Annotated in this window: 47 protein-coding genes, 4 tRNA genes and 1 pseudogene (1 of these 52 running past the window's edge); 9 read left to right on the plus strand and 43 right to left on the minus strand. The window is 46.4% G+C overall.

Annotated elements, in window-relative coordinates; genetic code table 11:
• The 4 genes from AC3WRW_RS13975 to AC3WRW_RS13990 all read right to left on the minus strand — a co-directional run.
• A protein-coding gene (locus AC3WRW_RS13975; RefSeq protein ID WP_492546917.1) for a sugar phosphate isomerase/epimerase family protein crosses the window boundary here: on the minus strand, positions 1-884 show its 5' portion. 64 nt of this gene lie to the left of the window's left edge; 884 of the gene's 948 nt are visible here — the first part of the coding sequence; its start codon is at positions 882-884; its stop codon lies beyond the left edge, outside the window.
• Positions 885-975: 91 nt separating this feature from the next.
• The gene (locus tag AC3WRW_RS13980) at positions 976-2,655 is read right to left on the minus strand and encodes a type 2 periplasmic-binding domain-containing protein (RefSeq protein WP_492546918.1); all 1,680 of its coding nucleotides are present in this window, start codon (positions 2,653-2,655) and stop codon (positions 976-978) included.
• A gap of 61 nt (positions 2,656-2,716) precedes the next feature.
• Positions 2,717-3,589, minus strand: coding sequence for a carbohydrate ABC transporter permease (locus AC3WRW_RS13985; RefSeq protein WP_492546919.1), 873 nt, complete (start codon positions 3,587-3,589; stop codon positions 2,717-2,719).
• A gap of 18 nt (positions 3,590-3,607) precedes the next feature.
• Positions 3,608-4,462 carry an ABC transporter permease gene (locus AC3WRW_RS13990; protein ID WP_492546920.1) on the minus strand — a complete coding sequence of 285 codons (855 nt, stop codon included), beginning with the start codon at positions 4,460-4,462 and terminating at the stop codon, positions 3,608-3,610.
• Positions 4,463-4,800: 338 nt separating this feature from the next.
• Here AC3WRW_RS13990 and AC3WRW_RS13995 point away from each other — a divergent pair, with 338 nt between their 5' ends.
• The 3 genes from AC3WRW_RS13995 (at position 4,801) to AC3WRW_RS14005 (ending at position 9,837) form a co-directional block, all read left to right on the plus strand.
• On the plus strand, positions 4,801-6,579 hold the full coding sequence (locus AC3WRW_RS13995) for a sensor histidine kinase (protein WP_492546921.1): 1,779 nt from the start codon (positions 4,801-4,803) through the stop codon (positions 6,577-6,579).
• Complete coding sequence (locus tag AC3WRW_RS14000) at positions 6,566-8,116, plus strand: response regulator transcription factor (RefSeq protein ID WP_492546922.1); 1,551 nt, start codon at positions 6,566-6,568, stop codon at positions 8,114-8,116. The genes AC3WRW_RS13995 and AC3WRW_RS14000 overlap by 14 nt, the downstream gene beginning before the upstream one ends.
• Positions 8,117-8,316: 200 nt before the next feature.
• Positions 8,317-9,837, plus strand: coding sequence for a sensor histidine kinase (locus AC3WRW_RS14005; protein WP_492546923.1), 1,521 nt, complete (start codon positions 8,317-8,319; stop codon positions 9,835-9,837).
• Between the two features lie 60 nt (positions 9,838-9,897).
• Here AC3WRW_RS14005 and AC3WRW_RS14010 read toward each other — a convergent pair whose 3' ends face one another.
• Positions 9,898-10,431 (minus strand): YceI family protein, encoded by a 534-nt coding sequence (locus tag AC3WRW_RS14010; protein ID WP_492546924.1) that lies wholly within the window; start codon positions 10,429-10,431, stop codon positions 9,898-9,900.
• 241 nt (positions 10,432-10,672) lie between these two features.
• On the opposite strand from AC3WRW_RS14010, the gene AC3WRW_RS14015 reads away from it, so the two are divergent.
• Positions 10,673-10,834 carry a hypothetical protein gene (locus tag AC3WRW_RS14015; protein ID WP_492546925.1) on the plus strand — a complete coding sequence of 54 codons (162 nt, stop codon included), beginning with the start codon at positions 10,673-10,675 and terminating at the stop codon, positions 10,832-10,834.
• A 42-nt stretch (positions 10,835-10,876) separates the two neighbouring features.
• On the opposite strand, the gene AC3WRW_RS14020 is transcribed toward AC3WRW_RS14015, so the two are convergent.
• From AC3WRW_RS14020 to AC3WRW_RS14090, 15 genes are all read right to left on the minus strand, one after another.
• Positions 10,877-11,302: a MerR family transcriptional regulator gene (locus AC3WRW_RS14020; RefSeq protein WP_492546926.1), complete on the minus strand. Its 426-nt coding sequence runs from the start codon at positions 11,300-11,302 to the stop codon at positions 10,877-10,879.
• 630 nt (positions 11,303-11,932) lie between these two features.
• Positions 11,933-13,369, minus strand: a complete 1,437-nt coding sequence (locus AC3WRW_RS14025; protein ID WP_492546927.1) for a four-carbon acid sugar kinase family protein — start codon at positions 13,367-13,369, stop codon at positions 11,933-11,935.
• A 6-nt stretch (positions 13,370-13,375) separates the two neighbouring features.
• Positions 13,376-14,635, minus strand: coding sequence for a ribulose-bisphosphate carboxylase large subunit family protein (locus tag AC3WRW_RS14030; protein WP_492546928.1), 1,260 nt, complete (start codon positions 14,633-14,635; stop codon positions 13,376-13,378).
• A 34-nt stretch (positions 14,636-14,669) separates the two neighbouring features.
• Positions 14,670-15,356 carry an aspartate/glutamate racemase family protein gene (locus AC3WRW_RS14035; protein WP_492546929.1) on the minus strand — a complete coding sequence of 229 codons (687 nt, stop codon included), beginning with the start codon at positions 15,354-15,356 and terminating at the stop codon, positions 14,670-14,672.
• Between the two features lie 55 nt (positions 15,357-15,411).
• Positions 15,412-17,136, minus strand: a complete 1,725-nt coding sequence (locus AC3WRW_RS14040) for a glycoside hydrolase family protein (protein ID WP_492546930.1) — start codon at positions 17,134-17,136, stop codon at positions 15,412-15,414.
• Positions 17,137-17,150: 14 nt separating this feature from the next.
• Positions 17,151-18,716, minus strand: a complete 1,566-nt coding sequence (locus tag AC3WRW_RS14045; RefSeq protein ID WP_492546931.1) for a response regulator transcription factor — start codon at positions 18,714-18,716, stop codon at positions 17,151-17,153.
• Between the two features lie 38 nt (positions 18,717-18,754).
• Positions 18,755-19,573 (minus strand): carbohydrate ABC transporter permease, encoded by an 819-nt coding sequence (locus tag AC3WRW_RS14050; RefSeq protein ID WP_492546932.1) that lies wholly within the window; start codon positions 19,571-19,573, stop codon positions 18,755-18,757.
• Positions 19,573-20,442 carry a carbohydrate ABC transporter permease gene (locus AC3WRW_RS14055; protein WP_492546933.1) on the minus strand — a complete coding sequence of 290 codons (870 nt, stop codon included), beginning with the start codon at positions 20,440-20,442 and terminating at the stop codon, positions 19,573-19,575. Before AC3WRW_RS14055 ends, AC3WRW_RS14050 begins: the two co-directional genes overlap by 1 nt.
• 79 nt (positions 20,443-20,521) lie before the next feature.
• On the minus strand, positions 20,522-21,883 hold the full coding sequence (locus tag AC3WRW_RS14060) for an ABC transporter substrate-binding protein (protein ID WP_492546934.1): 1,362 nt from the start codon (positions 21,881-21,883) through the stop codon (positions 20,522-20,524).
• Positions 21,884-21,995: 112 nt separating this feature from the next.
• Positions 21,996-23,810 (minus strand): sensor histidine kinase, encoded by a 1,815-nt coding sequence (locus tag AC3WRW_RS14065; RefSeq protein ID WP_492546935.1) that lies wholly within the window; start codon positions 23,808-23,810, stop codon positions 21,996-21,998.
• A gap of 102 nt (positions 23,811-23,912) precedes the next feature.
• On the minus strand, positions 23,913-26,519 hold the full coding sequence (locus AC3WRW_RS14070) for a family 78 glycoside hydrolase catalytic domain (protein ID WP_492546936.1): 2,607 nt from the start codon (positions 26,517-26,519) through the stop codon (positions 23,913-23,915).
• A gap of 15 nt (positions 26,520-26,534) precedes the next feature.
• Positions 26,535-29,594, minus strand: a complete 3,060-nt coding sequence (gene lacZ, locus AC3WRW_RS14075) for a beta-galactosidase, LacZ type (RefSeq protein ID WP_492546937.1) — start codon at positions 29,592-29,594, stop codon at positions 26,535-26,537.
• Between the two features lie 179 nt (positions 29,595-29,773).
• Complete coding sequence (locus tag AC3WRW_RS14080; RefSeq protein WP_492546938.1) at positions 29,774-30,835, minus strand: LLM class flavin-dependent oxidoreductase; 1,062 nt, start codon at positions 30,833-30,835, stop codon at positions 29,774-29,776.
• A gap of 178 nt (positions 30,836-31,013) precedes the next feature.
• A tRNA-Leu gene (locus tag AC3WRW_RS14085) sits at positions 31,014-31,095 on the minus strand.
• A gap of 17 nt (positions 31,096-31,112) precedes the next feature.
• Positions 31,113-31,184 (minus strand) — tRNA-Glu (locus tag AC3WRW_RS14090).
• Positions 31,185-31,339: 155 nt separating this feature from the next.
• Here AC3WRW_RS14090 and corA point away from each other — a divergent pair.
• The gene (gene corA / locus AC3WRW_RS14095) at positions 31,340-32,269 is read left to right on the plus strand and encodes a magnesium/cobalt transporter CorA (protein ID WP_492546939.1); all 930 of its coding nucleotides are present in this window, start codon (positions 31,340-31,342) and stop codon (positions 32,267-32,269) included.
• Positions 32,270-32,369: 100 nt separating this feature from the next.
• On the opposite strand, the gene AC3WRW_RS14100 is transcribed toward corA, so the two are convergent.
• The 3 genes from AC3WRW_RS14100 to AC3WRW_RS14110 all read right to left on the minus strand — a co-directional run bounded on the left by AC3WRW_RS14100 (position 32,370) and on the right by AC3WRW_RS14110 (position 33,034).
• A tRNA-Ser gene (locus tag AC3WRW_RS14100) sits at positions 32,370-32,458 on the minus strand.
• 7 nt (positions 32,459-32,465) lie between these two features.
• Positions 32,466-32,541, minus strand: a tRNA-Asn gene (locus tag AC3WRW_RS14105).
• 19 nt (positions 32,542-32,560) lie between these two features.
• Positions 32,561-33,034, minus strand: a complete 474-nt coding sequence (locus AC3WRW_RS14110) for a SprT family protein (protein WP_492546940.1) — start codon at positions 33,032-33,034, stop codon at positions 32,561-32,563.
• 157 nt (positions 33,035-33,191) lie between these two features.
• On the opposite strand from AC3WRW_RS14110, the gene AC3WRW_RS14115 reads away from it, so the two are divergent.
• The 3 genes from AC3WRW_RS14115 (at position 33,192) to AC3WRW_RS14125 (ending at position 34,257) form a co-directional block, all read left to right on the plus strand.
• Complete coding sequence (locus tag AC3WRW_RS14115; RefSeq protein WP_492546941.1) at positions 33,192-33,545, plus strand: hydrolase/acyltransferase; 354 nt, start codon at positions 33,192-33,194, stop codon at positions 33,543-33,545.
• A 74-nt stretch (positions 33,546-33,619) separates the two neighbouring features.
• Entirely contained in the window at positions 33,620-33,784 is a 165-nt protein-coding gene (gene cmpA, locus AC3WRW_RS14120) for a cortex morphogenetic protein CmpA (protein ID WP_171683113.1), read from the plus strand.
• A gap of 149 nt (positions 33,785-33,933) precedes the next feature.
• Positions 33,934-34,257 carry a hypothetical protein gene (locus AC3WRW_RS14125; RefSeq protein WP_492546942.1) on the plus strand — a complete coding sequence of 108 codons (324 nt, stop codon included), beginning with the start codon at positions 33,934-33,936 and terminating at the stop codon, positions 34,255-34,257.
• Between the two features lie 123 nt (positions 34,258-34,380).
• On the opposite strand, the gene AC3WRW_RS14130 is transcribed toward AC3WRW_RS14125, so the two are convergent.
• The 9 genes from AC3WRW_RS14130 to AC3WRW_RS14170 form a co-directional block, all read right to left on the minus strand.
• Entirely contained in the window at positions 34,381-36,711 is a 2,331-nt protein-coding gene (locus AC3WRW_RS14130; RefSeq protein ID WP_492546943.1) for a Tex family protein, read from the minus strand.
• A 78-nt stretch (positions 36,712-36,789) separates the two neighbouring features.
• Positions 36,790-37,140 (minus strand): type II toxin-antitoxin system PemK/MazF family toxin, encoded by a 351-nt coding sequence (locus AC3WRW_RS14135; protein WP_028553893.1) that lies wholly within the window; start codon positions 37,138-37,140, stop codon positions 36,790-36,792.
• A 3-nt stretch (positions 37,141-37,143) separates the two neighbouring features.
• Positions 37,144-37,425: a CopG family ribbon-helix-helix protein gene (locus AC3WRW_RS14140; protein WP_028553892.1), complete on the minus strand. Its 282-nt coding sequence runs from the start codon at positions 37,423-37,425 to the stop codon at positions 37,144-37,146.
• Between the two features lie 218 nt (positions 37,426-37,643).
• Positions 37,644-38,816, minus strand: coding sequence for an alanine racemase (gene alr / locus AC3WRW_RS14145; RefSeq protein WP_492546965.1), 1,173 nt, complete (start codon positions 38,814-38,816; stop codon positions 37,644-37,646).
• A gap of 402 nt (positions 38,817-39,218) precedes the next feature.
• Positions 39,219-40,397: an outer membrane lipoprotein-sorting protein gene (locus tag AC3WRW_RS14150; protein WP_492546944.1), complete on the minus strand. Its 1,179-nt coding sequence runs from the start codon at positions 40,395-40,397 to the stop codon at positions 39,219-39,221.
• Between the two features lie 144 nt (positions 40,398-40,541).
• On the minus strand, positions 40,542-40,805 hold the full coding sequence (locus AC3WRW_RS14155) for a hypothetical protein (RefSeq protein ID WP_492546945.1): 264 nt from the start codon (positions 40,803-40,805) through the stop codon (positions 40,542-40,544).
• 158 nt (positions 40,806-40,963) lie between these two features.
• Positions 40,964-41,089, minus strand: a complete 126-nt coding sequence (locus AC3WRW_RS14160; protein WP_492546946.1) for a hypothetical protein — start codon at positions 41,087-41,089, stop codon at positions 40,964-40,966.
• An 85-nt stretch (positions 41,090-41,174) separates the two neighbouring features.
• Positions 41,175-42,581 (minus strand): undecaprenyl-phosphate glucose phosphotransferase, encoded by a 1,407-nt coding sequence (locus AC3WRW_RS14165; RefSeq protein ID WP_492546947.1) that lies wholly within the window; start codon positions 42,579-42,581, stop codon positions 41,175-41,177.
• Positions 42,582-42,587: 6 nt separating this feature from the next.
• Positions 42,588-43,454 (minus strand): glycosyltransferase family 2 protein, encoded by an 867-nt coding sequence (locus AC3WRW_RS14170; RefSeq protein ID WP_492546948.1) that lies wholly within the window; start codon positions 43,452-43,454, stop codon positions 42,588-42,590.
• A gap of 141 nt (positions 43,455-43,595) precedes the next feature.
• Here AC3WRW_RS14170 and AC3WRW_RS14175 point away from each other — a divergent pair, with 141 nt between their 5' ends.
• On the plus strand, positions 43,596-45,512 hold the full coding sequence (locus AC3WRW_RS14175; protein ID WP_492546949.1) for a methyltransferase domain-containing protein: 1,917 nt from the start codon (positions 43,596-43,598) through the stop codon (positions 45,510-45,512).
• Positions 45,513-45,661: 149 nt separating this feature from the next.
• Here the strand turns inward: AC3WRW_RS14175 and rfbD are convergent, their stop codons facing one another.
• The 11 genes and pseudogenes from rfbD to AC3WRW_RS14230 form a co-directional block, all read right to left on the minus strand.
• Positions 45,662-46,516, minus strand: a complete 855-nt coding sequence (gene rfbD / locus AC3WRW_RS14180; protein ID WP_492546950.1) for a dTDP-4-dehydrorhamnose reductase — start codon at positions 46,514-46,516, stop codon at positions 45,662-45,664.
• Between the two features lie 2 nt (positions 46,517-46,518).
• Positions 46,519-47,535, minus strand: a complete 1,017-nt coding sequence (rfbB, locus tag AC3WRW_RS14185) for a dTDP-glucose 4,6-dehydratase (protein ID WP_492546951.1) — start codon at positions 47,533-47,535, stop codon at positions 46,519-46,521.
• Positions 47,536-47,555: 20 nt separating this feature from the next.
• On the minus strand, positions 47,556-48,101 hold the full coding sequence (rfbC, locus tag AC3WRW_RS14190; protein ID WP_492546952.1) for a dTDP-4-dehydrorhamnose 3,5-epimerase: 546 nt from the start codon (positions 48,099-48,101) through the stop codon (positions 47,556-47,558).
• 15 nt (positions 48,102-48,116) lie between these two features.
• Positions 48,117-48,860 carry a sugar phosphate nucleotidyltransferase gene (locus AC3WRW_RS14195; RefSeq protein WP_492546953.1) on the minus strand — a complete coding sequence of 248 codons (744 nt, stop codon included), beginning with the start codon at positions 48,858-48,860 and terminating at the stop codon, positions 48,117-48,119.
• Positions 48,861-48,885: 25 nt separating this feature from the next.
• Entirely contained in the window at positions 48,886-49,476 is a 591-nt protein-coding gene (locus AC3WRW_RS14200; RefSeq protein WP_492546954.1) for a PI-PLC domain-containing protein, read from the minus strand.
• Positions 49,457-50,182, minus strand: coding sequence for a glycosyltransferase family 2 protein (locus AC3WRW_RS14205; RefSeq protein WP_492546955.1), 726 nt, complete (start codon positions 50,180-50,182; stop codon positions 49,457-49,459). The genes AC3WRW_RS14200 and AC3WRW_RS14205 overlap by 20 nt, the downstream gene beginning before the upstream one ends.
• Positions 50,142-50,552, minus strand: a complete 411-nt coding sequence (locus tag AC3WRW_RS14210) for a GtrA family protein (protein WP_492522510.1) — start codon at positions 50,550-50,552, stop codon at positions 50,142-50,144. The genes AC3WRW_RS14205 and AC3WRW_RS14210 overlap by 41 nt, the downstream gene beginning before the upstream one ends.
• Positions 50,549-52,177, minus strand: coding sequence for a sugar phosphate nucleotidyltransferase (locus AC3WRW_RS14215; protein ID WP_492546956.1), 1,629 nt, complete (start codon positions 52,175-52,177; stop codon positions 50,549-50,551). Before AC3WRW_RS14215 ends, AC3WRW_RS14210 begins: the two co-directional genes overlap by 4 nt.
• Positions 52,178-52,210: 33 nt before the next feature.
• A complete protein-coding gene (locus tag AC3WRW_RS14220; protein ID WP_492546957.1) occupies positions 52,211-53,284 on the minus strand; it encodes a class II aldolase/adducin family protein in 1,074 nt (357 codons plus the stop codon).
• Positions 53,284-53,964 (minus strand): HAD family hydrolase, encoded by a 681-nt coding sequence (locus AC3WRW_RS14225; RefSeq protein ID WP_492546958.1) that lies wholly within the window; start codon positions 53,962-53,964, stop codon positions 53,284-53,286. Before AC3WRW_RS14225 ends, AC3WRW_RS14220 begins: the two co-directional genes overlap by 1 nt.
• Positions 53,954-55,930, minus strand: a pseudogene (locus AC3WRW_RS14230) (hypothetical protein); the annotation flags it as partial. The pseudogene AC3WRW_RS14230 and the gene AC3WRW_RS14225, both read right to left, overlap by 11 nt.

Here is a 55,930-nt window from a genome sequence, read left to right on the forward strand (position 1 = left end):
CGGCACACAGCCTTCAGCTCATATACCTTGACCTTGGCTATATCAATGGCTTCAAGGAAGTGGTCGAAGGTATGCAGATCCTGGCTGTGCACATAGGGGCACCAGTGGTCGGAAAGCTCCAACGTTTCATGAATATGAACGCCGTAAATATAGCGCTTAACTTCCTCCAGCTCCTTCAGATTGTCGTACAAGCCCATGCGGTCCATCATCATGGCATGACCGATATCGTACCAGAGTCGGACCGGACTGCCCTCCAAATTGCCGCAGATCGTTTTCGCCTCCATCAGCGTCGGCATCTGATACGATCTTGAGCGCGTTTCGATGCCGATGGCGATATCCCATCCTTTTTTCGCAGCGTAATCGCTCACTTCTTCCAAACTGTCCTGAATTCGTTTCGCATACCGTGGGCTTAATTGTTCGCGCCTCTCCATCATGATTTTCCACAGCCCTTGATACGGTTCCGACGTTCTCCCATGATCCCGGTAAAGCTTCTTCAAATGAAGGTCAACATTATAGTCGAATGGCACTTCACCCGGGTGTACGACGACAGCTTTGGCGCCATATCTGTCCGCATATTCCATCGATCGAATGAGCAGCTCCACGGAATGCTTGCGCTTTTCCTCATCGTCGAAGCCCAGCATGACCGAATCCGTATCATAATCCTTATCGTCAATGAACGGAAATACATTGTGTACACTCGAAACGCCGATTTCCCCTTTCTCGATCATCGGTTCAATGGTTCTCATCATCTCTTCGGTCACGTTGTAATTCAGCTCCACATAACGGAATCCTAAGGATTTGATCTCCTCGATCATTTCCCGGCCAATCGTATGCTTCTTAATATTCCAACAGGTGGAAAACGAATAATCCCCTTTGTCGATCATTTTCTTGCCTCCTCCTTATAAGTAAAAAGACCCGTTCACCCATCTACCTTACGCAGGGGATGAACTGGCCTTTGTGCGGATAGCACCGGTATTACTTGACGGATTCCATTTGTTGTTTCGCAATGGCCATAGCATCTTTAGCAAGGAACGCATTATCTTTATTCTCTTGATACCATTTGTTCATGAAATCCTCGAGCTGCTGTCCGCCTGCTTTCGTCCAAGCGGCTTGAGAGTCTTTAATGGCTTGTTCCGGCGTATATTTCGCACCGCTAAGGATTGCTTTAACGAACAGATCGCCTTTTTCCTTCAGAATCGTCGTGTTAATGACCTGAAGATCAGCCGGATACACAGGCATGTGATCGCCTAACGCAATTCCCGGATATTCTCTTGCCGGATCAAAATAAAGCTTCTGAATATCCTTGTACATATCCATTCCGGCTTTCTGCGCCGGCACCTCAGGGTTGAACCCGTTCAGGACATACGTACATTTATCTACTCCGGAGGAGAAGAACATCGTATAGTCATACGCATAGCCGACTTCATTCTTGGACTTGGCAGGGTCTATCGCCTGCGGACAACCATTCGGAGCTTTCTTCCAGTGCGTGCCCTCGTCTCCATTGACAATTTTAGAAGCAGTTTCGGGCTTCATAATAAAATCAATATAGCGCCCGACAGCTTCCGGGTCTTTCGCCTTGGCATTCACAACAGTTGTCATCTGAACCGGATTATCGATCGCGCCGGTAAATGTACCGAGCGGAGATTTAGGATATCCTAACGGTGCGACATCCGCCCCGGGCGCATTTTTCCTCAGCGTAGTAAGGTCGTTCATAACGAAGTCATACCAGCCCCCGGTGTACTTCACGTAAATGCCGATCTTGCCATTGAGAAAGTCCTGTTTAGCTTTTGCGCCGTCTTTATCGTTAATGTAGTCTTTATCAATAAGGCCCTCATCATAGAGACTTTTCTTGAACGTTAAGGAAGCAAGCTCTTTGTCCCATGCACGGACAACTTTGCCGTCCTTAAGATCCCAGGCGAGCAGCGAACTCGAAGAGCTTTCGCCGAACATCTCATTGATGGCTTGCTCCGAATAGGTGCTCATGTTAAGGCCGTACGTATCCTTTTTGCCGTTCCCGTCCGGATCTTGCTCAGCAAATGCCTTGGCCACCGCCAATATTTCATCCGTTGTTGTCGGCATCGCAAGATTCAACTTTTTCAACCAATCCGTACGAATTAATAAAATATGCGCAGGGACCGCTTCTTTGACCTTGCCGATCTCGTACAGCTTGCCATCCGGCTTCGTGCCCGCTTTTTTCAACTGCGGATACTGGCTCAGCAATTTCTGGTATTCAGGCATGAATTTCAAAATGTTGTCGATAGGAAGCAGCTGCTTCTGATCATACAAGCTGCCCCGAAACGGTGTATTGTACTCGTTGACGATATCCGGAGCGGAGCCCGATGCAAACAGCACGTTCAGCTTTTTCGTCGAATCGCTGCGGAGGATAGGCACGTACTTCACGTTCACCGGCCCGTTTTGGTTGATCCATTTGCTCCAACGATTTTCTTCATAGGAGCCTTCCGACGCTGGGACGGCACCGCGATCGTACATGGAAACCGTAACATCCCCGCGCTTTGCTGGCTTCTCCTCGGCCGGCTTGCTGCTGGCCGCCGGTGCGGCTGTTCCTTCTTTTTTGTCGCTGCTGCAGCCAACTAACGTTGTTCCAAGTGCGACAACCCCTACTGTCATGCCAAGCCACAGTTTCAAGTTTTTCATGTGCATCTTCCCCCTGCAAAATTTTATAGTGAAGTTTTGTTAAACGGGAACACCAACGCCATTAACCTTTAACAGATCCAAGCATAACGCCCTTGACAAAATATTTTTGCAAAAAAGGATAAATCGCCAACATCGGAACGACCATCACAACAACGCCGACGGCTTTCACCATCTCCGTAGCAACCGCTGCTTGCTCCTCATTATTGAGAGAAGGCGAGTTCAAAAGATCGTTCTTTTGCAGCATGGCTTGAACAACGACGGTTAAATTCATCATCTCGCTCTTATTGATATACATCAGCACACTCATGAACGCATTCCAAAAGCTAATGCCATAGAACAGCGCTAGAGTAGCTAACATCGGCATAGATAAAGGCAGTATAATGCGGATAAGCAGCGAGGTGTCACTGCATCCGTCGATTCGCGCAGCTTCCTGGACTTCATAAGGAATATTCTCAAAATAGCTTTTCATCAGGAGCATATTGTAGGTACTAATAAATCCTGTCAACCATAAGGACCAGTAGGAGTCAATGAGATGCAAGTTTTTGATAACCAGATAAGTGGGAATGAGTCCTCCCGAGAACAACATCGTAAACACCATGCCGAGAACCAGGTATCGCCGGCCGATCAAATAGGATCTGGACAACGGATATGCAGCTAAAATGGTGCCCAACAAACTTAATCCCACTCCAATCAGGGTAATGACAACGCTATTCTTAAAAGCATTAAACGCCGGGCTCGCAATGAAGAAAATCTTGTACGCGGTGAACTGGAGCCCTATCGGCCAAAAGAAGACATGACCTGAATCTACAGACGTCCGATCGCTCAGCGATAGGGCAATAATATGAATAAACGGCAGGATGCAAGTTAAGGCAATGATGGCGAGCAGCGCGTAATTGGCCGCATAGAAAAGCTTTTCTCCCCTTGTCGCTTTCAATACAGGTCCTCCTTTCACTTAGAACAAAGCTTGATCGAATTTCTTGGCAATCCGGTTGGCCAGCAGCACGAGACTGCAGCTAATGACGGATTCGAAGAGTCCCATGGCCGTCGTTAAGCTGAACTGCGAGCTGCCCAGACCTATTTTATAAATGTAAGTGCTTATGACTTCCGACACGTCAGCAACGGCGGCATTCTGCAAATTGTATACTTGGTCAAACCCAACCTCCATCACCTTACCCATCGCTAAAATCAGCAATAAAATAATCGTGTGCCGAATGCCAGGGAGCGTAACATGCCACATTTGACGCCATTTCGTAGCTCCGTCCATGCAGGCGGATTCATAAAGCGAAGGATCGATGGTCGTCAGGGCGGCCAAATAGATGATCGTGCTGAACCCCATTTCTTTCCAAATACCCGATCCGATAAAAATGCTTATCCATGATTTCGACTCATACAGAAACGTAATCGGCTCTATATTGAATAATTTAAGCACCTTATTGATGGAACCGTAGTCTGTGGCAAATAGCGATAATACGATACCCGAAACAATGACCCAAGAGAAAAAATGCGGCAAATAAATGATCGTTTGCACCCATTTCTTGAACCACGACTTCCTGACCTCATTGAGTAAAACAGCCAAGAAAATGGGAACGGGAAATCCGAAGACCAAAGTCAGAAAACTAAGCCAAAACGTGTTCCAAATAATTTGGAGCGTGTTGGAGCTGGAAAACAGCAGATGAAAATTTTTCAAACCTACCCAAGGGCTGTCCCCTATGCCATCGGCGAAATTATAGTTTTTGAAAGCGATAACAAGTCCGCCCATCGGCCAATATTTGAATATCACATAGTAAGCGATAACAGGAATTAGCATGATGAATAAAGGAAGGTTTTGTTTTAATCGCCTGCTCCGTTTTAATGAAGCTGCTTTATGCAGATTCACGGTTGTTGAAGGGACAGGAGGTTCTTCTAATCGGCCGCTCATGATTGCTCACTCCCTCATTTCTTTGGTATGCATCCTATCATACCCGGGTTCGTGACTCAAAACCCTTAAAAAATTATAGAAGATTCTATAAATTCATTAGGTAATGGATAGATCCGATTTTTATACGAAAAAAATATTGTATAATGACCTCATCGACGTTATGGCCTACAAATGATAAGCAAAATGGGGAGTCTGAGATGCAAATCTGGCGACAATTACTCATAGGAATGAACAGAAGCTTCAGAATCAGATTAATTATTAGTCTATCCGCCATCATTTTGCTTGCCTTCGGGATTACCGGCTATTTGACTTACCAGTATAACCTGAAGCTGTTTGAAGAGGAGATCAGCAAGCAGTTTTCCCGCACGAATGAAGAGGCTTTGGCCAAAATCGAGATGAAAGTCCAAGAAATTGTGCGTATTTCGCAAAACGTCGTATTCAATCCGCAAATTGAAATGCTCATCGAGCGAATCAATTCACAGGAAGATGCCGATGCCTTTAATCTGTACTACGATAAAAAGCAAATTGATGATCAGATTTTCCAAATCAAGTCGGACGCGCCTTATATTACGGGCATGTACCTCTATGACTTAAACGGAAATCCCTCCTATTTCAGCTATACCACTTCGTCGATGAAAAACTTGGATGCTCCTACCTTCCAGACGATTCAATCGAAGCTAAGCGATACGTACGGGAATCTGGTCTGGATGAGTATGCCGCTTCCCAGCTCCATTGAACCGAGCGGCTTTAGGCAGACCATTATTATCGCCCGGCTGATGAAGAACAGCGCTTTGCAAACATACGGCGTCCTTGTGATGGCCGTTGACGAGTCTTTTTTTGCAGGCATTCTGAAAGAATTAACTAAGGACGGCACAGGCGAAGTCTATTTGTTCAACGATAATAAAGAATTGCTGTTCAGCAATTCCACCCGCGAGCCTGCCGGAAAAACGCAGCTGCTAAAGGATATGAACGAAACCCGGGTGATGGACAATCATCTGTATGTGCAAGGGGAATCCAAAGCGACCTCCTTCAAGCTTGTCAGTTCGACGTCCCTTTCGGACATTCAAGCGAAAAATAAAAATTTATCCAAGCGAATTGTGTATACCGGCTTAATCAGTATTTTGCTAACGAGCATCCTCATCGTCATCTCGACAGGCAAGCTGCTGCGGCCGCTCAAAGACCTGCTGCTCGGACTGCGCAAAGTGCGCTCCGGCGACTTCAATGCCCGCATTGAAATTCGCACGAAGGATGAGCTGGCTTATATGGCCGAGAGCTTCAATGCCATGACCGAACAAGTCGGCAGGCTGATTAAAGAAGTCTATTTAACGCAGCTAAGCGAAAGAGAGGCAGAGCTTAAAGCGCTGCAGGCACAGCTCAACCCTCATTTCCTGCACAATATGTTTAACGAAATTTATTGGAAGCTCTATTTGCAAAATGAAAAGGACACCGCCGCTTTGATCGCCGCCATCTCGGAAATGCTCAAATACTCGCTGATGCCCGTTCGGACTCTGACAACCGTAAGAGAGGAATTTCAGCAAATCCGCAACTATGTGAAGCTGCAAACGGAACTATTTGAAAGCGATTTAGAAACCATCATCCAAGCGGATGAACTCGTGCTGGACAACGAAATGGTGCGTTTTCTGCTCCAGCCTCTTGTAGAAAATGTATTCGTACATGGCTTCCGGAATAAGGTGGCACACAAGGTCTTGGTTATTCGCGCACGTCAGCAGGGGAAATTTCTGGAAATTGAGGTAACCGATAACGGCTGCGGCATGGACGAGACAGCGATTGCTCTGCTGCTCGGTCCGAAGGGCACGTCCCTTCCCCAGCGGTCCGATGGACGGGAAAGCCTTGGCGTTCGAAGTGTCGTAAGACGGCTCGAGCTCGTTCACGGGCAGCCTTACCGGCTCGAAGTCGAAAGCGTTGTGAATAGCGGAACGACGATGCGCCTTCTGCTGCCCAATAACCCGGCAAGAAAGGAGCTGAACGAGCATGCTGAAGGGTAATGTAGTGATTGTAGAGGATCAGCCTAACTTCCGTAAGGGCTTGATCAAGATGTTTGAAGAGGGGCAGCTTGGTTGGAACGTTGTCGGCGAAGCCAGCAATGGGCAAGATGCGCTGGCCTTGGTTGACAAGGTGAAACCCGATCTCGTGCTTACGGACATTCGCATGCCCGTTATGGACGGCATCGCGTTTGTCGGACATTTAAGAAAGCATTATCCCGATCTGCTGGTGATTATCCTTACCGCGTACAAAAATTTTGAATATGCGCAGGCGGCCGTCAGGCTCGGAGCGCTGGATCTTCTGATTAAACCTTGCACCGAACAAGATGTGAAGCAGGTCATGAGCAAAGCCTCCGAGCGCTACTATGAGAAATACGCGCTGCAGCAGCAGCTCCTTGCCCAACGTAAATTGCAGCAGGATCAGGAGCTTCGTGCGGCGTTATTAGACCTTCCTTCTTCCTATGAAGCTATGAAAAACATGGATGATGTGCTCTCGACGAAGGAGCTGTGGCTGCTTCAGCTGAGCAGCGAAGACTTGGCTCTTAAAAACTACGGCAAAGCGGACTTGAGCTTAATCCAATTCGCTTTCTCCAATATCGCTGAGGAGCTGCTGAAAGGGGCGAATATCGACGCCAGGCTTCTGCTGGTCGAACATGATCGCTTCGTCGTGATTGCCGAAAGGCCCGGGCTGGAGGGAAGTTTCCTGCACGCCGTCCAAGAGGCTTCATGGGAGTATTTGAATATCCGTGTGAACATTCAGACCATGGGCGCAGCGCCCTCCTATAAGCAGCTTGCTGCATTTTATGGACAATTCAAGAGCGGCGAGTCCCTGCCGGCAGGGGCGCAGCCTGTGGATATCGATCCAAGCTCGGGCTCGGGCATGAGGCTTTCGCTCAATCAGGCGAAAGTGAACGAGCTGGAACTGCAGCTCCTGTCAGCCATTCTCATCGGACAAGAAAACGCGCTGCAGCAGCTTCTGAATCAGGTGCTTGCCGATTTATCCCGGCAGTCGCCGGAAGACATGAAAATCCAAGCATTAACGTTTTCAATTGCTCTGCTGGGAACGATTCAAAAACAGTTCGACCCTGACGAGAAAGAAGTCCTCGCGAGAATCCCGACGGACATGCCGCAAGCGCATTGGACGGCCGGGGAAGTCCTCCGCTTTGCGGACACGCAGGTGAGGAATTTCTTGCTTCTGTTTAACAGCTGGCAGGCGTCCAAAAGCGACAACGTCATCGAGAAAGCGACCAAATATATCGAAGAACATTATAACGAAGAATGCCGCTTAACGGATGTAGCCGCCCATCTTCACCTTAATTCGAGTTATTTCAGCGTGCTGTTTAAAAAAGCGACCGGCGAAAGCTTTACCCGTTTCGTTACCCGGCTGCGCATGGACAAAGCGGCTTTGCTGCTTCGAAACACGGATATGAAAATATTCGAGATTGCCTGCGCGATTGGCTTCGACGAGCCGAATTATTTTACAAACGTATTTAAACAGCAATTCCACATGTCTCCCAAAGAGTACCGAAACCAGAGGTAACCAGGGAATAACTCGTTTTACATAAAATCCCATTTAAAATTAACAATATTCCTGACAGAAACCGACATTTATCGAATCCCACTTCGTATATAATCAAAAAGATGAAGATCGCGAGTCCCATCATTCATTATAAAAGTCGGGAGTGTTAACTGTTGGTCATCAAGATAATCAAACATATAGGGGTCCCCTTGATTTGTTTCTTGACCATATTTTCATCCATCCTGTTGGGTAAAGCGCCAATGATCGCAGCAGTCTTCGGCTGCGTTTTTTATCTTAGCATTGCCCTCGAGCGTAAGCTCCCTTATTCGCGTGCCTTTCAGTTTATATGCCTCGCCCTTTTTCATTGGTACAGCCATTTAAATTGGTGCTTGATCCTGTATTATATATTGATCGGGCTCGCTATTGCAGACAAACAGAAAATCGCCCACACCCTTCGGACGACTCTTCTGTATATCGGGGTATACACCGTTATCCGTTTATCCTATGTACCTTTTACTTCCTACAACCTGCTGGTTTCGATCTATGATATCGCCAGTTCTATCATTTTCGTGCTGCTTATGCAATATGTGCTCAAATCCGAAGCAGAGAACAAACGTTTGCAACAAGAAAATGATTATCTCACTACGCATGATCCGCTAACAGGGCTCCTTAATTATGAAGGGTACGTAACCACCATTGAAAATTTAATTGTTAAGCGCTTCAACTTTGTGCTGGTGTTACTGGATTTTCAGGATTTCAAATCGGTGAACAGCGAAAATATCCACAATGGGAATGAAACATTGAACCAGATTTCGCTTTTGCTAAGCAGCATGTTCGACGATTCATACGCCATGTCGCGGTACGCCGGGGACCAGTTTGCCCTTATTTTGCCGGCCAAGGAAAACCTTATTTCTACGATTAGCGAAACCTTGGATTCGAATATTTTAGGCTTTCAAGTCACCTACAGCTTTGCTGAGTATCCTTTAGAGGCATCTACGAAGGAAGAGCTCATCTCACTGGCCGAAGAGCGGTTGTTCCAGAATAAACGCGCCGTATGGCTCAAAAGAGAAGAGCATTTATTCCGCTCTGAGAAAATGAAGATGATCGGGGAACTGGCCGCAGGCATGGCGCATGAGATTCGAAACCCGCTTACAACCATCAAAGGCTTCATGCAAATCGCGACCACAAGAGCCTACAATATCCAACCCTGGCATGAGCTGATTATGAGTGAAATTCGAAGAATGAATGAGCTGACCGCGGAATTCTTGCAATTCTCCAAACCGCATATCAGCAATATGAAGCCGGAATCCGTAAGCGATTGTATGGACAGGGTTCTGTCCTTGGCTGAATCGGATGCCCTGTATCGCGGGCATAACATCATTTTTGAAGACACAGAGGAAGCCCTGTATATTTTCATTGACCGGGATAAAATTGTACAAGTTTTGTTGAATTTGATCCAAAACGCGTTTGAGGCGATGACACAGCCCGGCGATGTTCACGTGCGCATAAAACAGGAAAATGAACTCGCGATCATTGAAATCGAAGACTCTGGCGGCGGCATGTCCGAAAGCGAACTGGAGAAAATTTTCAACCCCTTTTATACGACCAAGGAAAACGGTACAGGTTTGGGGCTCTCCATTTGCCATAAGATTGCTGTAGATCATGGCGGATCACTGGAAGTGAAGAGCGCGATAGGCTCGGGCTCCATCTTTAGCTTCAAGCTGCCGATCGTGGAGATGTAGCTACGGGTGAAAAAAACCAGCTGAATGGGAAGCTTCCCGATTCGCTGGTTTTGTTATGATTTAGGGCTGCTTAATAGCCTCAATTTCAATTGATACTTTGACCTCATCGCCAATGAGGACTCCGCCTGTTTCCAATACGGCATTATAGGTTAATCCAAAATCTGAGCGTTTGATGCTTCCGGCTGCGCTGAAGCCAACCTTCTCATTGCCCCAAGGATCCTTGCCCGCGCCTTCATACGTAACTTCAAACGTTTCCGGTTTCGTAACGCCGCGAATGGTCAGATCGCCGGTTACCGCGTATTCCCCATCGCTGGTTTTTGTAACTTGCGTAGACTGGAATGACATCTTGGGGTGCTGCTCGCAATCGAAGAAATCGGCCGAGCGCAGGTGCGCGTCACGATCCGTGTTCCTTGTGTCTATTGAGCTTAGATCAACTTGAAAAGCAATATTCGCTGACGTGAGATCCTCCGCATCCGCTTCAATCTGTGCCTCGAACGAGTGGAATGTGCCCTTAACTTTAGCGATCATCATGTGCCTAACGGAGAAGTCCATACTGCTGTGACTTGCATCTACTGCCCATTTCGATTTTGCCATCCAAGTTACGCCTCCCAATTCGTTATAGCTTATTTAAAATAATATACTAACTAATACTCATTCCTCACTCATCGTAACCCGGGTACCGCCTTTTGTCAAACAAATTATGGAAGATACGGATTGTTTAATAGGGTGTTTGGTGATACATATGGAAGATACGGATTGTTTAATAGCGCATTTGGTGATACATTATGTATCAGATGGTTTGGCAAAAATATCCCATCTGCAGGAGGAATCCGACATGACTTCAGAAGCAAAAAAACCTGTGTACTATGATGGCAGCGGGGTGCTTCAAATTCCGCCCCAGGAGGCGAATTCAAAGGATACCGTCATTAAGCCTGCAGATGTGAATGCCCAGCCTATCCAGATTCCATATTTTCCTTATTTGAATTTAAGGCCTTGACTTGCGCGGAGACCGCCAGGGTCATAGCCCTGACGGCCCGCTTTACTTAGACATATCTTCAAGCACAGCTTGAACGCGTTTGTATTTGAGTTCTGTGATTTGGCGAAACTCTGCAATTTTGGCGAGCTTCAAATCCATGAGGTGAAGCTGGTCCCGGATGATTTGTTCCATCTCCAGCAATTCCTGTTTCTTCAGCACATTGTCTTCCGTTTGCAAAAAACCTTGATGATGCGCACTCAACTTCCTGCTAATCGATACAAAATCTTGAATCTCCTGCAGGGAGAAGCCCAATACATCGCGCGCATTAACGATTTGCTTCAGCTGCTCGATATGCTCCCGCGCATACAGCCGGGTACCTCCTTCGCTCCGATCCGGCGCCTCGAGCAGTCCAATTTCCTCGTAATAGCGGATTGTTCTTTTCGTTAATCCTACTTCTTTGGCTACATCGTCTATTTTATATGTGTTCAAGGCACAGCCTCCCCTTGTCTCCAACAAGCTATCCATCCATTTTACCAGACCTTTCATTCACAATAAAATCAGGGGTTGAGGAGTGGGAGAAATTAGTGTGCCCTCTGGGTAATCTCCGCGGCACTTGTGCCGCGGTGCTGGGATCGGCGCACTCTTGCATCGTACGGCAGGGGCACCGCATAAAGGAACTCAGAGCTTCTATTTTGCCGAATGTGGCCAGATTCTCTTATTAGGGGGAACTGCAGGGCGTTATTTGGCGTCCTGGCACCTCCTGTCGACCAGAAACAGTAGAATAGAACCCTGCAGTTCCCCTTCAACCGCCGAAATGCCGCTTTTCAGATAAATAGGGGAACGTAGTTCCCAATCAATAGCATTGGCGTTGGGAAAGAGCGGGGCTTTGGCCGTGGGGGGGCTCCAACGTCATCGTTAAGCTTGTTTTACAGCGTTAACTTCAACTGGAGGCCCATCCACCACACTTTAGCGCTGAAAAACCGCGTTACAGCAGGACTTTGACCATGGGCGGGGCTCCCGCCTAAATAAAAAAAGCCCACCAAGCATTGTGAAAATGCTTGGTAAGCTCTGGCCAGACATATTCGTCAACAGGCGTACTGGAATGCAAGCATTCCCCTCTCACCTGTACCTTGCAACCCGCTCAAAAAAGTCCTTGCCGCCAACCTGTCCTCCCTTGAGCACGAGCTCCAGACCGTCAAATTGCGGCTCATTCGAATATGCCCGGCAAAGCGGCCCACCCGGATCAAGCACAGAGATGCACTCTAAAGCATAGATGCCCAGCTCCCTGGTCACATAGCCCGACGTGTCCCCTCCCGCTATCAAAACACGGGAAATTCCGAGCTGCCTGACCAGCTCTTTCGTCAGAGCGCCTAGAGCCGTGCCGAGCAGACGGCTGCTGTCTTCAGATCTGATTCCCTGAGCGGACAGCACTTTCCGCATGCGTTCGATGCTTTCATCGTTAGGGCCTGTCGCCGAGTAGACGATGACGCTTTTGCCGCTTGCCAGCCATCGCTGCGCCTCTTGCTGCAAAGCTGCTCTTGCCGCCTCCTGCGTATCAGGGCTTAGCAGCTCCTCCATCCCAACTCGAATGCCCACAAAACCGGCCTTCAGCGCTTGCCCGATCTGCTCTTCCGTGACCGGCGAACAGCTGCCTGAAACGACCAACAGCGGAGTTTCCCGTCTAGCTTCCACTCGCGGAAGCTCCGCACGGCTTGATGCACGACCGGATTCTGCGTTAATCTCCATCGATCCCGCATCTTTTCGCCAAACAGCCCCAAGCGCATACTCAACGCCCGAAGACCCGATGACAAATAACCCGTCATGCCCCGCTGCCTCTTCCCAAATCATTCTCCCGGCCGCTTCCAAGCGCCGTTCATCCAATACGTCAAAGAGAAGAAGGTCAGGCTGTTCCTGCCCAATAACCTTCTCCAAGCGCTCTCGCACCTCGGCATACGAGCCGTCCAAAGCCAAAATATCCAGCAAAGCTGTTTTCAGCCCTGTCTGCTGCGCTAAATGCTTGCGAAGATCAGCTTCCGCCATAGGCGTAACCGGATGCTTGGACATGGTCGGATGGCGGTCCAACCGATGCATAACCCCCACGCCAGCTGCAAAATGGTTGCCGAACAGCGTATAGCGGCCCAGATACGGAACTCCGGCGAGCAGCGGAATATACCGGCCGCCAAACACCTCGCGCCCGATTTCCGCCGCCTTGCCGATGCTGCCTGTGCCGGGCGAAGAGTCAAACGTCGAGCATATTTTATAATGCACGACTGCGGCTCCAGCCGCTTTTAGCATCGTAAAAATCGGCCGCAGCTCCCGTTCCATCTCCTCGGGAGTCAAGGAACGCCCCACGCCGGCCACGCCGAAACAGTCGGCGTCTTGAAACCGCTCCTGCAGCAGCTCGGGCATAGGCGGCTCCAGAAACAGGACGGTTCTAAGACCCGCCTGAAACAGTGCTTCCAGCACATCCGTAGAGCCGGTAAAATCGTCGCCGTAATAACAAAGCGGCCGCCGAGCAGCAGGCTTTGTCCCTGCCTGTTCAGGGGTGTCGTTCATCGGCCTTCACCCTCTCCCGTATTTTTCAATCGCCTTTTGCAAGGAAGGATGCTGAGCCGCATAAATGTCCAGAGGTATGCCCTGAACCGCCGCCTCCCAACCGAGCTTCATGCTCTCGAAGCCCGCCGCCGGACCGTCCGGATGGGCCAGCATGCCTCCCCCGGCCAAGTGCATCACGTCAACCGTGCCCGTTGCCGCATACGTAGCCGGTGCCGTTCCGGCCCACTGGGCCGAGGAAACGACGGGCATCGCTTTGCAGCCGCCGAACAGAGGCGCCGAGCAAGCCGCAATGGATCGAACCACAGACTCATTGCTTTCGTAAAACTTACTATTTAAGCCGTTAACATGCAAATGATCAGCCCCGGCTAGCCGGCAAAGCTTCTGATATGCCGTAAATTCAATGCCGAGCAGCGGAGAACGGGTCAGCATCCCCCATTGATTGCGATGCCCATGAATCGGAACCTCGCTGAATTGGTTCAAATACGCAAGCCCGGATAACCCAATGCTGAGGATGCTCACCATGACGCAGGTACCGCCTGCTTTTACAACCAAGTCATGGTTCCTGCGCAGCTCATCGTAATCGCCTGTAATGTTAAAAGCGTACATCAGCTTCTTGCCGGTGGCATCGGCAGCCCGTTCGACAGCCGCCATGACAGCCTCGACTTTGTCCGCTAATGGCGCATAAGGCGGATTCGCATTCAGTTCATCGTCTTTGATGAAATCCATGCCTGCTCTCGCCAGTTTACCAACCAAATCCGACAACTCACCTGTCGTTAATCCTATGCTGGGCTTCACAATGGTCCCAAGTATCGGCCTGTCATACACGCCCGTAAGCTTCCTCGTTCCTTCTATCCCAAATTTCGGTCCGGTATAGCGCGAGGCAAAAGCATCCGGCAGCTCCAAATCCAACAGTCTCAGTCCGGATAATTCCTGCAGCTCATACAAATTGCCGGCTACGGCAGACATCAGGTTCGGAATGGAAGGACCGAAATTATGGAGAGGAAACGATACCGTCACCCGTCCACGGCGATATTTGCCGTCATGGCCCGGCGGCGTCTTCGCTCCCGGCAGAGACGGAGCATCCGTTTCTTCCAATGCTTCAATGCTCTCTACTCTTGCCCCATGCCGCTGCTTCAAGTCATCCGTCTCTCCCGGGACAGCCGTAAACGTCCCCGTAGACTGTTCGCCGGCAATCGATGCGGCAGCCCGCTCCAACGAATACGCCGTCTCCACCAAATAGACTGCCGTTACGCGATCTTGCTTCATCCTGCTTCTCCCCCTTCTCTAACCAAGGCGCTGATTAGGAACGTGACTTGGCTTCCTGCGCCGCTTCAAGAATAGCCTTCACATGCTCGACGCCGGATCTCGGCGATGAAAGGACAGGCTTCCCGGTCGCCTCTTCCAGCGCTTTCTCCATGCGCGCCATGGAGCCTTGCGCCAATACCAGCACATCCGCCTCGCTTGCGACCCGCATTGCGGTTTCCAATAAAAGACGGTCATGCTCTTCCGGCTTGCCGCTAATCAAAGCATCGAAGGCCCCTTCAGCGAGTCCGTTCACCAGCTGCACTTGCCTTCCCGCTTCATCCGCCTTACGGCCAACTAATCGCAACGTCGGCTCCAAGGTCGATGGCAGCGTGGCCAACACGCCAATCCGGGTATAACCGGCTACCGCTTTGGCCGTCATCCATTCATCGATTCGGACAATCGGTATACTCAGCGTCCCCACCGCTTCATCCGCCACATCACCGACGGAGGAGCACGTGTTGAGGATCACATCCGCACCGAGCTCTTCCGCATGCCGGTAATACTGAACCAAATGACGGGTTACGACTTCCGGAATATGACCGGCACGCACGACATCGCCGATCAGGCTGTCATCGATAATATTCACGAGTCGAATATGGGGCAGCAGCTCTTGAAATACCTTTTTCAAAGGGTCAGCCAAGCCCTGGCCTGTATAGATCGCAACAACGGTCTGCATAGACATCGAATTCCTCCTCAACGCTTCCTCCCAGGGAAGCCGATTTGAATAGCACTTGCGCTTACCAAACAAACTCCCGATCCAACCGGCGATAATCCCCCTCGCGCATCGGAGCCTCCTCAAACACCTGACGCCCGCTGTACAAAGGCTTCTTCGTCCCTTTCGGCGTTATATTCACGACATCGTCACCACGCCATTCCGTTTCAAACGTTTGCCCCACCGCATTCTCCAGCGTTTTGCGGAAGCTCATCGGGAAGGTCACCGTAATTTTCTCTCCTGCTACTGCGGAGCCAAGCAAGAGGAAGTGCTTATTGACCCAACTGCTCGCTTCGCTGCCTTTGCCTTCGATCACTTCGCCGCCACGTTCACGAACATATTTAATCTTCGTAAAGCCGGCCCACTCCGGTATTCGGATCTGCAGACGAGCGATGTCCGTGTGAATATCGAGGACGACCTTTCCTTCATGCGGCAGGTAGGAGCTGACGTCGAGCCATTTGGATCCGCGGTTCAAAAGGAAATTGACGCTGATCGCGCCGTTTTTCTCGGTGATCGTATGACTCCAGCCCATAAAGAGACCGCGGGTCCCCGAGCCCAGGCAGCAAATCTGCAAATCGTTCGTATGTCCGCGTCCTTCGTTCACATCGCAAACAAAATCGTTCGGAGCCGAATAGCCGGCAAAAGAACCCCGCGTGCGCTCCGCTACTTTATAGAAGCTTTTGTTCGCCGGAATGTCACTCGACTTGTCATCGGACTCTTCCACCCAATCCAGGTCCAGCAGCTGCGACTCGGCCAGATGGTTGCGCAAAAACCGTTCCACGGTTCCCCAATATTCCACATAGCCGCTTTGCGCCAACGTAATGCCTGTGGCAATTAAATCGACCAAGGAGCATGTTTCATGCTCATAGGCTTGTTCGTGCAGATCGCCCGGCGTCCAGCCAAAATTCGTACATTTGGTCAACGCCCAATCGTAGCATTTCTTCACCCAAGCAATCATCGCCGCATCGCCCGTGAATACACCGAACCTCGCAATAGCGTCAAGCGTACCGATCCGCGTATGGAAATGCCCGCTCCGGTAAGCAAGCGAGTCGTTGAAGCTGCCGTCCGGATTGAACACACCGCTGCGTTCCATAATTAGTGCCGTGAAAAATTGGCACAGCTCAAAAGCATCCTGATTGCCCGTAAGCTCATGATATTTCAGCAAAGGCATCACCAATCGGCCGCAGAAGGCCGCCGGATCCGGCGCCAAACGCAGCTGAATCGCGTTGTTGGACGGCCAGCCCGTTTCTTTGTATTCCGAAGCCGGATAGTACCAGACATCGCGTTCTTTGACCGCGATACGTTTGAGTGCCGCCACATGGCGGTCGGCCGCTTCTTTGACCTGCGGGTCCCCCGATTCCATGTACCATGTCGTCAAAGACAAGATAACCGCCCGCTGATCGATCAGGTTCGCATTCGGCTCCCAATTGCGGGTTGGATTGATCTGCCTGTAGCTCATCCCGTCTTCTTTAAAAAAAGACAGCAGATTCGCACGGTAACGCTCCTCTACCTCTTGGCCGAACGATTCTCCCGACATATGGCGGGCAAGAATTAATCCGTCGATCATCCGTCCGTGAGAGGAACCGTAGTCCCAATCGCCGTGCGTCATGAACGCGGGCTTGTGCATCAAATCAGCTGCAAAAAACGGAATATAGTTATGGTCGCGATCCGCCATGCCGATCATGGCATTGATAGCGTGTGCGGCACGTTCTTCGAGCATAAGCGTATCGGGAATTAGACGTTTCGTCATACATTCTTCTCTCCTTATTGGTCCGCCTGACCGATGACTTTGCGGTATTCACCGATGGTCATGCCGACTTTTCGTTTGAAAATCTGGCTGAAATACCGGTAATCCTCGTATCCAACCTTTTGCGCGACTTCATAATTTTTGTATTTCGATTTATTCATCAGCTCTTTGGCTTTATGCATACGGATATCGGTTAAATAGTCGACGAAGTTTTTCCCCGTCATTTTCTTGAAAATCCGGCTTAAATAATCCGGATTCAAATAATAGCTGCTGGCAATTTGATGTAAGGAGAGAGACTGGTCATAATTGCTCTCCATCCACTTCTTCAGCTCGCCGACGACCTTCTCGCCTTGGTTTTCCCCTGATTGACTGTAGAAACAAAGCACAGCAGGAAGCAGGTCATCTTTGAAAATCTTTTTCATCGCCTCGACATCATTGCGCTGGTGAATCAATTCCGAATATATAAGCGTATTTTTGCCGCATAGCTCCTCTACTCGGATGTCCTTCGCCTGAAGCTGCTTCTCCATCGCATGAAGGAGCAAATCCGCGCTCCACTGCAAATGTCCTACCGTTGTAGAATCATTCACGAATGACGCAAACAACCGCTCAAACTCTTGTTCCACAGCCTGCTTATTACCGGATTGAAGCACCCATAAGAAAGCATTCTCTTGGTCCTGCGGGTAGTTCCCGGATAAATGGACGGCACTCTTCTCGGCAAAAAGCAAGACGCTCATCGCTGCCAGCGGTTTACCCGACAATGCCTTTCTCGCCTCGTTGTACGCCTCTCCCAGCTTGGCTGCCCCCGGCTTTCCGGTGCTCACACCGAAGCTGAAGGTCATGCTTCCGGCCTGCTTCAATGCGGTTTGCACACTCGTGTGCAGCCGGCCGAAATCTTTCGGCTCCAGCCGGTCTCCGCAAAGGGCAATGGCGATTTCCCTGCTCTCCGAGAGCGTCGTAACCTCAACCTCCCAGCGTCCGCCGAAAAGGAAGGGCTTCATCCGGTTTATTTGTTCGTGAATGGCGGGCAGCAGACGAGCAAAATCACAATGCTCATGGAAGCTGTCCGTGTGTCCCAGCATCAGGGCATACTCGCCTCCTTGCCAGCTGGACGGAACGAAGGCTTCCTCCCCCTCCTCGCCATGCAGCAGCAGCTGCCGCAGCCAATCTTCCCCTTGGAGGCGGGATGCTTTGCGTTTCTCCGCTTCGCGCCGGTCCAGCTCCAGGAGCGCTTTCTCCACGACGGCGGCAAGCTCTTCCTTTTTCACCGGCTTTAATAAATAGTCAAACGCTTTATGGCGAATCGCTTCTTTCGTATATTCGAAATCCGAATACCCGCTGATCACAATGGTCAGCAAGTCCGGCAGCTCTTGGCTCAGCATGCCGAGCAGTTGTTTGCCGTCAAGGCCCGGCATGCGCATATCGAGGAAAAGCAGATCCGGCTTTTTATCCAAAGCCATTTCATAGCCCTCTCCCCCGTCACTCGCTTCGCCTGTAAGCTCCAAGCCCCATTCGTTCCAGGAAATGGACTGAATCAATCCTCTGCGTATCCATTTTTCATCGTCAACAATGATGACTCTCCGCATTTCCTTTCCCTCCTAAAAGCTATCGAATTCGTATATGTTCAGCCTTTCATCGAGCCGGCCGTCAGCCCGTCAATAATGTATCTTTGCAGCAGTAAGTAAATAATTAGAATCGGCGCGATGACAATCACCATGAAGGCAAACACAACGCCCCAATTCGTGCTGTACATCGTGACAAAATTGAAAATTTGCAGCACAATCGTCCATTTCGTACTGTCTGTCATGAGATAGAACGGTCCGAAGAAATCGTTCCATACCGATACCATCACAACAATGGATACAGTCACGAGCACCGTAAGCAGCAGCGGCAAAATGATTTGCCAATATAGCCGGAAATAGCCGCAGCCTTCCAGTAAAGCCGCTTCATCCAGCTCTCTCGGAATCGACTTCATGAAGCCCACAAGCAAAAACACGGCAAAAGGCAGCAGCACCGCCGTATAATACATAATCAGGCTAAAATAAGTGCCTTTAATATGAAGATCGCCAAGCAGCTTAATTGTCGGCACGATCGATACCGGAACGATTAGCCCCATAATGAACATGTAGTAGGCCCCTTGCAGGAACCGGCCGTCTCTTCGTTGGATGATGAAAGCAGCCATAGAGGCAAATAAATTCACGCAGACGACAACCAAACCGGAGATCAGAACACTATTTTTAAAGCCACGCAAAATGTTAGCCTGTTGAAAAACTTCTTTATAATTCGTAAACTGCCATTCCGAAGGAAAGGATAAGCCGAATAGTGCCGATTCGCGAATGCCTTTGAACGAGTTGATCACTATCATCAGAAATGGAATCAGAATGAGGCATGCCAGGCCTATCGCGATAATTTCCAGCATCCATAATCTCCACTTTTTTCCCATCACATCTCGACCTCCCTCTTCTTCATCGCCATCAGCACGGGAACGCCGACAATAGTGACAAGGACGAACAAAACAACGTTAACCGCCGTCGCATAACCGAATAAACCTGTACTGAACATTCCGCGAATGTACGTATAAAATACTTCCGTCGTATAGCCAGGCCCCCCTTCCGTCAGCACCATCACCATCTCGAACACTTTCATGGAACCAATCATCGAGAGGAGGACATTGACCGTAAGCGCCGGAGCTAGCAGAGGGAAAATAATGGAGCGGAATCGCTGCCAATACTGCGCCCCGTCCATGGACGAGCTTTCAATTAAATCCTTCGGAATAAATTGCAAACCGGCCAAATAAACGACCATCGAGAACCCGGCAACACGCCAAAGATCGGTTACAATAATCGAAAACAAGGCATACTTAGGATCGTTCAGCCAATCATGCACCATGAAGGAAAGCCCTGCTTTATCCAACAAGGTATTGATGATGCCATGCTCAGGATGATAGATCGCCCGGAAAATATAGCCTATAACAATCGGCGCAATCACGTATGGCAGAAAGAAGATCATGCGCAGCAGATTTCGCAGTTTAAGTGCTTCGTTCAAGATTAAGGCTAATCCTAATCCCAGAAAATTTTGCATCAAGGTCACGACTGCCGCAAAAATCAATGTATTGGCCAAAGCCGTTTTCAAACGGGGCTCTTTGAACAGCTCGATATAGTTATCCAATCCATTAAAACGAATCTGATCCGCGTTAATGTTCCAGTCCGTGAAGCTGTAGTAAAACCCAATCAACGTTGGGGTTATGAAAAACAATAGAAAAACGGCGAGAGCCGGGAATGAGAAATAAAGCGGGTATTTCGTCTTGCCCATCTCGTCTCCCCTCCTTCATCTTAAGATGTTCCGGCCGGAAGCAGGTTCCGACCGGACTGTGGCATAGAGGCCGATCAGCTTATTTGAAACCATCCAGCAGCTTGGCTTTTCCGTCTTTCTCATAGTTCGCCGAGAATTCCTTCAGTGCTTTGTCGACATCTCCATCGATGAAGAAATTTTGCAGCGTTTTCTGGAAATCGGCGAACGTCGGTGTCAGACGGTTTTGCACGTTGATTTTCGCTTTATTCGCATCAATCAGATCCTTCACCGTTTGCTGCACAGGATACAAGCTGCTCTTAGCGCCTTGGAAAATCGGGATACCTGGACTTGTCTGGTAGTACAGATCCACCATTTCCGGCGAAATCATGAATTTAACTAAGTCGGCGGCCACATCCGCATGTTTCGCTTTGTTCGGAATCATTAGCTGATTTGGCGGCGTAATCATGGCTGTTCCTGCATCCGCTGCGGCAGGGAATGGGAAGAAGCCGATTTTATTGGTGACGAAGTCTTTGCCGAATTTTTTCTCCAATTGCGGAATGATGCCGTCCAGCATGAAGGCCATGCCGACTTTGCCTTCGCCCATCAAATTTTGCAGCTCATCGAATGTGCCTGCCAGCGGGTTGGACTGGATTAGTCCAAGCTCTTTCAATTCCTTTTGTTTCGCAAAAAGGTCTTTGAGCGCTGGAATATCGGCCAGCTTGAGCGCATTCTTCTCGAGATTTTGAACGCCCGCATCCCCTATGACCGGGTCCACATTCGATACCCAACCCGTGAAGTAGAATACTTGCGGCGGCCATCCGTCTTTCACACCCTCATAGAATGGCGTGACGCCTGCTGCCTTGATTTTCTTCGCGCTTTCGATCATGTCCGCATAGTTTTTTGGAGGCTGAACGCCCGCCTTGGCAAATACGTCCTTGTTGTAATAAATCCCCATCATGCCGGTGGCGCCGAAAGGGACACCATATATTTTCTTGTTCGCATCCGCTTGAAATTCTTTCATCGTCGGAATAATACGGTCCCATACCGCCTGATCCCCCGACCATTCGCGAAGCGTCTCGGACGCTCTAAGCTTCACATACTGCTTAGGACCCGGCTGCATGAGAAACAGGTCCGGGAAGTCGCCTGTAGAGAAACGCGTTTTCATCATGTTATCGAAATCGCCGCCAGGCAGCGCCTGCAATTCGACCTTATTGCCTGTTTTCGCTTCAAACTCTTTGAATATTTTATTAAAAGGTGTGGCGTCAACCGTATTGGCAATGGCAAAAGTGAGCGTGACAGGATCCTTTTTCGCCGGAGCCGATGTCGTTGCAGCCGTAGATGCCGAAGGTGCCGCAGCTTTCGGCGTAGAGCTCCCGGCGCCAGTTCCTTCGCTTCCGCAAGCCGTTAATGCCATAACTGCCGCAATGGATGCAGACAGTGTTACCGTTTTCATTTTCCTCATTTTGTGTACCCCTCCTTTAATGTTGCTTACGTATTTGATTATATTGCAACCGCTTACTTCAACCCCATGCACGATAACGACTTTGAGTGTTGAATATTCCTACATCCCGTTTTTAGTTAAGTTGGGAAGCCAGCTTTAAGGTTACTCCGGTGCCTGCCCCTTTTTTACTTTCAATGCTGAATTGAAACTTCTCTCCATACCGAATCGTGTACCTCGCGTACACGTTCTGAACGCCAATGCCTCCGCTTACGGCAGACAGCTTATATTCCTCTTGATAGAGCGGTTGTCTGAGCGAGGCAAGAATCTGCTCCAGCCGGTTCTCCGAGATGCCGACTCCGTCGTCTTGGACCTGAATATATACCCAGTCATCTTCCTTCCAAGCCTTCAGATGAATCGTACCCTTGCCTCTTTTGCGTTCGATACCATGAAACACCGCATTTTCTACTAAGGGCTGCAGCGTCATTTTTAACATGGGATAATTGTACAGATCTTCTTCGATCTCTACGTGATAGTCGATTTTCCCCTCAAAACGAATGCTCTGGATGTTGATATACGCATCAATCTGCACGAGCTCTTCCTGCAGTGTGACGATTTCATCGGTATTTTTCGTGTTATAGCGAAACATATCGGCTAGAGACTGCGCCATTTGGCCAATTTGCTCCACATCGTGGTAGTCGGCCATCGCTTTAATGCTATCGAGCGTGTTGTATAGGAAGTGAGGGTTAATCTGCGAGTAGAGCATCGCCAGCTCCATCTGCTGCAGCTTAATTTGGTACACATACTTCGTTTCGATCTGCTTCTGCAGCTCATCCTGCATAGCGTTGAAATTCATGGCGATTCGGCCAATTTCGTCTTTTCTTTTAATATCCACCCTAACGGAGAAATCTCCGCGTTTAATGTGATTTACCGTTTTATAAAGATTAAGAATCGGATTAGTAATACTTCTCCCGAACAGCAGAGAGAGGATCGCCGTCACGAAAAAAGCAGCCAAAGCCGTCCAAACGGCTGTCGTTTTGATGGGATCAAGCGAACTGAATATTTCCTTTTTGGGCATGATGAGCACCGTTTTCCAATTGGAATACGTCGAGCGGGTGTACGAAACAAGCATCGTCTGATCGCCGCTGCCCGTCCAAAACTTACCGTTGTCCCCTTTGATCTGGGCTAGCGCTTGCGCATCGATGGCGGCTTCATGCCCTTCTCCCGAGTCGAATATCGGATTATTAATCTCATTCAAAATAAGAAAACGGCTGTTCTTCGTCAGATCCGCACGTTGACCGATACCTTTGAACAGACCGTAATTATAGTCGGCACGTACCACAATAAACCCGATCGGATTTGAAAAATCGCGAATCAGCATCGAGGTCGAATACGCCGTTGCACTCTCATTCTGTCCGTTGACCTGCGGGGGGCTGAAGAAATTCACAAGCCCGTCTTTGGCGACCGTTTGCTTAAACCATTCGGCGTACAGCACCTGGCTCGCGTTGCCGGACGAGGTATTGTCCGAGGAGTTGAGCAACTCCCCATTGCTGTAATAGATCTGAAAACGGATGAAATCCGGAATCGGCGTAATGTTAAAGCTTTTTAAAAACAGATCCCCCAGCTTCTGGCGAAACAGAAACTTGTTCTGGCTGTCCATAGCCGGGTACGCATTAATGTTGTCAATGTACTCTTGATTGTAATAGGGGGCGAGAAGCAAATTTCTTTTATTATGAAAATCGTTATCCATGTTGAACTCGATCTGCCGGACGATTTGAGCGCTGGCCGTCTCCACGCGTTCCGCCATGGAATTGTAAGAGATGTAGAATGAAGCGGTACCAATCAATGTAATGCAGAAAAGGATGATGACAAAATAACTTAACAGCAGCATCGTACGAATTCTCGGAAATAGAGCCTCTAGCTTCTTTCTTAAGCTTTCCATCCAACGCATTCTGAAGCCCGCCTCTCTTTCTATGCGAAAACAGCCGGAGCCAGATGGAAGGAAGCGCTGCCCGCTCACCCTCTATCCGATTCCGGTCTGTTTGACTTGCCTTTAGTTTAGCATAGAAACGCTTTCAAACACATAACTTCCTGAACCTACCTTATGCACGGAGGCGGTTGGTCCCGGTACATGAATGGTTGCCGTCGTATTGGCAGGTACTACTACTCGAAGCCGGAAATCCCCCTCCTCCGACAGACTCCACTCTACTTTGACGCACCCATACAGCGATTCATAGCTTGCCTTCACCCAGCTCAAGTTCCCGCCCGGCTTCGGCCTTATGATTACATGCTGGAAGCCGGGTTGCTGAGGATCCGCTTCAATGCCGGCCATATATCGGAACATCCATTCGCCGACGGAGCCAAGAGAGTAGTGATTGAAAGAGTTCATCGAAGGCGTCTGGAAGCCTTGCTCCTCCGTCCATCCATCCCAGCGTTCCCAGATGGTGGTCGCTCCGTGTTTGATGGAATACATCCAAGACGGGAACGCTTCCTGCGTCAGCAGTTTGTAGGCGACATCCAGGCTGCCGTTGTCCGTCAGCGCCGGCAATAAGTAGCCTACACCCAGGAAGCCCGTCGACAACCGGTCGCCACGTCCGTGGATGTCTGCCACAAGATGCTCGAGCGCTTGCTTGCGCAGCTCCTCCGTTAGGAGTCCGAATTGCAGCGCTAAAACGTAAACCGTCTGCGTATCGCCGTGAATTCGTCCGTCTTCCGTGACAAATGCGTTGCGGAACGCCTTAGCGATATCGTCAAACAAGGCTTGATACGCATTCGCGTCCTCGGTTTTGCCCAGCACACCGGCAATTTGGGCAAGCAGCTTCGTGCTGTAAGCAAAATAAGCGGTTGCAAGCACTTCATTCGGCGTGTCAGCCCCAATCGACAACCAGTCGGCGTAATTGGCATAACCCGGACGCACCAGTTCATCTGTGGTGTTTCTCAAATAGCGCACCCATTTAACCATGGCGTCATAGTGGGTTTCGAGAATACGAACATCTCCGTACATCAAATAAACCGTCCATGGAATAATAACGCCGGCATCTCCCCAACCTGAGTTGTCCGGGGCGAACCAGTTCAGCCTCGTGTTCCAGTTTTTGTGACGAATCCAGCCCGCATCCGGAGCCACATCGGTGAAAGCGCCCGACGGCTGCTGACAATCCACCATATCCCATACATATTTGCTGAAAAATCGCGACACATCCATATTGTAAGCCGCCGTACGGGCGAATATTTGCGCATCCCCTGTCCAGCCCAGCCGCTCGTCCCGCTGCGGACAATCCGTTGGCACCGACAGGAAGTTTCCGCGCTGTCCCCATGTAATGTTGGCGTACAGCTGGTTCACCATTGCATTCGATGTCTCGAGCGAACCCGCGACCGGCGTATCCGAATGGACGACTTTTCCTGTAATCGTGTCGAGATCAGGCTCTCCAGGGTATCCGATCAGCTCCACATAACGGAAGCCGTGGAACGTAAAATGGGGCTCATAGCTCTCCTGCCCTTCTCCCTTCAGGATATAGTGATCCTGCTGGCATGCTTCGCGTAAGTTATCCACATATAATGTACCGTCCGGGTTCAGCATCTCCGCGTGACTTAATGTGATCATCGTGCCACGAGGTCCTTGCACCGTCATGGCTGTCCAACCGACCATATTCTGGCCCATATCATAAATATAGGTTCCTGCCTCTGTCTTCTTTAGGCTGAGCGGCTTTAGCGTTTGCGTAATGCGGATCGGAGGTTCTACCGCAGCCACCAGAAGTCCGTTATAGCCGGAGCGAACATCCGGCGCTTCCCAAGACGAATCATCGTAGCCAGGCTCGTGCCATCCGGTAAGTTCCTCTCTCGCATCGTACGCTTCCCCTTTGATCATATCGGAATATTGAATCGGCCCCCGGCTCGTGGTCCACGAAGCATCCGTGATGACAGTTTCCTTCGTTCCATCCTCATAGTCCAAGCTTATCTGCATGAGGAAAAAAGGTCTTTCTCCGTAAACTTTATCCCCAAGAAATCCGACCGTTCCCGCATACCAGCCGTCTCCCAAAATCACGCCAAACGCATTGTCGCCAGCCTTCAGCTTATCTGTCAGATCGACAGCTTGAACCTGTACCCGGATATTATAATCCGTCCATCCCGGAGCAAAACGGTCGCCGATCCGCTCCCCGTTCACATACAAATCATAAACCCCTAATGCTGTCGCATACGCAATAGCCCGCCGCACCTTTTTCTTGACCCCGAACGTTTTTCTAAAAAACGGCGAAGGCTGCATGAGCACCCCCGGCTCGGATTTGCGTCCGATCCACTGAGCTTTCCACTGGCCTCGCGACAAAATCCCCATCGTCCAATACGCCGTCTCGCTCCATTCGGATACCTCGCCGGCGCCGTCCCAGACGCGGACTTTCCAATAATATTCCCCTTGGGATTCAAGCGGTTTACCCTCGTACTGCACATGCGTCGAAGCGTTCGAGTCCACTTTGCCGCTGTCCCATATATCCGCTTGGCCGCTCTCAAGCCTATCCCGGGATGAAGCTACCATAATGTGATAGGCGCTCTGCACTGCCCCATCGCTATCGGCAAGCAATTGCCAGAAAAAGCGGGGCTTCAGGACATCAAGGCCAATCGGATTCGTCAAATATTCAGTTTTGCAGGCTGCAATTCTCGTCGTCATGAGATAACCCTCCAGTTATGGTGTTATGGAATGTGAAACAGGTTTCAAACTAATCGTAAAATCCATCGGTTTTGCTTCCAGCAAGTAGGCCTGCAGCGTAGGCGCATTGCCGCAGCTATGATTGCCTAGTCCGCTCTGGCGGGCATCTATTTTGACGATCGTTTGATTGATCTTGTTAAGCTGATGAACATGCTTCGCTGTCGACAAGTCGTCCGTCGTATAATGGTGAACACTCGTATCGAATGTCGGCTGCCCTGTGAACAATAGTCCGATTCCTTGTTGATTCGTCAGGGATGACCAGCGTACGTCCGATTTGTTGCCATTTTCCTGCGGCTTAATGTACGGCACGAACTGATCCTCAACCGATCCGCTGTAAATGCCCAGCTTCCCGCTCTCTTTGCGGTCCGCATAGCACTCATGAGGCCCACGGCCAAACCAGGTCAGACGGTTGAAGTCATCCGGCATGACAAGCTCAACCCCGAACCTCGGCAGAGACGGCAGCTCCTCTCTCGGTTCCAGCACCACTTGCAAAGTCACTTCCCCGTCCACAGCGATGGCATAGATCAGGCTCGACTCGAAAGCAATCTTCTCTCCACGCGCCCCGACGACGGAAGTCATCATAATCCGGCAGCCTCCCGCTTCCGTACGCTCAACCTTAGCCTCGCGCACATCGGTGGCAAGCCGGTTGTAGCCGGCTTTCACCCACTCTTTGGCGAGATGGACATCGTTATCGACCGGAGCCCGCCATAGATTGAGTTTGGGACCCGCCGTCAGCAAGGCAATCCCTTTATAATTCCACGTCGTCATGGCGCCCTGATCTGTATCGAACTGCATGCAGAAATCATCGCCCGTAAGCGTAATATGTCTGCCGTTTTCCTCAATCGTCAGCGGGCTTGCTTCCTCGGCCGTGTGTCTTGCCGCCAGTTCCTTTGTAACGACAGCCACCGGAATATCCGCCCAGGCGATTTCATGCCCTGCATCCGCCCAAAGGACCGTGTCCCGCAGCACGTAACGCAGGTGGAGCCAGTATTCGCCCGCCGGCTTCAGCTTATGGCTGTCCATGGGAATGCCGACATCCTCCATCTCTCCGGCAGGGGTATGCAGGATCCCAAGCACTCCCTCATCCACAACGGATCCGTCCCGCAGCAAACGCCACTCCCCCTGCAAATGAGACAGCGAAAGGACATCATACCTGTTCCGCACCCGCAGCTTTCCATGCAGCGCGTCGACGGCCTCGATCTTCACCGGCTCAATCGCCTTCTTGTACTCCAGCAGCGAGGCTTTGATCGACCGATCCGGGAACAGCAGCCCATCGAGGCAAAAATGGCCGCTGTGCGGCTCTTCACCGAAATCGCCGCCATACGCATACCAAGCTTCATCCGTTCCCGTGCGCTGCCCGATGCCTTGGTCCGCCCATTCCCAAATAAGGCCGCCAAGCAGGCGGGGATACGTATAGACCGCCTCCCAATACTCCTGCAAATTCCCGACGGAATTGCCCATCGCATGACCGAATTCGCACATTAAATAGGGGCGTTTATCGTCCTTGCTCCCCTCTTGGATGATCGTTTCCACCGCAGGGTACATCGAGCTGACAATATCGACGACCAGAGCGTCATAGGCACGTTCGTAATGAATCGGGCGAGTCGGGTCGGCCTCTCTGATCCATGCCGCCATCGCATCGTGATTAGCGCCGTACCCGGACTCATTGCCGAGCGACCAGATGATGATGGAGGGGTGGTTTTTATCCCTTTCCACCATTCGTTTCGCCCGCTGGACGAACGCCTCTTTCCACTCGGGAAGCTGCGCCAAATGCCCCTCGTTCCCGTAGAAATGAAACCCGTGCGTTTCAAGATCCGTTTCATCGATGACATATAAACCAAAGCGGTCGCACAGCTCCAACCAGCGCGTGTCGTTCGGATAGTGCGATAAACGAACCGCATTGATGTTGTGCCGCTTCATTAACGTTATATCGCGCAGCATCGTTTCCATCGTTGTCACATAGCCAAGGTCGGGATCGAACTCGTTCCGATTGACCCCTTTGATAATAATCGGGCAGCCGTTAACGAGCAGCCGTCCCTCCTCGATCCTAACGTCCCTGAAGCCGACGTGTATTCTTTTGACCTCCAAAATTTGCTGCGCATTGCCGTACATGGTTAATAAGAGCGTATATAAATAAGGTGTTTCCGCCGTCCATAAAAGAGGAGAGAGCACTTCCTCCGCCAGCTCAACCGAAGGTTCATCCTGCTGTACATGATGGAAGCGGTCGCAGACGATACGATGATCCGCATCCAATAATGTGATTCTTAACTGATGGGAATCCGGTTCTAATGCGCGATCCGTTGCTCCGTCAAAATCGATACGAACCTCTAAGCAAGCTCTCGTACAGCTCTCATCCAAACGCGTCCTCACCCTTGCGTCCCTCACTGATACTTGAGGCGAAGCCAGCAAATACACGTCGCGGAAAATGCCGCTCAGACGCCACTTATCCTGGCTTTCCAAATAAGTCCCATCGCACCACTGATAAACTTGTACGGCTATCACATTATGCCCCTCGCGCAAGTAAGGGCTTACAAGAAACTCGGAATGAAAATGGCTTCCTTGGCTGTAGCCGACGAAGTGTCCGTTCATCCAGAGGTGAAACGCCGAATCCACGCCTTCAAAAACGAGATGAACCTGCCGGTTCTTCCATGTCTCTTGGAGCTGAAACCGGGTTCTGTATAAGCCAACCGGATTGAGATTGGGTACGTAGGGCGGATTGATCGGGAAAGGATACGGACAGGAGCTGTATTGAGGTCTCCCATATCCGTGCAATTGCCAGTTGGATGGCACTGGTATCGTGCTCCACCCGATCGGCTCAAAGGTGTCCGCATGGAAGTCAGCAGGCACAGCTCCCGGTGATTCGCTGTAGCTGAAATCCCATTCGCCATTCAACGATTGAACATACGGCGAGCGTTCCCTCTCATTTGCCAGCGCACCCTCCCAATCTCCGAAAGGTATTAAATCCGCATGCGGCTGCTCTGTATTTCTCTCTAAAACATTTAGATTTTGCCAGTCCGGAATATTCTCTATAGCCATCCTATTCTTCGCCTCCATCGTCGATCCTATCTAGCATAGTCTACGAATGGGGAGGGTGAACATTCAGAAATCCGACTCTTTATGTTGTGAAAACTGTGCTGACAGAGGTCGGTATTTTCAATATAAAAAAGACGACCACATCTCAGATGTAATCGTCTTTTCGCTAGTGGATCCAAAACCTATGGCTTCGCTTCGTTCTCCGCTTCCCATTCCGCTACTTCTTCCCGTACCCGCGGCGCCACCTCTGTGCCCAACAGCCGGATGGCCTTCATCACATCTTCATGCGGCATCGAGCCTACAGGCACGTGCATCATAAACCGTGTGATACCCACGTTTTTGCGCAGATGAACGATCTTCCGGGCAACGGTCTCCGGATCCCCTACGTACAAGGCGCCATCAAAGCTCCGCGCCGCATCAAAGCTGGAGCGGTCATACCGCCCCCAACCACGCTCGCGCGCAAGCACGTTCATCACTTGCTGCGTTGGAGGGAAAAACTTGTCGGCAGCCACCTGCGTATCCTCCGCCAGGAAACCATGGGAGTGCGTGGCCACCGGCAGCTTCGAGACATCATGCCCGGCGCGTGCCGCCGCCTGCTTATAAAGCTTCACGAGCGGTGCGAACTGAAGCGGGTTCCCGCCAATGATGGCAAGAACAAGCGGCAGCCCAAGCATGCCTGCACGGATGACTGACTGGGTGTTGCCACCGCTGCCAATCCAGATCGGCAGTGGATTTTGCACCGGGCGGGGATAAATACCCAGATTATGAATGGGCGCCCGGTGTTTGCCTTGCCAACTCACCTTTTCGGACTTCTGCAAGGTCAACAATAAATCCAGCTTTTCATCGAAGAGCTCGTCATAGTCATTCAAATCATAGCCGAACAACGGGAACGACTCGATAAAAGAGCCGCGGCCCGCCATAATCTCCGCGCGTCCGTTCGAGAGTCCGTCCAGTGTGGCAAAATCCTGAAACACCCGCACGGGATCATCCGAGGATAGAACGGTAACCGCACTGGTCAGCCTGATCGATTTCGTCTGCGTAGCCGCTGCGGCCAGCAGCACGGCAGGCGATGACGCCGCAAAATCTTGACGATGATGCTCGCCTACCCCGTACACGTCCAATCCTACTTCATCTGCTAAAACAATTTCCTCCACCACTTCGCGCAAACGCTGCGCATGGCTGATCACCTCGCCCGTTTGGGGGTCCGGCGTTGTCTCTACAAAGGTTGTAATTCCTATCTCCACTTGCTATTCCTCCCAGTTAAAAACAGGTTATCTTATCATGGCTCATGCTTATATTTTGTACCTTTCTGCCAACGATTACAAGTGATCGGCGGGACGGATTCAAATTCCACAAACAAAAGAACCTCCATCTCACACTTAATCAGTGTTGAGCTGAAGGTTCTTTTGTTTAAAGCAGGGATGCGGTCGGAGGGATTTGAACCCTCACGCCTTGTGAGCGCCACCCCCTCAAGATGGTGTGTCTGCCGTTCCACCACGACCGCATAAGAGGATAAATAACTGACCCGTAGGGGACTCGAACCCCTGTTACCTCCGTGAAAGGGAGGTGTCTTAACCACTTGACCAACGGGCCGCGAATGTCTTTAAGCTTGTGCAGCCCTTTTTGACGACAATTGTTATTATACGGGATCTCTTCTGAATTGACAAGTGCAAAATCTGGAACACAAGCGAACAAATGTGGTATGCTGAAACCAATTCAACCTGACTGAGGTGTTTGGTTTGTCGTCCATGCTCATTTATGAATCTACACATGCTACAGTCCACGAGGAGGAGGCACGCGTTCCAGCCTCAAACGAAGTCGTTTGGGTGCGAATGGAGAACCCATCGCCGGATGATGTCAAACATGTCCTAGGCGACGTATTCAAGTGCCACCCGCTTCTCGTTGAAGATGCCATCAAGCTGAATCAACGGCCGAAGTTGGATATGTATAAAGAGCATGTCTTCCTTACCTTCTTTGCCGTATCCGAGCAGCTGGAGCCGCAGGAAATTGCGATTGTCATCGGATCGAATTTTGTTATTACCGTATACAAAAATAATCTACCTTTCATGGATCAGCTCTACCACACATGCCAAAAGGTCCCTGAACGGCTAAGTCACCCTGGCGCTATTCTGCATGCCATTCTGGACCGCTGTGTCGACGATTACTCCATCATCGTGGAGCATCTGGACGACCGTCTGGACAGCATGGAACAGGCTGTGTATAATGACCCTTCGATTCGCATCGCCCAGGACATTTTCCAGCTAAAAAGGATGATGCATCAAATACGCCGAGTCATTGTCGACGAAAGAATAACGCTAACGGCAATCGCGCACCATTCGTTCCCCTACACGCGTGACGAAGATGACGTATACTTCCTGGATATCATGGACCATATTACGCGTGTCGTAGATTCACTGGATATTTTTCGCGAATCGCTCACTGGGCTGCTGGAGCTCCAAATGAGCATGAAGTCCGACCGAATGAATGAAATTATGAAAACATTGACGGTTTTCAGCACGATTTTTCTACCGCTAACTTTTATTGTCGGCCTGTATGGCATGAATTTCAAAGATATTCCCGAGCTAAACTGGGACAATGGCTATGTGTACGTCTGGATTCTGATGATAGGCATCAGCGCCTTGATGTGGTACTTTTTTAAGCGCAAGCGCTGGTTCTAACTCACCTGCCCGAGACATCGGAGCTCACCATCACCCCAAACCAAGAAAAAAATAAGCCCAAACGGCGCGATCGCCATTTGAGCTTATTTTCAATTCAGTACGGAGAGAGAGGGATTCGAACCCTCGCACCGCTTACGCAGTCTAACCCCTTAGCAGAGGGTCCCCTTATAGCCACTTGGGTATCTCTCCAAACATATGGCTCCCCGAACAGGACTCGAACCTGTGACAACTCGATTAACAGTCGAGTGCTCTACCAACTGAGCTATCAGGGAATGGATAAGTTTAATTTTATTATGAAGGCGCTTGTAAGTCAAGTGTATACGATTTCAATTTTCCCTTGCATTTTCCACAGGCGTACTTGCGGACATCCACTTTACGCTTACGGTAGTACTCGGTTTTGCAATTGACGCATTCCAGCCGGTATTTATAAGCCCTTTTCTGACGCGCCTGAGGCAGCGATTTGCAGAAGCGGGTACCTCCGACCTGCGCCAGCAACGTTTTGAAATCATGATCGCGATGCTGGTAGCCCCGTTTTAAAATATGCAAATGATAATGGCAAAGTTCGTGCTTAATGATTTTCTCAATTTCATCCCGGCCAAATGTTTCCCACTGCATCCAAGAGATTTCGATATCGTGGGATTTTGTAAAATAGCGCCCGCCCGTCGACCTCAATCTTCGGTTAAAACGTGCCTGATGAACAAACGGCCTGCCAAACGAAGCCAAAGAAATCTGCTCAATCCACTGCTGCAGCTCCCGATCCTCCATCCCCTACGCTCCTTACAGTTTTCTTTAGAAAACTTGCCTCGCAAGCATCGCTTAGACTTAGACAAGTTCTCACTTGAATTTGTACCGTATGTACGGCTATACTGTCAAGTAGAAAAGAAAGATCGAAAGCTTTCCACAGAAAGGATTGAACAATCATATGCCACAAATGCGATATGCCATTCTTCAACTCGACCAGCAATTGGAATTCGTTGCGATGCCATCATCTTATTCGTACCAACTGACCGCCTTGAATCAAAGATTGCACAAAGAATTAGATAAACTGACCGCTGACGATGTCCCTAGGCTCCCTCGGGTGATTGCCGAATGCGACGATTTGGAGCTGATCGGTACGACGTATACGCTCATTCAAGGATTAGAGTATATGAATCGTTTGGAGAAATCTTTTGCCGGCATTCAGGAGAAATCCTATCCGCTTATCTCGCTGCTAACCGAAATCCGCGCGCTTCAAGCGCAGCTGGAGCAGTGGTACGAAGAGGAATTTGAAGGTTAATACCAAAAGGACCTGCACCCAACTCCCTATATCTTCATATGCTATAAGTACATGGCGAAGAAGGGGATGGGCATATGCCGCAATGGCTCTGTAATCAATTAATGCGGGCCTTCCAGAACAAAAACCGCAGACAAATCCGATTGCTGAATGACAGCTGGTACTTTTACCGCACCCGCCGCTCACAAGAGGAGTGGCCTGACACCCAAACGACGGACGGACCGGGCAAGCGTAAATTTTGATAAAAAAATATGTTGCATATTTGAAATGAGCCCACTATACTGTAAATAAAAGTAAACTCGTTGAGTGAAGCACACTCGATCCGGCAGAATGATCTGCGGTTCGGTGTGCTTTTTTGCTATCTAAAAATAAATAAAGGGAGTGTATGATCATGGTTTTACGCCGTAGAACAAAAAAAGTTCAAGGAGACAACGTTTACTTGCTGCAAGAGAGGAAGTCATCATATAACGTGCACAGAGGACCTACGTTCTCCACTCCGGATCTGTGGGAGTTACGAAAGCAAGTTATTCTTCAGGTTGCCAAGCGCAGCGATGGCATCATACATATCCGGGACATCGCAGCTGAATGCAATGTCAATATTCGCATCGCGTCCGAGTGGCTGAAGCGTCTGGCTCGAGAGGACATGCTTACTGCCGTAGCCGGTCAGCGAAATACTGCCGTTTACTCCGTAAAGGAGGTGGGGCCGCAGCGGTAATGAGCGTTTACTCCGGTTAGAGAGGATGATGTGAAGATTATTTTAGAGAATACATGACGAGAGGATGATGTGAAAAATAGAAAAAAGCAGCTGACAGCCGAAGGCTGACAACTGCTATCTACCTTATTGTTGGGGCTTTTTCATGGTTAAGCCGACACGGCCTTTTTTCTGATCCACGTTCAGTACCCACACTTGGACGATGTCCCCGACGGAAACCACATCCATCGGATGTTTTACGAAACCGTTCTTGAGCTGGGAGATGTGTACCAGCCCGTCGTTTTTAATGCCGATATCGACGAAAGCGCCGAAGTCGATAACGTTGCGCACCGTGCCGGTCAATTCCATGCCCGGCACAAGGTCCTCAAGCTGCAGCACGTCGGTGCGGAAGATCGGCGCGGGGACTTCGTCCCGCGGATCCCGCCCAGGCCGCTGCAGGCTGTCCAGGATGTCCCGCAGCGTCGGGACACCAACGCCCAGCTTCGGAGCCAGTTCCTCCGGCTCCAGCGTCTGCAGCAGCGCCAGAAGCTGCTGCGAGCCCAGCTGCGCCAATTCCAGGCGCAGCTCCTTGAACAGCCGATCCACGACGTCGTAAGACTCCGGATGGATCGGGGTGTTGTCCAGCGGGTTCCCGCCGCCGGGAATCCGCATGAACCCGACACACTGCTCGAAGGTTTTCGCGCCGAGGCGCGGAACCTTCGACAGCTCCTGTCGGGAGCTGAACTTGCCGTTCTCCTCGCGATACTTGACGATGTTTTTGGCCAGTGTCGCGTTCACGCCGGACACGTAGGAGAGCAGGGACGGGGACGCCGTGTTGAGGTCCACGCCGACATGGTTAACGGCCGATTCGACGACGGCCTTCAAGTTCTCGTCCAGACGTTTCTGCGAAACGTCATGCTGGTACTGCCCGACGCCGATTGCTTTCGGCTCGATTTTCACCAGCTCCGCGAGCGGGTCCTGCAGCCTCCGCGCGATCGAGATCGCGCTGCGCTCGGCGACGTCGAGGTCCGGAAACTCCGTCTGCGCCAGCTTCGACGCGGAATACACGCTCGCCCCCGCTTCGCTGACGATCAAGTACTTCAGCTTCTGCTCCTTGATCTCGCTAATCAGCTCCGCAACAAACTGCTCCGTTTCACGGGAAGCCGTTCCATTCCCAATGACGATCAGCTCGACGCCGTGCTTGCTGATCAATTGCTTGAACTTCGCCTTGGCTTCCGCCACCTTGTTATTCGGAGGTGTCGGGTACGTCACGGCGATTTCAAGCATTTTGCCGGTGTCGTCGATGACGGCCAGCTTGCAGCCTGTCCGGTATGCGGGATCGACACCCAGCACGACGTGCCCTTTGACGGGCGCTTGTAGCAGCAGATTGCGCAGATTTTCCGCGAAAATCTTAATCGCCTGCTCTTCGCCCATCTCCGTCATTTCTCCGCGCACTTCGCGCTCGATAGACGGTGCGATTAAACGCTTGTAGGCATCTTCTACAACCGCGCGAAGCACATCTTGTACAATCGATTGCCCCTTGATAATTTGTCTAGCTATATAATCATGAATTTTATCAACCGCGACAACTAAGCTAACCTTTAGAACTTCCTCACGCTCTCCGCGGTTAATAGCCAGAATACGATGCGGCGGCAGGCGCTTCACAGGCTCCTGATAAGCATAGTACATCTCATAGACGGACTCGGCCTTTGCATCTTTTGCCTCCGTATGCAATATCCCTTGATCCTGCGTGTGTCTGCGCACCCAAGCCCTAATTTTAGCGTCGTCCGCAATATTCTCCGCCAAAATGTCCATCGCGCCCTGAATGGCGTCTGCGGCGCTTGCAACCTGCTTGTCCGCGTTGATATAGCGCTCCGCTTCTTGCTCCAGCGAGCCCTGCCGCGGCTGCTTCCAGATCCATTCCGCAAGCGGCTCTAGGCCGCGCTCTTTGGCCACACTGGCTCTCGTCTTCCGCTTTTGACGGTAAGGTCTGTACAAATCTTCGATTTCCTGCAGCTTTGCAGCGCCTTCAATCGATTTGAGCAGCTCATCCGTCAGCTTCCCCTGCTCGTCGATCAAACGAACGACCTCCAGCTTGCGGTCTTCGAGGTTGCGTAAGTACTGCAGCCGCTCTTCGATATCCCGCAGCTGGTTTTCATCCAGCTCGCCCGTCATCTCTTTCCGGTAACGAGCGATGAAAGGAATCGTATTCCCTTCATCAAGCAGCCCCATCGTCGTTTTCACTTTGCCTGCGGGCAGCTGCAGCTCTGCGGAGATTTGCTTTAGGATTCGCTCCTGGATCTCGGCTTTCTTCTCTTCAGAGAGAACGATTTTTTCCTTTGGCTCTTCTTCGTATTTGTTTTTTGCTCCCTTGCTCCCTGCCTGCTCTTCCTCCGCTGCGCTTTTCACCCCGGCATTTGCAGAAAGCTCGCCAGCCGCATAGAACTGTTTGTTCATGATCATTTCCAATAAGGTCATTGTCATTCCTCACTTCTATGTATGTATGCAAACCAAAAAACGAGGGAAATAACTACCCTCGTCCGTTCCAGATCCTATTCAAAATTCTATCAGTCCCACGCTAATTTGCAAAGCGTCGTCAACCTTCCGCATCGTCTCTTCATCCAAATGCGTAATTTTGTCCGTTAACCGCTGCTTGTCGATCGTTCTGATTTGCTCAAGCAGAATAACCGAATCTCGATCGAAACCGTGCGTCTCCGCATCGATTTCCACATGCGTGGGAAGCTTCGCCTTCTGGATCTGAGCTGTAATCGCTGCAACAATCACGGTTGGGCTAAAGCGGTTGCCGATATCATTTTGGATCACTAGAACAGGACGAACCCCTCCCTGCTCCGATCCTACTACCGGCGAAAGATCTGCGAAAAATACATCGCCACGTTTTACAATCACTGCCTACACCCCGCTTACTAAGCGATCAAGCGTTCCATCGGCTTCTTCCTCCGCTTGAAAAGCTTCAGATGCCATGCTGAGATTAATTTTCGCCATCTCCATATACCCACGCTGCATGGATTCGCGTAGACTGCGCTTTTTGCGTTCAATTAAATACAGCTTCATTGCCTGGCGAATAAATTCGCTGCGATTGGAGTTCTCCTTCTCGACAATACCGTCCACTTCTTGCAACAGATTGTCAGGCAAGCTAATCATGATCCTTTTCGTATTATGCGCATTGCTCACACTTTAGCACCCCCAGAAACGATACAAAGACAATATTACCAGTATGTCATCTTGAAAACCAAATTATACAATAGATATATGCAAACAGTATATCAAATATGTTACATCATTGGATATAAGATTCTACACACTACGTATTCGATAGCCTACTCCAAATTCCTCTACAGGAAGGATACTTTTTATATGGTAAATTCATGAAGGGCAGATTTGACGCTAGTCTAGTAGCGATGACGCATCAGCGGATTAATGGCATCCACACGTTCGCTGCCGCGCACATACACGCGTGCTACCCGATGCGAGATCATACAGATCACTTCATAATTAACCGTGCCAAGCTGGTGTGCAATATCTTCCGCCGTAATCCGCTCTCCATTTTGTTCCCCAATCAGTACAACCTCATCCAGCGACTGGACATCCGTGACACCGGACACATTAATCATGCATTGGTCCATACAGATTCGACCGACGACCGGCACTCTTTTGCCCCGGACCAGCACCTCCGCTTTGCCCGAAAGAATCCGCGAATACCCGTCCGCATACCCAATCGGCAGCGTTCCGATCTGCTCTTCGCCCTTCGTATGGTAAATCGTTCCATAGCTGACCCCGGAATCCTTCGGTAGCGTTTTGAGATGGACGATTCCTGTTTTGAGACTGAGCACGGGCTTGAGCTCGATTTTCGTTTGATCAACATCCTCAGAAGGATACAGCCCATACATCGAAATGCCCAACCGCACCATCGAATATGTTAATCCTGGCAAATCAATAGCAGCTGCACTATTGCCTGCATGTATATATGGAAATGCAACACCTTTATCCGTAAAATAGCTCACAATGCGCTCAAAACGGCGGTACTGCTCCAGCGTGTAGCTTTTATCCACTTCATCCGCGTTCGCATAATGCGTGAACAAACCCTCAACTTCCACATTCGGCAGCGTTAACGCTTGCTCGATAAAAGGAATGGCATCCGCTTCCGTATGCAAACCGAGACGCCCCATACCGGTATCCAGCTTGATGTGGATTTTCAGCTTCTTCTTATGCTGCTGCGCTTGCAGCTCCTGGAGGACATCATGGCTGTAGACTGCTATCGTCACATCCAGCTCACGAGCTCGCTCTACCCCTTCCGGCGGCGTATAGCCGAGTACCAGAATAGGTGCTGTAATGCCTGCATTTCTAAGCTCCAACGCTTCATCAAAAAACGCCACACCCAAGTAATCCACACCTGCGGCTAGAGCCTCTTTGGATACTTCAACAGCCCCGTGTCCGTACGCATCCGCTTTAACGACTGCCATCTGCTTCATTCCTGCCGGCAGTATCTTCTGAAAACCTTCAATGTTGCTTCGCAGAGCATCTAACGAAATTTCAACCCACGTGGGACGATAAAAAGCATCCACCATCGTTCACCTCTTTTTCCAAATGCAAAGGACAAGGGAAGGCCCGCTCTATGCGAGCAGCAGGACTCCCCCTCCAATAATTCGAACCCGTTCGGACCGATAAACCTATGTTAAACCGAGTCACGAAACACTGTCAACACTCCATTGGGCTCAAATGAGGCAAAATCGCGTCATATCCAAACTACGAGCTTGATGAGCATGTTTGTTCGTATTGCAACCATCGATTGGGTTTTGGCTGGAAGCTACTCCCCCCATACATTTGCCGCTTTTTTTAAAATTCTTCACAGCACAATGATTCACCTCATCCTGCCCCACCTTTTACCACATTAATTTTCTCTGAAAATGGCCTAATGCGCTGCAAAAAAGGACCTGCTCCTAAAAGCAGATCCCCTTATTCCTTATTTATTTACCGGACTGACCTTCCGTCGCCATTGCCACTTTAATCATTTCATTCGTCGGCAAATCGCCAGTGGACAATCTGAACTCCACTCCGTCATTCGTCCAAGTGAGCGTCTTCTTATCCTCGCCGGTCAGCACGCCGATCGTAAATCCGAGATCCACAATGTTCCCCGGCTGCAAGGAAACCGACTTCGCCTGAGGTCTCACTTCAACGAGGCTGAAGTTGTACTTCCCTTTATATCTTAAAAGGACGGCAGCGTCTTCACCCAGCTTCATATCCGTTATGTCCTGTTTCACGACATCTTTAGGCAGATAGTTCGGCTCAATGATACCGATATTTTGCGGTTTGCTGGCCGCGGCATCCGGCTTTGTAGCATCCGTTTTCGTACCCGTGGAAGTCGCAGCTTTCTGTCCATCCTGCACTTTGGTTTGATCGGATTGACCGCCTGTGGCTGTCAAGTTTTTGTCCGTTACCCCGACTGATGACGGGTGATTGGCATCCGCTGCCTTAACATCCGACATTGTCGGCAAGGTTTGCATGTTCCAGCTCGTCATGTTGCGCTCCATTTGGAAGAAATCCTTATCAAACTTCGCATCGAACTCGAATTTCGTAAAATTCACCTGCACCATCACATTTTGGTTCGCATCGGACACTTGAACCTGCGCGGGTGCCAGCGTCTTTTTATTCAGCCAAATTTTCTGGCGGGACAGCTGCTCATTCTGATAATTCGCCGCTACATCGAACACATACATATCGTTATCCGTTGTAAACTGGCGATCCTTATCGGCGATAATACTTTTCGCCAAAGATTGGAACAAGTATACCTGTCCTTGATTTTCCGGCCAATCGCTTTGGAAACGAAAGCTTTTCTTCAGGTGCGGCGTTAGCACGAACACACCCTCTTCATTACGCAGTACAATCTGCGTAACATCCTTTGACGCGTTTGTCAGCGAAATTCGGTAGAAATGATCAGGCGAGAACGCCACCTCCACTTGATACTCTTGCGGCTGTGATCCCGTGTGCAAAATCATGCTGCCTGAAGCCTGATAGCTATTCGCTTTGCTGATCACATGATCCAAATCCTTTACGATAGATCCTGCATCTTTCTTGCCCATCCCGCATCCAGCGAGAACCAATGCTAAGCACATCACCACTGCTACCACCCATGTGACCCGGCGCATTCGATCATCCCCTCACTCATGATTAACATCAACATAGTACATGCATATGAGGGGACTTGGCCGATTATGCAGCCAAGCTGCCAGCTTGGACGTTTTTAGGCAAAAAAAATAAGACTAGCCCAGATTCCGTCTAATCTTACTCGTTTATTTGACTAATTTGAGTGTTTGAATGCTTGCCGCGTGTTCCATCATTGTTACAGCAATGCCTGCTAGTTGCTCACCTTGCTGAATTTGGACTTGCTTTACCTCTTGCAGAGTGTCTTCTACTTTTGACATGCGATTCTCTAGATTCCCCATTCGTCTATCCAGACTGTCAACTCTGTCTTTTATAGCTTTAACATCTGCGCCTATTTCATTTATTCTGCCAAGCATGGCAATTAGAAACTCACGATCCGACATTTCGGACATCCATTTTCCTCCAAATCCTATGTTTTTTCCTTTCATTATAACCTAGATTGTAGGCAAAAAGAATCCCTCAAAAAAAAGAAACAGATTAATTAATCCATTCCTTTCATAAAACAAAAAGACTGCCTAAGGCTCTACGCCCAAGCAATCTTTCATTATTTTCACCACATATATACGATACCGGTAATAACACCTGCCCAAATCAGGGAACCGAACACCACACCAATAATCAAACCTTTGCCGATCGACAAGCGTTCATCTTGGTAAGCGTCATCATGATCAATCATACGAAAACCTCCCCGCACTACTTCAGTATATGCATAGTATGGGGAAGATGTTGACGAATCATGCGTTAAAGATGGAAAAAATTATTTAATAGGCATTTTTATTTATAAAACCGTTAATAATCGTTCGCCAGATGATTTTAATATCGAATAGAAAAGTCCAATTCTCAATGTAAAAAATATCGTGCTCGATACGTTCCTCAATTGAAGTATCCCCTCGTAAACCGTTGCTCTGCGCCCAACCCGTAATGCCAGGCCGAATATGATGCTTCACCATATACTTGGGAACTTCTTCTTTGAATTGTTCCACGAAAAAAGGTCGCTCCGGCCTTGGACCAACTACGCTCATATGCCCGAAAAGCACATTGAAAAACTGCGGCAGCTCATCCAGACTCGTTTTACGCAGGAAAGTACCGACCTTCGTGCGCCGCGGGTCATTTTCAACCGTCCACTCTGTATTCGAAGCATTTTCCGGCAGCACCTTCATACTCCGAAACTTATACATCATAAAACGCCTGCGGTTCAGACCAACACGCTCTTGCTTGAAAATGATCGGCCCTGGCGAAGTTAGCTTAATCGCAATGACAGAAGCAAGCATGACAGGAAGCGTAATTATTATCGCTACACTGGCGAAAACAATATCGAAAGCCCGCTTAAAAAGCCGGTTGCGGAACTCATCCAATGGAATATCACGCACATTAATCAGCGGCATCTCCGCAAAATTATCAAAATACGGACGCGATGGCAAGAAGTCATAGAAATCAGGAATAATCAAAGTTTTAACGCCGATTTTCTCACAAACATTAATAATACTTCCGAACTTGCGATGGGCATCCAGCGGGAGTGCGATAATGACCTCATCCACGATAAGCTCATTCAAAATGGACTCCAAGTCGTCTATCTTCCCTATAATCGGCTTATAGCTCTGATAAGCAACTTCATGTTTTTCCTGAAAATCATCAAGAAATCCAACAACCTCATAACCTAACTCCGGATGTTGTCTAAGCTTCGTATAGAACTGCCGTCCAAGCGATCCAGCTCCTAGAATAAGAACGAACTGCTTGTTGTAACCTTTTTGGCGGATACGTTTCAGCGAAATTTTGATCATATATCGGTAGAAGCTAATGACAAGGATATTATTGACTAGGAAAAGTAAAAGATAAGAACGTGAAATGTCGACTTCTTTCAAAATAAACAAAAGGCTTAAGAGCAGCAGCAAACTGAGAATATGGACTTGAATAATTTTAAATACTTCAAAAGAGAACTGCTTCTTTCTCTTCGGCGTATAAAAATTGGTCATATAACTGATGAAAATCGCAATTAAGGCGTAACTGACGCTCCACATCACATAATGTTTAAAAGGTAACGGAGAATCAAAATGAATCCAGCCACTCCTGAATTTCAGCCACCATGACAGTAAAAACACGAGCTGAATACACAGGAAATCGGCCAGCGCGTATAGTTGGGTCAAAAACCCTTGACTCTGTCGAATCAATGTAACTCACCTCGTTGGACGTAATTTATTTCTAGCTAGTGAAAGTAAAAACTTCAAACCCACACCTATGTATACCGCGGCATTCGTGAACCAAGAATATTTCTTCCGATAATGCTTTTTATGGAACAAAATCATCGCCCGATGGAACTCATATATGATTTTAAAAGGCTTTCTTCGACTGCTCGCGCCTTTGTAATGAATAATTTGCGTACGCGGGTAATAATAATTCACCCAGCCTGCTTCCTTAATCCTATAACACCAATCTATATCTTCGCCATACATAAAAAATTCCTCGTCCAGCACCCCCACTTGCTCAATAGCCTCGCGGCGAATTAACATGAAGGCACCTACTAGGCAATCGATACCGTATTCCTCGTCTGGATTCAAGTAGCCTAGCTGATATTGATTGAAGCGTGGAATTTTCGGGAATAGCTTTGAAAAGCCAAAGGCATAGTAAAAGGAAGCTGACGGCGTCGGGAAGCCCCGTTTACAAGCTTTATCGAGCGAACCGTCTGGCAGTACGATTTTGCAGCCGCTGGCTCCTACGATTGGATTCTTGTCCATGAAACGCAGCATCACATCAAAAGTATCGGGTTGGACGATAGTGTCCGAATTCAGGAGCAGAACATAACGTCCTTGAGCGATGCGTATGCCTTGATTGTTGGCTCTTGAAAATCCGACATTCTCGGTGTTGGCAATGCAAACAACCTGCGGGTATTGTTCGTTGACGGATTGGATCGTGCCGTCGTTTGAGCCGTTGTCTACCAAGATGATTTCGTATTTGTACGCTGTAGCTGACGAGAATACTGACTGTATACAGGCTAGAGTTAAATCTCGTGTTTTGTAGTTAACGATGATAATTGATAAATCCAAGGGATGACCTCATTTGTCAAGGATAATAAGTACATTATAACATGAGAGAATAAGGAGGTGAAAACTTTAACTAACTAAAAACTAGAAGTATAATGTATTATGCAATCTATTAACGTTATATAGTGGAGGATCAAAACCTTTATGATCGTTTCTTCGGAATTATGTTATATATGTGGAAAAATTTCGGACTTTGTTATTGATGACAATGCAAGCTTGCTTAGAGAAGCTAAATGCAACAACTGCAGTGCCAGTATTCGAAATTCTGATATGGCAAGAATGATTACAAAAGCTTCTATTGGGCAGGACTTACCGCTTTCTCAGAGTATTGATTTGCTAGAGAAATCAAATGTTTCTATTTTAGAATCTCAAGCTAGTGGTCCAATTCATTCGATCTTAAAACAATTACCAAATTACATAAGCTTTGAATATTTTGATGGAATCGATTCCGGTGAAGTTTATAACGGTATTTTATGTAATAATTTTGAACAACTATCTTTTGAGGATAATTCTTTTGATATTATCATTAGCCAAGATGTCCTAGAGCATATTGAATATCCAGAAAGAGCACTTTCTGAAATAAATCGCGTTTTGAAATTAAACGGGCACCATGTATTTACGATTCCTCTTCATGAAGCTGATAAAACAAAATCGAGAAAAAATCTAAGACCAGTATACCATGGTGATCCGATCAGAATGACAGGTGCATTAGTTTACACAGATTGGGGAAATGATATTACAGAAATTATAGATAAATATGGCATGCAAACTCAACAATATAATCTACATAAATTTTATGAATCAGATAAGATAACAGATGTAGATCAGAATTATTCAGAATATTTAAATTTATATCCCTTAAACTATTATCGTTATAATTCCGTTGTTTTTTCTTCACAGAAAAAAAATAATATTCAGCATTCTACAAAGCTTATAAATGAACTTCGGTTACTTGAGTTCGGACCCGACAATATCGTTGAGGGAACCGTCTTTAATGAACAACCGTCAGGAGAAAGTGCTGTTTGGGCAAGGACAGAAAATGCTAAAAAGTCATCAACAATTCTAAAAATAGACGATGTGGCTTTAGTAAGCAATTGCAACGATGAAGGAAATCTAGTTACAGCTATTGTCCCTGTTTGGTTATATAAATTCCACGGGGAGTACAAAATCTACCTTTACGATAAGGTATCCAAAAAGAAATCAAACGCCTTGCCTTTCATTGTCAAGAAATCCTCTTCCAATGAGAGCATCAATCATTTGCAACAAGAGTATTTAAAGCTCGCCAAAGAATTACATGAGTTGAAAATTAGTAATAAAAATCCGGGATTTATTGGTTGGGGAATGACTTCTGAACATCAAGTTCCATGGATCGATAACATAAACTGGGCAACGTTCCGAAAAACAAGCGACGAAATCAAAAGGTGTTTCAATTTTGGCTTGAAAGAAGACATTGGTATACACGCAGGGAATATTGATACATTACTCTGGCGTCATTGGGTGGTGGCATTTTCGTTACAATATGCCATTACGTTTAAAGGTGCCTCTCAAGAGAACATGAATTTGATTGAGTGTGGTGTTGGAGATGGAATGTCCGCGTTTTTCGCACTTAAAGAAATGCAGCAGTATATAACTAACAGTCCGAATATTCAATATAAGATGCACCTGTATGATTCATGGGATTCACTACGAAATGAAAGCTTAACAGAGAAAGAGATCTTCATAGAAGGAAGATATGAGAATAATTCGTTGGAGAGGGTAAAAGAAAATCTTCGCGATTTTGAAGCATCATTAATCTACCATGTCGGGTACATTCCCTTTACGCTTACTGAGACAATATCGAATATTTCTTACTTGCATATAGATCTGAATTCAGCTAATTCAACATTAGCTGCACTAGAGCATTTCTATCCTTATCTTTCCGAGGGCAGTGTTATACTTTTCGATGATTACGGATGGTCAGGATTCTCTGAAACCAAAGAAATCGTCGATCAGTTCTTTTCAAACAAACCTGGCATATTACTTAAACTTCCAACAGGACAGGCTGTCTACTTTTATAAATAAGCGTTGAATATATTTTGACATAACAAAAGTCCCTACTTCTCAAGGGACTTTTGTTTATTTTTTAATCCATCCGCAAGCAATCAAGTAAGATTCATCTTTACTCATGTTGGTCTCAATAAATTTGTTTTTCAAAATGTTTAACAGCATTGTTAGATCCCACTATTTAATTTTAGCTCATATAAAAAAGCTTTAAGTCCCTCGCGCCAATGACGCATTTCCATAAATCCATTAACCCGTATAGATTCGTGGGATAAAGCTGAATTTTTTGGCCGCGGTGCCGGTCTCGGAAACTCATCTGTCGTGCAAGGACTCACTTGTATTTTTACTCCGCTCTCCTCGAAAATCGCACATGCAAATTCATACCATGAACAAACACCTGAATTAGATGCATGGTAAATACCATATTTCTCTGTTTGGATAAGCTGCTGCAAAAATAAAGATAAATCTACTGTATACGTTGGAGAGCCCAGTTGATCATTGACAACCATTAAGGAATCTCGTGTCTTTGCCAAATTTAACATCGTTTTCACAAAATTATTTCCATTTAAACCATAAACCCAAGAAGTTCTCACAATAAAATGCTTAGACGACAACAACTGCACATGTTGTTCACCGGCTCTTTTTGATTTCCCATAAACACTTTGAGGATTAGTTTGATCATTTTCTCGATAAGCGTTCGTTGACGTTCCATCAAAAACGTAATCTGTACTTATGTAGCAAAATTTTGCCCCGATGCTTTCTGCCGCGATAACAAGATTCTTTGTTCCTTGCGAATTAACAAGAAATGCTTGTTCAATTTCTGTCTCTGCAAGGTCAACCGCGGTATAAGCTGCACTATGAATGACAACATCAGGCTTAAATGCACCCAATACTTCTACACACTGTCGCTCATTTGTTATATCCAACTGTTCTCTGCCAAGGCCATGAACTTCATGATTTATGCCTAAAGTCTTCACCAAATCATGCCCTAATTGACCATTAGCACCTGTCACTAAAATCTTCATCATTAAACCTCTAGGCGCTCGACATATTGTTTGGAATAATACGTTAGATATTCACCATTTTGAATTCTTTTCCACCAGTCCTGGTAATCAAGATACCATCGAATTGTCTCATGAATGCCTGTTTCAAAATTATGCTTAGGCTTCCATCCAAGCTCATTTGTTATTTTAGTCGCATCAATACCATAACGTCGGTCATGTCCGGGGCGATCTTTAACGTATTGAATCAACGATTCAGGTTTACCTAACTCGCGAAGGATGGTCTGTACGATCTGAATATTTGTTCTCTCATTGTTACCACCGATATTATATACCTCACCATTAATCCCTTTATGTAAAACTAAATCAATAGCGCTGCAGTGGTCCTCTACATATAGCCAATCACGGATATTAAGACCATCTCCATAAACAGGAAGAGACTTATCGTTTAAAGCATTTGCAATCATTAATGGGATTAACTTTTCTGGGAATTGATAAGGTCCATAGTTATTAGAACAGCGGGTGATGTTGATTGGAAGCCCAAACGTTTCATGATAAGACCTTACTAGTAGATCAGAACCTGCTTTGCTTGCAGAATAAGGGCTATTCGGTGATAATGGCGTTTCTTCGGTGAATAGACCTGTTTCTCCCAGAGATCCATAAACCTCATCCGTAGATACATGGACAAATTTCTTAACAGCGAACTTTTTAGCAGCTTCAAGTAACACCTGTGTTCCAAGAACATTTGTCTTAACGAAAACTTCCGATTCCAAGATACTACGATCCACATGCGATTCCGCGGCGAAATGGACAACAGTATCTACACCCTGCTCAAACAGGCTACTGACTAGCTCCGAATTTGTGATGTCGCCTTTTACGAACGTATAATTGCTATTTTCTTGGATTGATCTAAGGTTCTCGAGATTCCCTGCGTAGGTTAACGAATCCAGGTTAATAATTTGATAGCTAGGATAACGACCTAGCATATAATGAACGAAATTGCTGCCGATGAACCCGGCTCCGCCGGTTACGAGTATTTTCATGTGCGTGGAGGACTCCCGTCTTAAAAGTTTATTTCCGCATCTTTAAGCAGTGGATGCTTTTGATCTTTATCAGAAAGGACTGGTTTGGAGGTTGGCCAATCAATACCTATAGCCGGGTCGCTCCAAAGTATACCCCTATCATGTTCAGGCGAATAGTACTCGTCAACTTTGTAAAGCACTTGTGTATTGGGAACTATCGTACAAAAACCGTGCGCAAAGCCTTGTGGAACAAGCAGTTGACGCTTGTTTGATTCACTAAGAATAACTCCAACCCACTGTCCAAAAGTAGGTGAGTTTTTGCGAATGTCTACCGCTACATCATAAATGGCTCCCGCAGTTACTCTGACAAGCTTTGTCTGTGCTTTGGGATTCAACTGGTAATGGAGACCCCGTAAAACACCTGTTTCAACGGATAAAGAGTGGTTATCCTGAATATAAGGAAAATCAATTCCATGCTCAGCAAATTTCCGGCTGCTGTAGCTTTCCATAAAAAATCCCCGATTATCACCATGGACAACGGGCTCAATTATATATAATCCTTCTAATTTCGTTGAAATAATATTCATAATGCATAACACCTCTTACAGTTTAAGTTTCCCAAACTCATCACTAAACAGCAAATCTTTCGCCAATTCATTCGCTTTAGCTAAAGAGGCATGAGTACCTGCATCTGTCCACCAGCCTTGAAGTATATCATACGTTAATTGGTTTCTCTCAATATACGCGTTATTGACATCCGTAATCTCAAGCTCCCCGCGTCCTGATGGTTTGAGCGTCTTTACAATATCAAATACAGAGTTATCATACATATAAATGCCTGTAACTGCATAGCTGCTTTTCGGTTGTTTAGGCTTTTCCTCAATTGAAATGATTTTTTCCCCTGACAATTCTGGAACACCATATCTCTGAGGATCTTGGACCTCTTGAATGAGAATTTTTGCTCCAGTTTGTTGTTTCCTGAAGTTATTCACAAATGGGACAATACTCTCTTCAAATACATTATCTCCTAATATTACGACAATTTGATCGTTGCCAACAAAGTTCTCAGCTAAGTCTAATGCTTGTGCAATTCCCCCAGCCTCGTCTTGAACTTTGTAAGTAAAAGTTACATCCATTTCCCGACCACTGCCTAGCAGATTCACCACATCACCCATATGCTCCTTACCCGTTACGATAAGAATGTCGTTAATATCTGCTTCTTTAAGTTTTGCAATAGAATGAAAGATCATTGGATATTTGCCAACTGGAAGCAAATGCTTATTGGTTACTTTTGTTAAAGGATACAATCTTGATCCCGTTCCACCCGCAAGAATAATGCCTTTCATTAAGGACCTCCTAAATGACAGAAAGTTATTTTTTCCATTTATCAATATTATAGCTCTTGGTACATATTGCATCAAAAACTATGCTTTGCTCACTTAGATACTTCTTATATGCATCTATATCTTCTTGTCTACCCTGAAGTTCAGGGGAAACCAAACATAATTTATATCCCCAACTTTTTAATTTTTGAAAACTTTCTTGATCAATTGGAAGCTTTGTAAAGCAATCTACCCATACCCAGTCCACTTTGCCTTGCATGTTCTCAATAGTATCCAAACCTTCAAACTCGGAATAACGCAAAGCTACCTTTTTCTCTCCCTGAGAGGATAGGAGATGAATCATAGGAAAAGAAGAGTCTAGAAAGAAGTAATTTTCAATATTATATTTTCTAACTAGCTCTAGAACACGATGCTCTATTCTTTCACTTTTAACATTAAGGATAATAGTCCCGTGATGGTAATGCTTTAGATATTCCTCGAAACTTTCTCCACCTTTAAATGGGTCATGAACAACGACAATATTATCTTCGTAGTCTCTTAGATCAAGTTCCACTCCTAACTCCGGGGGAAGTTGCTCTAACTCTTCAATGGTATTTACCCTATGAGCTATGAAATTCATTCTTCATTTCTCCCTTTAAATTCTTACTAAAATCGAGAGTTCTTTTTATAAATTTCCATTTGGAAGCTAGTCCAGTGTTCCAACTGGATTCCCCGTGCAACCTTTTAGGAAACACCACCTCAAAACGTACAAGGTCTAGTTTGTTCTTACGGGCCAAATAAAGTGCATATAAATCCAGTGAAAAATCATGTGGAGGCTGTGTCCAGCTCTCAAAAAAACTTCTATGAAAGATATTAGGCTGAGCATTAATGTCCGTTAGTTTGACACCCAAATACATTGATTCATAAATACTCATTCCCGATGTAAAGAATTGATCAAATAGTGGGCGATTCTTTCTGTTTCCTTTAACAAATACATTTTGAGGGTAACTTTTTTGTTCTATTATTTTCAAAGCCTTTAAAACGTCTGCAGGATCTGTTTGAAGATCTGCATGAGTCCAACCAACGTATTCTCCTACCGCGTGTTTTAGTCCGTACAAAATCCCATAACCGTATCCCTGATTTACTTCTACCGTTACAGTTTGCGCAAATGAATATTTAGGAACTAGCTCGTCCAGCACTTTCTGGGTATTATCCTTAGAACCATTATTAACTAGGATAACTTTAATATCAGCCGTATTTATAACCTCATTAAATTTTGCAAGTATTAAAGGTATATTCTTTTCTTCATTGTAACAAGGTATGACGATCGACAATCTTTCTTTCATTATTGAACACCCACCATTTTTGTCCTATAAAATTTAATACAGTACTTGTTCCCGTTGCACAAAGAAATGAAAGTAAGCTATTCCACCCTAGCCATTCCAAACTAACGTAATTAACTGCAACATTAGATGCTAAAGTGGATAAATACAAGATTACAAATTTCAAAATCCCAACCCATGAGTGATTTTTTTGTTCAAAAGTCCAGAACCTATTCACTAGATAAGCAACGACCGAACCACACAAAAATGAAACAGCTTTTGCAGTCGAATGGTTAAGTAGTTCAATTGATATGAAATAGACAAGAGAATCTACTCCTACTGCAGAAAACCCTGCCACTATAAAACGAGAAAGTTGTTTAATAATGGGTTTCATTGGTACTCTTGTTGAAAATCCGTGTATTTCTTTTCTAACTCTTCTACAGCTGATTTTGTCATAGTTCTATCTTTTTCCAAACGGTAAGGATGAAAAGCCCACTTATGAAAGAAACTTTGCCAATATTCATAAGTTTTTAAGTCATTTGGAGTTCCCCAGCAAATATAATCATCGAGTTCAAATACCTTAACGGTTAACCCATTATTTATTAATTCATTGACACAACTATCTACATAAAACTCATTATTAATGCGAGTATTATTTTTATACAAGTTATTAAGTGCGTCTAAGAAATATTTTGCTTTCTTAAAATAAAATGTTCCTACTATAGCGTGGTCATTAAACGGATCGTCACTAATTGCCTTTTTAACTGAAACCGATTTGATAGTATCCTTATCATCAACTTCAATCCAGCCATACATTTGAGGATTTCTCAAACTAGAAACATGATGTCTAAAGCTAAATGCAACTGCGTCCACGTTCTCATCTTGTAATAACTCTAGGTACTTTTCTTGATCCCAAACCATGCCATTGTCACAAGCACCAATTAAAAGTGGAGACTCCATATCAACATGCTTGAGACCAAGTTCACAAGTAGACGCTTGTCCTTCCGTCAGTTGAGCTACTTCCACTACATGTCCCTGAGGGTAGGCTTTTCGAATCTCTTCCATTAATGGATAACGATCTAGATGATCTTTTAAACAAAGATAAACATAATTTTCTGCTCCAGGAAGACTTTCAGCTGCTTGAACAACCATTGGTTTACCCGATACAGGAATTAATGGCTTTGGATCTTTGTAGTTTTCTTTAACAAATCTACTTCCTGCACCTGCTAAAGGAATCAGATTCGTACTTCCCCGTTCTACAGTGAATGCCTTCTTTTCTTCAATTATTCCCGCGAAATACCTAGACCATGACTCATACTCCAACAAATCTAGAGGAGTCCCCCATTGAAGCATGTGTTGAATCTCATATATAGAAACAGATAAATTATCTCTGCGAAGTAAGTTATAAATCAAACTCACATAAAATTCGCCATTCAAATTATGATCTTCTTCCATCAATTGACTAAAATATTTTTTTACGTAACTACCCTTTTTAAAATAGTAGGTTCCACTCGAGGCATACTCTTCTAATCTATTATCAGTAAAAGGTGCCTTTTCTTTTATTTCTTGCATCCACTGATTTTCAAATCTCATAAACGCATAATTTGTAGTACCTAACATATGTGGATGAAAACCCTTATATGCAGGAACTGCACCATCTGCGTTTCTATTTCTTGTATGTTTCAAGAAATCTTCGTAATCCCAGTAACATGAAAAATCACAGTAGTTCACAATAACTTCTTCTTCATCTTTTATCAATTCTGAAATATATGATACCGCATAAACCGGTCCCTTTTTATGAGGAGGTATTTCAACAATAGTTCCTTTTGGAGCTATACGTTCTAGTATAGAACGCATTTCCGTAGTCTTGAGATGGTCACTATTACAGATGAATGTAAAGTTATCTTCGCCAGGAAACATATTAACAACGTGCTCAATAATAGGCTTTCCGTTGACTTTAATCAATGGTTTAGGATCTTCATAACCCGCTTCTATGAATCTTTTACCTATACCGGACATTGGAATTATTATTTGCAAACTGATGCACCATCCTTATAATTTCTGTCTATATTTTTCTGAATCCCAATTTCCCAAGTAGTTCATTTCCTCTATCGAGAGGTAGTTTATATCTTTTTTAGCTAAACTCAGAGAAAGCAAGTGAAATTTAAACACATCTTCCATTTCTTTGGCCTTTTTTAAATTGTTGGCGATAAAATATAAATGTGCTTCATAATAAATTACCTTTGGTAGTTCGTGATGCTGCTCTAAATGAGTTCTTATTGCCTGTTGATCTTCCAAATTGGTAAGAATTAAAGTTGAAGCCCCACAGAAAACATAAGTATCCGGGCAAAAAGGCGTCGCTTTAAGCAAATCCTGACGTTCCGCTAAAGTTAGTAAATCAACATCATTTGTCATATAAGCAATATAAGATTCATCCCTTATTGAATTAATTAGGGATGAGATTTTATTCGAGTTCCTATAGCGTGAATAATCTACATCCAAATATCTCTCAATCTTTAGTAATACACTCTCATTTAGTGCAATGACCTCATCTAGTGTAGATGCACTTGAGATAAGCCCATGATTTTGTAAAAAGACTACTTGAGGTTGTTCTCCATATTCACGTACATATTCATCAAATTGTTTCTTTAATTCTAATGCTAAATCAATGCCCGGAGTTTGATAATCAACTACGACACACCTAGGAAATAAAGAATTAAGTACTTCTACCCAGTTTTTACGGCAAGTAATCGCATTAACTACCACTGGATGGGTATGTAATGTAAAGCGTCCAAGCATTGAATGTAAAAAAGTTTCTATAGAAGGTCTGAAAGCAGATTCTTCAATAATCGCCGTTTTTAATAAGTCCGCCGCTGCTCTTTCTCTTTGCTTTTTATCCTCAATTTCTGTAACCCTAGAGTTATCCATAATATCGTTTACTTCTTTAGTTCTAACTTTTACGTAGCCTTTATCCATCTCCACATCAGAAAGTAAGAAACCTGAAGATTTAATGAGCATTGTTCCATCATCCAACTTAACAGAAGTATTCCCGCCTCCAGCTTGAACTAGATCAATTCGCTCACCTGCGTACTTAGACATTCTAACAAAATCTTTAATTAAGTTCATTAAATATACCTCAACAATTCTTTATAGTTTGAAAACGAAGTAACAGAATCGGGCACTTTGAAATCATCATTCTTTTGATTCATCCAGTAAGAACGAATACCCATATTTGTAGCCCCAATAATGTCTTTTGAATAACTATCCCCCACCATACATACATCTTGAGGTTGAAGTTGTAGTTTACTTAATGCCAACATAAACATATAGGGATGAGGCTTTTCCTTACCCGCTTCTTCACTTGTAACGATGAATTTACAATATTCCTGTAAGCCTAGCTTTTCCACCTTGCGAAACTGGACATCCGCTGTGAGATCCGTTACCAAACAATTATTTAAATGTTTAATCTCATTTAAAAAGTCATATACATTATCAAATAATTGCATGTTATTAATAAAAGTTGTCCAGTACATTTCGTAATATGTGTAGGCATCGGTCATACTATTAATTTTCAAAGCTTCAAACATTCTTTGAAAATATAATAGTCGATTATGGGAGGATGCTGTTTCCATTAGTTCAGAATGGATTCTCTTACGAGAAATATTATAATAATCAGTTAGCTCATCGAAGTTTATGGAATGTTTAATTTTGATAGCTGAAAGTGTTTCATCCAGTGCTATTTTATGTGTTTTTTCATAGTCATAGAGAGTGTTATCTATATCCAGTAAATACCCTTTATACATCATTTTCAGTTATCTCCTTCATCTTGTTACTAATCATGAGCAATATAACCAATTGGATTAACCCATTGTAGTTTAGTAACCACTCTGACTGTCCTAACAATATTTCTTCTTTGTTAGGAATTATGTTATTTGAGATTTCTTCATAATTTATATCATTTAACAAATCTTTATCTAGAATAATATATTGAGATTTTAAATCCTCAGAATAATTATGTGCTACATCTATTCCATACTCCTCTAATTGACAAAGCATTATTTCTAAATCTATGTTTGAATCCATTGTTAATTTTAATTTAATGTATGGAATGCATTCTTCGTTTCCAACATCTACGCTATCCTCAGTAAAGTACGTGATCACAAGATCAGCGAATTGTTTTTGAGGTATTATATACTTTTGACCATCAGATACACGAGACTCGATTTGTTCGAGAACTCGCTCTGTCGAATACCCACGTTTTTTAGTATCCCTTAGTACCTTCCAGTGCCTTCTAAGTACTTCATCAGTCTCAAGATAAATTTTAAGATCTATAGCCTTCCGCATTTTTGGCAAGTAAAAGGGATGCAGGCCGCACAAGATGATATAATCTTTAGCTCTTACCTTTTGAGGGTCTGTGAATTTCCCCGTATCATGATCGTATTCTACTCTCTCGATGTACTCTCCCCTTTTTAGCGCAAGCAAGTCTTCCGATTGCCTATGTAAGTAATTAGCTTTTGGATTTAAGTGAGTATATTCAGACCATTTTGTATCCCCACGTTCCCATTTATGATCCCCATCTCCTTCAATATGTAGAACCGAATTTCTGTTTAGTAACTTGTTTAGATCAGATAACAATGTACTTTTTCCTGAACCACTATCTCCACCAATACCGACGATAAAAGCAGAACCCTTCTTTTTATATACTGAGTTGCTCTTGAGACCATATTTGTATAAGAGATAAATAACAGTGAACAGGCTTACTTCTAATAAAGTAAAGGCTAAATTGATATAATGGTCCACCGATATTCTAAATTCAATCGGAGAAGATAAAAATTTTAATTTAGGAATTTGAGTTGTATGAAAGAAGTTAAAATAAATTAAATAGGTAATAGTTAATATACCATAGGTAATTATTGTGTTAATTTCATGCTTCCTATAGTAATTAATAAAATAAATAGAGATGAAAGGTATAACCCATACATACCATGCCGGCATTGGAGGGACTAAAAGTACAAAAACAGAAAATAGCAATCCCAATGTGCTATACAATAAGTCATTATTTACTTTAGGATAAGCAAGGAATCTAGCATAAATTAATAATATTGCCATAGGTGTGATGTATATTTTGAAATGATCAAATGTAAAAAACACATCAAACACTTGATTTTGCTCTGTATTTAGAAGGACTAAGGAAATATAACCTTCTGAAAAAATGTATGGAAAAGCAAATACGAAGTATGTAATAGGAGGTATTAAAAAAAACATTAAAATCCTTGACCATTTTGTGTTCCTCTTAAATAGATATATTAACGCTATTGGTACAGCTACAATAACATGAAATTTCGTACTAATTGCCAATCCCAAAATTAGAGACGATGTAAATAATTTATTCTGAACAAGAAAATAAACAGCCAAGAACAATAATGCTGTAGGTATCAAATCTAACTGAGAATGCATATAAGAAGCGTAGATAATAATAGGGGATGCAAAATAAAACAAGAGAGCTTCCCGATATTTTGAGGGGTAAATCTTTGTCAAAACCCATAATATAATAAAATCAGCTATTATAGTCGGTATTTTAAAGACAATATTATTTATAAAGTGAACATCTGTAAGATAAGTAAGCAACATAGGAATGGCATAAATATACAACATCAACGGAGGATAAGGGAACGATTTGGGTAACTCCAACATAAAATAATGTTGCCATGGATTGTCAAAATTATTTATAAAATATTTAATAAAAGGAATAAATAAATCATCCTGATAAGC

The sequence above is a fragment of the Paenibacillus sp. FW126-R14 genome, from assembly GCF_058789495.1.

Excerpts from the sequence above, each read along its gene's own strand:
- AC3WRW_RS13980 (WP_492546918.1), bottom strand. The coding sequence starts at position 2,655 with ATGAAAAACTTGAAACTGTGGCTTGGCATGACAGTAGGGGTTGTCGCA.
- AC3WRW_RS13990 (WP_492546920.1), bottom strand. The coding sequence starts at position 4,462 with ATGCTAATTCCTGTTATCGCTTACTATGTGATATTCAAATATTGGCCG.
- AC3WRW_RS13995 (WP_492546921.1), top strand. The coding sequence starts at position 4,801 with ATGAACAGAAGCTTCAGAATCAGATTAATTATTAGTCTATCCGCCATC.
- AC3WRW_RS14000 (WP_492546922.1), top strand. The coding sequence starts at position 6,566 with ATGCTGAAGGGTAATGTAGTGATTGTAGAGGATCAGCCTAACTTCCGT.
- AC3WRW_RS14010 (WP_492546924.1), bottom strand. The coding sequence starts at position 10,431 with ATGGCAAAATCGAAATGGGCAGTAGATGCAAGTCACAGCAGTATGGAC.
- AC3WRW_RS14015 (WP_492546925.1), top strand. The coding sequence starts at position 10,673 with ATGACTTCAGAAGCAAAAAAACCTGTGTACTATGATGGCAGCGGGGTG.
- AC3WRW_RS14025 (WP_492546927.1), bottom strand. The coding sequence starts at position 13,369 with ATGAACGACACCCCTGAACAGGCAGGGACAAAGCCTGCTGCTCGGCGG.
- AC3WRW_RS14030 (WP_492546928.1), bottom strand. The coding sequence starts at position 14,635 with ATGAAGCAAGATCGCGTAACGGCAGTCTATTTGGTGGAGACGGCGTAT.
- AC3WRW_RS14035 (WP_492546929.1), bottom strand. The coding sequence starts at position 15,356 with ATGTCTATGCAGACCGTTGTTGCGATCTATACAGGCCAGGGCTTGGCT.
- AC3WRW_RS14040 (WP_492546930.1), bottom strand. The coding sequence starts at position 17,136 with ATGACGAAACGTCTAATTCCCGATACGCTTATGCTCGAAGAACGTGCC.
- AC3WRW_RS14045 (WP_492546931.1), bottom strand. The coding sequence starts at position 18,716 with ATGCGGAGAGTCATCATTGTTGACGATGAAAAATGGATACGCAGAGGA.
- AC3WRW_RS14050 (WP_492546932.1), bottom strand. The coding sequence starts at position 19,573 with ATGGGAAAAAAGTGGAGATTATGGATGCTGGAAATTATCGCGATAGGC.
- AC3WRW_RS14055 (WP_492546933.1), bottom strand. The coding sequence starts at position 20,442 with ATGGGCAAGACGAAATACCCGCTTTATTTCTCATTCCCGGCTCTCGCC.
- AC3WRW_RS14060 (WP_492546934.1), bottom strand. The coding sequence starts at position 21,883 with ATGAGGAAAATGAAAACGGTAACACTGTCTGCATCCATTGCGGCAGTT.
- AC3WRW_RS14065 (WP_492546935.1), bottom strand. The coding sequence starts at position 23,810 with ATGCGTTGGATGGAAAGCTTAAGAAAGAAGCTAGAGGCTCTATTTCCG.
- AC3WRW_RS14070 (WP_492546936.1), bottom strand. The coding sequence starts at position 26,519 with ATGACGACGAGAATTGCAGCCTGCAAAACTGAATATTTGACGAATCCG.
- lacZ (WP_492546937.1), bottom strand. The coding sequence starts at position 29,594 with ATGGCTATAGAGAATATTCCGGACTGGCAAAATCTAAATGTTTTAGAG.
- corA (WP_492546939.1), top strand. The coding sequence starts at position 31,340 with ATGCTCATTTATGAATCTACACATGCTACAGTCCACGAGGAGGAGGCA.
- AC3WRW_RS14110 (WP_492546940.1), bottom strand. The coding sequence starts at position 33,034 with ATGGAGGATCGGGAGCTGCAGCAGTGGATTGAGCAGATTTCTTTGGCT.
- AC3WRW_RS14115 (WP_492546941.1), top strand. The coding sequence starts at position 33,192 with ATGCCACAAATGCGATATGCCATTCTTCAACTCGACCAGCAATTGGAA.
- cmpA (WP_171683113.1), top strand. The coding sequence starts at position 33,620 with ATGCCGCAATGGCTCTGTAATCAATTAATGCGGGCCTTCCAGAACAAA.
- AC3WRW_RS14125 (WP_492546942.1), top strand. The coding sequence starts at position 33,934 with ATGGTTTTACGCCGTAGAACAAAAAAAGTTCAAGGAGACAACGTTTAC.
- AC3WRW_RS14130 (WP_492546943.1), bottom strand. The coding sequence starts at position 36,711 with ATGACCTTATTGGAAATGATCATGAACAAACAGTTCTATGCGGCTGGC.
- AC3WRW_RS14150 (WP_492546944.1), bottom strand. The coding sequence starts at position 40,397 with ATGCGCCGGGTCACATGGGTGGTAGCAGTGGTGATGTGCTTAGCATTG.
- AC3WRW_RS14155 (WP_492546945.1), bottom strand. The coding sequence starts at position 40,805 with ATGTCCGAAATGTCGGATCGTGAGTTTCTAATTGCCATGCTTGGCAGA.
- AC3WRW_RS14160 (WP_492546946.1), bottom strand. The coding sequence starts at position 41,089 with ATGATTGATCATGATGACGCTTACCAAGATGAACGCTTGTCGATCGGC.
- AC3WRW_RS14175 (WP_492546949.1), top strand. The coding sequence starts at position 43,596 with ATGATCGTTTCTTCGGAATTATGTTATATATGTGGAAAAATTTCGGAC.
- rfbD (WP_492546950.1), bottom strand. The coding sequence starts at position 46,516 with ATGAAGATTTTAGTGACAGGTGCTAATGGTCAATTAGGGCATGATTTG.
- rfbB (WP_492546951.1), bottom strand. The coding sequence starts at position 47,535 with ATGAAAATACTCGTAACCGGCGGAGCCGGGTTCATCGGCAGCAATTTC.
- rfbC (WP_492546952.1), bottom strand. The coding sequence starts at position 48,101 with ATGAATATTATTTCAACGAAATTAGAAGGATTATATATAATTGAGCCC.
- AC3WRW_RS14195 (WP_492546953.1), bottom strand. The coding sequence starts at position 48,860 with ATGAAAGGCATTATTCTTGCGGGTGGAACGGGATCAAGATTGTATCCT.
- AC3WRW_RS14200 (WP_492546954.1), bottom strand. The coding sequence starts at position 49,476 with ATGAATTTCATAGCTCATAGGGTAAATACCATTGAAGAGTTAGAGCAA.
- AC3WRW_RS14205 (WP_492546955.1), bottom strand. The coding sequence starts at position 50,182 with ATGAAAGAAAGATTGTCGATCGTCATACCTTGTTACAATGAAGAAAAG.
- AC3WRW_RS14210 (WP_492522510.1), bottom strand. The coding sequence starts at position 50,552 with ATGAAACCCATTATTAAACAACTTTCTCGTTTTATAGTGGCAGGGTTT.
- AC3WRW_RS14215 (WP_492546956.1), bottom strand. The coding sequence starts at position 52,177 with ATGTCCGGTATAGGTAAAAGATTCATAGAAGCGGGTTATGAAGATCCT.
- AC3WRW_RS14220 (WP_492546957.1), bottom strand. The coding sequence starts at position 53,284 with ATGAACTTAATTAAAGATTTTGTTAGAATGTCTAAGTACGCAGGTGAG.
- AC3WRW_RS14225 (WP_492546958.1), bottom strand. The coding sequence starts at position 53,964 with ATGATGTATAAAGGGTATTTACTGGATATAGATAACACTCTCTATGAC.